At 70.6% G+C, this 57,064-nt stretch carries 53 protein-coding genes (1 of these 53 cut by a window edge); 21 read left to right on the top strand and 32 right to left on the bottom strand.

Translation table 11 applies throughout. From position 1 onward, the window contains the following. The 4 genes from AB0E88_RS00335 to AB0E88_RS00320 form a co-directional block, all read right to left on the bottom strand. On the bottom strand, positions 1-1,727 hold the 5' portion of the coding sequence (locus tag AB0E88_RS00335; protein WP_361621240.1) for a thiamine pyrophosphate-dependent enzyme. 262 nt of this gene lie to the left of the window's left edge; the window shows 1,727 of its 1,989 coding nt (coding positions 1-1,727); the start codon lies at positions 1,725-1,727; the stop codon falls past the left edge of the window. Positions 1,728-2,032: 305 nt separating this feature from the next. After that, the gene (locus tag AB0E88_RS00330; RefSeq protein WP_361621237.1) at positions 2,033-2,860 is read right to left on the bottom strand and encodes an AfsR/SARP family transcriptional regulator; all 828 of its coding nucleotides are present in this window, start codon (positions 2,858-2,860) and stop codon (positions 2,033-2,035) included. A 153-nt stretch (positions 2,861-3,013) separates the two neighbouring features. Next, on the bottom strand, positions 3,014-3,940 hold the full coding sequence (locus AB0E88_RS00325; protein ID WP_361621234.1) for a peptide chain release factor N(5)-glutamine methyltransferase: 927 nt from the start codon (positions 3,938-3,940) through the stop codon (positions 3,014-3,016). Further along, positions 3,937-4,251 carry a chorismate mutase family protein gene (locus AB0E88_RS00320; protein WP_361621231.1) on the bottom strand — a complete coding sequence of 105 codons (315 nt, stop codon included), beginning with the start codon at positions 4,249-4,251 and terminating at the stop codon, positions 3,937-3,939. Before AB0E88_RS00320 ends, AB0E88_RS00325 begins: the two co-directional genes overlap by 4 nt. 182 nt (positions 4,252-4,433) lie before the next feature. On the opposite strand from AB0E88_RS00320, the gene AB0E88_RS00315 reads away from it, so the two are divergent. Then, positions 4,434-5,357 carry a prephenate dehydrogenase/arogenate dehydrogenase family protein gene (locus tag AB0E88_RS00315; RefSeq protein ID WP_361621228.1) on the top strand — a complete coding sequence of 308 codons (924 nt, stop codon included), beginning with the start codon at positions 4,434-4,436 and terminating at the stop codon, positions 5,355-5,357. A 353-nt stretch (positions 5,358-5,710) separates the two neighbouring features. Here the strand turns inward: AB0E88_RS00315 and pabB are convergent, their stop codons facing one another. From pabB to AB0E88_RS00300, 3 genes are all read right to left on the bottom strand, one after another. Further along, positions 5,711-7,867, bottom strand: coding sequence for an aminodeoxychorismate synthase component I (pabB, locus tag AB0E88_RS00310; protein WP_361621225.1), 2,157 nt, complete (start codon positions 7,865-7,867; stop codon positions 5,711-5,713). 19 nt (positions 7,868-7,886) lie between these two features. After that, positions 7,887-9,101: a cytochrome P450 gene (locus AB0E88_RS00305; protein WP_361621222.1), complete on the bottom strand. Its 1,215-nt coding sequence runs from the start codon at positions 9,099-9,101 to the stop codon at positions 7,887-7,889. Between the two features lie 69 nt (positions 9,102-9,170). After that, positions 9,171-10,235, bottom strand: coding sequence for an ornithine cyclodeaminase family protein (locus AB0E88_RS00300; protein ID WP_361621219.1), 1,065 nt, complete (start codon positions 10,233-10,235; stop codon positions 9,171-9,173). A gap of 196 nt (positions 10,236-10,431) precedes the next feature. Here AB0E88_RS00300 and AB0E88_RS00295 point away from each other — a divergent pair, with 196 nt between their 5' ends. The 3 genes from AB0E88_RS00295 to AB0E88_RS00285 are packed head-to-tail and all read left to right on the top strand — an operon-like array spanning position 10,432 to position 13,560. Further along, a complete protein-coding gene (locus AB0E88_RS00295) occupies positions 10,432-12,093 on the top strand; it encodes an AMP-binding protein (protein ID WP_361621216.1) in 1,662 nt (553 codons plus the stop codon). After that, positions 12,090-13,346: a DegT/DnrJ/EryC1/StrS family aminotransferase gene (locus AB0E88_RS00290; RefSeq protein ID WP_361621213.1), complete on the top strand. Its 1,257-nt coding sequence runs from the start codon at positions 12,090-12,092 to the stop codon at positions 13,344-13,346. Before AB0E88_RS00295 ends, AB0E88_RS00290 begins: the two co-directional genes overlap by 4 nt. A 25-nt stretch (positions 13,347-13,371) precedes the next feature. Then, positions 13,372-13,560 carry a 4-oxalocrotonate tautomerase family protein gene (locus AB0E88_RS00285; RefSeq protein WP_361621210.1) on the top strand — a complete coding sequence of 63 codons (189 nt, stop codon included), beginning with the start codon at positions 13,372-13,374 and terminating at the stop codon, positions 13,558-13,560. Positions 13,561-13,786: 226 nt separating this feature from the next. On the opposite strand, the gene AB0E88_RS00280 is transcribed toward AB0E88_RS00285, so the two are convergent. From AB0E88_RS00280 to AB0E88_RS00240, 9 genes are all read right to left on the bottom strand, one after another. Beyond that, positions 13,787-15,343 (bottom strand): MFS transporter, encoded by a 1,557-nt coding sequence (locus AB0E88_RS00280; protein ID WP_361621207.1) that lies wholly within the window; start codon positions 15,341-15,343, stop codon positions 13,787-13,789. A gap of 78 nt (positions 15,344-15,421) precedes the next feature. Then, positions 15,422-16,060, bottom strand: a complete 639-nt coding sequence (locus AB0E88_RS00275) for a ScbR family autoregulator-binding transcription factor (RefSeq protein WP_361621204.1) — start codon at positions 16,058-16,060, stop codon at positions 15,422-15,424. Positions 16,061-16,075: 15 nt separating this feature from the next. After that, positions 16,076-17,665, bottom strand: a complete 1,590-nt coding sequence (locus tag AB0E88_RS00270) for an acyl-CoA carboxylase subunit beta (protein WP_361621201.1) — start codon at positions 17,663-17,665, stop codon at positions 16,076-16,078. Positions 17,666-17,705: 40 nt separating this feature from the next. Next, positions 17,706-17,909: an acyl-CoA carboxylase epsilon subunit gene (locus AB0E88_RS00265; protein WP_361621198.1), complete on the bottom strand. Its 204-nt coding sequence runs from the start codon at positions 17,907-17,909 to the stop codon at positions 17,706-17,708. Between the two features lie 91 nt (positions 17,910-18,000). Next, entirely contained in the window at positions 18,001-18,624 is a 624-nt protein-coding gene (locus AB0E88_RS00260) for a ScbR family autoregulator-binding transcription factor (protein ID WP_361621195.1), read from the bottom strand. A gap of 385 nt (positions 18,625-19,009) precedes the next feature. After that, positions 19,010-19,675, bottom strand: a complete 666-nt coding sequence (locus AB0E88_RS00255; protein WP_361621192.1) for a ScbR family autoregulator-binding transcription factor — start codon at positions 19,673-19,675, stop codon at positions 19,010-19,012. Between the two features lie 117 nt (positions 19,676-19,792). Next, entirely contained in the window at positions 19,793-20,566 is a 774-nt protein-coding gene (locus AB0E88_RS00250) for a glucose 1-dehydrogenase (protein WP_361621190.1), read from the bottom strand. Next, complete coding sequence (locus AB0E88_RS00245; RefSeq protein ID WP_361621187.1) at positions 20,563-21,300, bottom strand: HAD family phosphatase; 738 nt, start codon at positions 21,298-21,300, stop codon at positions 20,563-20,565. The genes AB0E88_RS00250 and AB0E88_RS00245 overlap by 4 nt, the downstream gene beginning before the upstream one ends. A 32-nt stretch (positions 21,301-21,332) precedes the next feature. Then, the gene (locus AB0E88_RS00240) at positions 21,333-22,568 is read right to left on the bottom strand and encodes a cytochrome P450 (protein WP_361621184.1); all 1,236 of its coding nucleotides are present in this window, start codon (positions 22,566-22,568) and stop codon (positions 21,333-21,335) included. A 298-nt stretch (positions 22,569-22,866) separates the two neighbouring features. Here AB0E88_RS00240 and AB0E88_RS00235 point away from each other — a divergent pair, with 298 nt between their 5' ends. Next, positions 22,867-23,808 (top strand): ScbA/BarX family gamma-butyrolactone biosynthesis protein, encoded by a 942-nt coding sequence (locus AB0E88_RS00235; protein WP_361621181.1) that lies wholly within the window; start codon positions 22,867-22,869, stop codon positions 23,806-23,808. A gap of 181 nt (positions 23,809-23,989) precedes the next feature. On the opposite strand, the gene AB0E88_RS00230 is transcribed toward AB0E88_RS00235, so the two are convergent. The 4 genes from AB0E88_RS00230 to AB0E88_RS00215 all read right to left on the bottom strand — a co-directional run bounded on the left by AB0E88_RS00230 (position 23,990) and on the right by AB0E88_RS00215 (position 28,272). Then, positions 23,990-24,385 (bottom strand): DUF6009 family protein, encoded by a 396-nt coding sequence (locus tag AB0E88_RS00230; protein WP_361621178.1) that lies wholly within the window; start codon positions 24,383-24,385, stop codon positions 23,990-23,992. Next, positions 24,382-25,884, bottom strand: coding sequence for a phage/plasmid primase, P4 family (locus AB0E88_RS00225; RefSeq protein WP_361621175.1), 1,503 nt, complete (start codon positions 25,882-25,884; stop codon positions 24,382-24,384). Before AB0E88_RS00225 ends, AB0E88_RS00230 begins: the two co-directional genes overlap by 4 nt. Beyond that, complete coding sequence (locus AB0E88_RS00220) at positions 25,881-26,993, bottom strand: bifunctional DNA primase/polymerase (RefSeq protein ID WP_361621172.1); 1,113 nt, start codon at positions 26,991-26,993, stop codon at positions 25,881-25,883. The genes AB0E88_RS00225 and AB0E88_RS00220 overlap by 4 nt, the downstream gene beginning before the upstream one ends. Positions 26,994-27,696: 703 nt before the next feature. Beyond that, positions 27,697-28,272 (bottom strand): transcriptional regulator, encoded by a 576-nt coding sequence (locus AB0E88_RS00215; RefSeq protein WP_361621169.1) that lies wholly within the window; start codon positions 28,270-28,272, stop codon positions 27,697-27,699. Between the two features lie 314 nt (positions 28,273-28,586). Here AB0E88_RS00215 and AB0E88_RS00210 point away from each other — a divergent pair, with 314 nt between their 5' ends. Together AB0E88_RS00210 and AB0E88_RS00205 are read left to right on the top strand one after the other, a co-directional pair. Then, the gene (locus AB0E88_RS00210; RefSeq protein WP_361621166.1) at positions 28,587-29,852 is read left to right on the top strand and encodes a ParA family protein; all 1,266 of its coding nucleotides are present in this window, start codon (positions 28,587-28,589) and stop codon (positions 29,850-29,852) included. Then, the gene (locus AB0E88_RS00205) at positions 29,849-31,186 is read left to right on the top strand and encodes a ParB/RepB/Spo0J family partition protein (protein WP_361621163.1); all 1,338 of its coding nucleotides are present in this window, start codon (positions 29,849-29,851) and stop codon (positions 31,184-31,186) included. The genes AB0E88_RS00210 and AB0E88_RS00205 overlap by 4 nt, the downstream gene beginning before the upstream one ends. A 137-nt stretch (positions 31,187-31,323) precedes the next feature. On the opposite strand, the gene AB0E88_RS00200 is transcribed toward AB0E88_RS00205, so the two are convergent. Continuing rightward, complete coding sequence (locus AB0E88_RS00200) at positions 31,324-31,701, bottom strand: fic family toxin-antitoxin system, toxin component (protein WP_361621160.1); 378 nt, start codon at positions 31,699-31,701, stop codon at positions 31,324-31,326. Continuing rightward, positions 31,701-31,940, bottom strand: coding sequence for a hypothetical protein (locus tag AB0E88_RS00195; protein WP_361621157.1), 240 nt, complete (start codon positions 31,938-31,940; stop codon positions 31,701-31,703). The genes AB0E88_RS00200 and AB0E88_RS00195 overlap by 1 nt, the downstream gene beginning before the upstream one ends. A 361-nt stretch (positions 31,941-32,301) precedes the next feature. On the opposite strand from AB0E88_RS00195, the gene abc-f reads away from it, so the two are divergent. The 5 genes from abc-f (at position 32,302) to AB0E88_RS00170 (ending at position 36,930) form a co-directional block, all read left to right on the top strand. Beyond that, positions 32,302-33,936, top strand: a complete 1,635-nt coding sequence (gene abc-f, locus AB0E88_RS00190; protein ID WP_361621154.1) for a ribosomal protection-like ABC-F family protein — start codon at positions 32,302-32,304, stop codon at positions 33,934-33,936. A 103-nt stretch (positions 33,937-34,039) separates the two neighbouring features. Beyond that, entirely contained in the window at positions 34,040-34,603 is a 564-nt protein-coding gene (locus AB0E88_RS00185) for a CGNR zinc finger domain-containing protein (protein WP_361621151.1), read from the top strand. A 183-nt stretch (positions 34,604-34,786) separates the two neighbouring features. Beyond that, on the top strand, positions 34,787-35,227 hold the full coding sequence (locus AB0E88_RS00180) for a DUF5959 family protein (RefSeq protein WP_361621148.1): 441 nt from the start codon (positions 34,787-34,789) through the stop codon (positions 35,225-35,227). 942 nt (positions 35,228-36,169) lie between these two features. Further along, positions 36,170-36,622, top strand: a complete 453-nt coding sequence (locus AB0E88_RS00175) for a MarR family transcriptional regulator (protein ID WP_361622284.1) — start codon at positions 36,170-36,172, stop codon at positions 36,620-36,622. Beyond that, positions 36,619-36,930, top strand: coding sequence for a replication initiation protein, RepL2 (locus tag AB0E88_RS00170; protein WP_361621145.1), 312 nt, complete (start codon positions 36,619-36,621; stop codon positions 36,928-36,930). The genes AB0E88_RS00175 and AB0E88_RS00170 overlap by 4 nt, the downstream gene beginning before the upstream one ends. Before the next feature lie 504 nt (positions 36,931-37,434). Here AB0E88_RS00170 and AB0E88_RS00165 read toward each other — a convergent pair. Continuing rightward, complete coding sequence (locus AB0E88_RS00165; protein WP_361621142.1) at positions 37,435-37,941, bottom strand: hypothetical protein; 507 nt, start codon at positions 37,939-37,941, stop codon at positions 37,435-37,437. 852 nt (positions 37,942-38,793) lie between these two features. Between AB0E88_RS00165 and AB0E88_RS00160 the strand changes: the two genes are divergently transcribed. From AB0E88_RS00160 to AB0E88_RS00150, 3 genes are all read left to right on the top strand, one after another. Beyond that, a complete protein-coding gene (locus AB0E88_RS00160; RefSeq protein WP_361622281.1) occupies positions 38,794-39,900 on the top strand; it encodes a bifunctional DNA primase/polymerase in 1,107 nt (368 codons plus the stop codon). Next, the gene (locus tag AB0E88_RS00155) at positions 39,897-41,450 is read left to right on the top strand and encodes a phage/plasmid primase, P4 family (protein WP_361621139.1); all 1,554 of its coding nucleotides are present in this window, start codon (positions 39,897-39,899) and stop codon (positions 41,448-41,450) included. Before AB0E88_RS00160 ends, AB0E88_RS00155 begins: the two co-directional genes overlap by 4 nt. Before the next feature lie 201 nt (positions 41,451-41,651). Next, entirely contained in the window at positions 41,652-42,035 is a 384-nt protein-coding gene (locus AB0E88_RS00150; RefSeq protein WP_361621136.1) for a DUF6009 family protein, read from the top strand. Positions 42,036-42,108: 73 nt separating this feature from the next. On the opposite strand, the gene AB0E88_RS00145 is transcribed toward AB0E88_RS00150, so the two are convergent. Then, positions 42,109-42,597, bottom strand: a complete 489-nt coding sequence (locus AB0E88_RS00145) for a TetR/AcrR family transcriptional regulator (RefSeq protein ID WP_361622278.1) — start codon at positions 42,595-42,597, stop codon at positions 42,109-42,111. Positions 42,598-42,764: 167 nt separating this feature from the next. After that, positions 42,765-43,832, bottom strand: coding sequence for an alpha/beta hydrolase (locus tag AB0E88_RS00140; RefSeq protein WP_361621133.1), 1,068 nt, complete (start codon positions 43,830-43,832; stop codon positions 42,765-42,767). Positions 43,833-44,009: 177 nt separating this feature from the next. On the opposite strand from AB0E88_RS00140, the gene AB0E88_RS00135 reads away from it, so the two are divergent. The 3 genes from AB0E88_RS00135 to AB0E88_RS00125 all read left to right on the top strand — a co-directional run bounded on the left by AB0E88_RS00135 (position 44,010) and on the right by AB0E88_RS00125 (position 46,817). Then, positions 44,010-45,452 (top strand): aldehyde dehydrogenase, encoded by a 1,443-nt coding sequence (locus tag AB0E88_RS00135; RefSeq protein ID WP_361621130.1) that lies wholly within the window; start codon positions 44,010-44,012, stop codon positions 45,450-45,452. A 157-nt stretch (positions 45,453-45,609) separates the two neighbouring features. Beyond that, positions 45,610-45,804, top strand: coding sequence for a hypothetical protein (locus AB0E88_RS00130; protein ID WP_361621127.1), 195 nt, complete (start codon positions 45,610-45,612; stop codon positions 45,802-45,804). A 140-nt stretch (positions 45,805-45,944) separates the two neighbouring features. After that, on the top strand, positions 45,945-46,817 hold the full coding sequence (locus AB0E88_RS00125; protein WP_361621124.1) for a polysaccharide deacetylase family protein: 873 nt from the start codon (positions 45,945-45,947) through the stop codon (positions 46,815-46,817). A gap of 107 nt (positions 46,818-46,924) precedes the next feature. On the opposite strand, the gene AB0E88_RS00120 is transcribed toward AB0E88_RS00125, so the two are convergent. Beyond that, positions 46,925-48,181 (bottom strand): serine hydrolase domain-containing protein, encoded by a 1,257-nt coding sequence (locus AB0E88_RS00120; RefSeq protein WP_361621121.1) that lies wholly within the window; start codon positions 48,179-48,181, stop codon positions 46,925-46,927. A gap of 141 nt (positions 48,182-48,322) precedes the next feature. Continuing rightward, a complete protein-coding gene (locus tag AB0E88_RS00115) occupies positions 48,323-48,814 on the bottom strand; it encodes a VOC family protein (protein ID WP_361621118.1) in 492 nt (163 codons plus the stop codon). Between the two features lie 58 nt (positions 48,815-48,872). Between AB0E88_RS00115 and AB0E88_RS00110 the strand changes: the two genes are divergently transcribed. Further along, complete coding sequence (locus AB0E88_RS00110) at positions 48,873-49,532, top strand: helix-turn-helix domain-containing protein (protein WP_361621115.1); 660 nt, start codon at positions 48,873-48,875, stop codon at positions 49,530-49,532. Between the two features lie 120 nt (positions 49,533-49,652). On the opposite strand, the gene AB0E88_RS00105 is transcribed toward AB0E88_RS00110, so the two are convergent. Further along, a complete protein-coding gene (locus tag AB0E88_RS00105; protein WP_361621112.1) occupies positions 49,653-50,498 on the bottom strand; it encodes a lysozyme in 846 nt (281 codons plus the stop codon). 225 nt (positions 50,499-50,723) lie between these two features. Then, on the bottom strand, positions 50,724-52,595 hold the full coding sequence (locus tag AB0E88_RS00100) for a M1 family aminopeptidase (RefSeq protein ID WP_361621109.1): 1,872 nt from the start codon (positions 52,593-52,595) through the stop codon (positions 50,724-50,726). A gap of 595 nt (positions 52,596-53,190) precedes the next feature. On the opposite strand from AB0E88_RS00100, the gene AB0E88_RS00095 reads away from it, so the two are divergent. Further along, a complete protein-coding gene (locus AB0E88_RS00095; protein WP_361621106.1) occupies positions 53,191-53,799 on the top strand; it encodes a hypothetical protein in 609 nt (202 codons plus the stop codon). A gap of 169 nt (positions 53,800-53,968) precedes the next feature. Here AB0E88_RS00095 and AB0E88_RS00090 read toward each other — a convergent pair whose 3' ends face one another. Then, positions 53,969-54,703 (bottom strand): alpha/beta hydrolase, encoded by a 735-nt coding sequence (locus tag AB0E88_RS00090; protein WP_361621103.1) that lies wholly within the window; start codon positions 54,701-54,703, stop codon positions 53,969-53,971. Between the two features lie 472 nt (positions 54,704-55,175). Between AB0E88_RS00090 and AB0E88_RS00085 the strand changes: the two genes are divergently transcribed. Next, entirely contained in the window at positions 55,176-55,694 is a 519-nt protein-coding gene (locus AB0E88_RS00085; RefSeq protein WP_361621100.1) for a hypothetical protein, read from the top strand. 299 nt (positions 55,695-55,993) lie between these two features. Here AB0E88_RS00085 and AB0E88_RS00080 read toward each other — a convergent pair whose 3' ends face one another. Together AB0E88_RS00080 and AB0E88_RS00075 are read right to left on the bottom strand one after the other, a co-directional pair. Beyond that, the gene (locus AB0E88_RS00080) at positions 55,994-56,350 is read right to left on the bottom strand and encodes a hypothetical protein (protein WP_361621097.1); all 357 of its coding nucleotides are present in this window, start codon (positions 56,348-56,350) and stop codon (positions 55,994-55,996) included. Between the two features lie 349 nt (positions 56,351-56,699). Further along, positions 56,700-57,064 (bottom strand): VCBS repeat-containing protein (locus AB0E88_RS00075; RefSeq protein ID WP_361621094.1); only part of this gene is annotated, 365 nt, incomplete at its 5' end.

Here is a 57,064-nt window from a genome sequence, read left to right as displayed (position 1 = left end):
GGGACGAGCCAGCGCAGGTCGACGACCTCGCATCCGACGCCCTCGGCGGCGAGCACGTCCGCGGCCTGCACGGCGAGTTCCGTGCCGTTGCCCCAGGTGACGACGGTGACCTCGGTGCCGGCGCGCAGCACTCGGGCGCCCCGGGCCGGCCAGGGCTGTTCGGCGGCCTGCCGGCGCCTGCGCATCAGGTGCTTGGGCAGCAGCACGAGCGTGGGGTCGTCGCAGTCGAACGACTCCAGGAAGGCGGCCTCGGTGTCCTCCGGGGTGGAGGGCACGACCACCCGCAGCCCGGGCAGGTGGGTGAACAGGCTCTCGTTGCTCTGGCTGTGCCAGATGCCTCCGCCGGGCAGATAGCCGCCCCAGGGCGCGTAGATGACGACGGGGCACTGCCAGGCGGAGGCGGTGCGCCAGCGCAGCGTGGTCAGCTGGGCGGCGAGCTGGTTCCAGGCCGGCCCGGCGAAGTCGACGAACTGCAGCTCCACGACGGGCCGCATCCCGGCCGCGGCCAGGCCCACGGCCGCGCCGACGATGGTGGCCTCGGCGAGCGGGGAGTTGCTCATGCGCTGGCCGGCGGCCGCGCCGAGCCCCTTGGTGAAGCCGAAGACGCCGCCCTTGGGGTCCTCGATGTCCTCGCCGAACAGGACGAGTTCGGGGTGCCGGGCCAGTCCGGTGGCCAGGGCCCGGTTGACGGCGGCGACCATGGTGCCGCCGCAGGGCCGGGTCAGCGGCTGCGCGGGGGGCGCGCCGGCCGTGGTGACGGGAGCGAACAGGTGCTCGGTGATCGACTTGGGGTCGGCGCTGGGCTCGGCCGCGACCCGGTCGTAGATCTCCTCCGTCTCGCGGGCCAGCCGCGCACGGGTCAGCCGCAGCCACTCGTCGTCGACGAGACCTTCCTCCCGCAGGCGTCCTCCGAAGATGTCGACGGGGTCGCGCATCGCCTCGATGTCCTCGGGGCTGCGGTAGACCCGGTGGTCGTCGGAGGAGGTGTGGGATTCGAGCCGGTCCAGCCGGCACCACAGGACCACGGGCCCCTCCCCCGCGCGCAGCGGCCCGACGGCGGCCCGGGCCGCGGCGTACACGGCGTCGGGGTCGGAGCCGTCCACCACCCGGGTGCGCTCGGGGGGCAGCAGGCCGAGCGCCTGCGGGGACATCCGCTCGGTGGAGGTGGAAATTCCGTAGCGGTTGTCGGAGACCAGGAAAAGGACGGGGAGCTCGCGTTCGACGGCGAAGGCGAGGGCCTCGAAGAACTCGCCCTGCCGGGTCGAGGCGTCGCCGATGGAACAGACGACGATTCCGCGGCCGTCCTTCATGCGCTCCGCCCAGGCGGCGCCGACCGCGGGAAGGCACTGGCTTCCGGTGGGACTCGCGATGGAGAAGACGTTTCCGGCGCGGTGCCCGAAGTGGGCGCTCATGTTGCGCCCCGCGGAATGGGAGTCGGCCTTGGCCATGAGATCGCGGGCCTGTGCTTCGGAGTCCATTCCCCGGGCGAGCATCAAGGTCCGGTCCCGGTAGTGGGGGAAGATCAGGTCCTCGGGTTCCAGCAGCTCGGCCAGGGCGGCGAGCGCCTCGTGCCCGGCCGAGGAGATGTGGAACCACGCCTCGCCCTGGCGCAGCACGATGCCGGATCTGCGGTCGCATTCGCGGGAGAGCAGCATCAGTTCGAGGAAAGCGGTCCGCCGTTCGGCAGGTATCCCCGGAACCTGGGATTCCTTCGTCCGATTCGTCACGCACGAATCCTGCCGCGCGGCCGCCGGAGGGACATCGCCCGCAATGGCCAGATTCCGCGGCGGCCGTTTCTCACTCGCAGGAGGGATGCGGCGCGGCTCCTCTACGGAATGAGAACCACACCGACGGGTGATGTCTCCCTCGCTCTTCGCAGCCGGGACCCCGGGAGACGGGGACCCGGAAGGCAGGGCCCCCGTCTCCCGGAGCAGCGCGCCGCCGGAGGCGGGGGCCGCGGAAGAGCCGGACGCCGTCGGGGCGTCGATCGTCGGCCGGACGGAGGGGCCGGCCGGCCGGGCGCGGTCGGCCATCAGCCCGCGCGGGCCACGGTGCGCGCGGCGCTCGCCGGGGCGGTGGCCGCCGGGGTGTCCGGCTGGGCCACCAGGATGGAACGCTGCAGCCGGCTGAGCGCGGCCGACGGTTCCAGCCCCAGTTCCCGCACGAGCGTGGTGCGCAGCCGCTGGTAGACGCTCAGCGCCTCGCCGCGCCGCCCGGAGCGGTGCAGCGCCAGCATGAACTGGCCGTGCAGGCTCTCGTGCATCCGGTGCCGGTTGACGAGCACGGTCAGTTCCGACAGCAGCTCGCGGTGCCGGCCGAGCCGCAGATCGGCTTCGATGCGCTGGTCCAGTGCGCACAGCCGGGCTTCCTCCAGCCGCTTGACCTCCAGGTCGATGCGGCTTCCGGCCTGTACGTCGGCGAGTGCGGGGCCGGTCCACAGCGACAGCGCGTCCCGCAGCCGCCGGGCGCCCTGGGAGAAGTCCTCGGCGTCCATGGCCCGGTATCCGGCGCCCGCCCGCTGCTCGAACTCGCGGAAATCCACGCTGCCGCCCCGGGTGTTGAGGCGGTAGCCGCCGGGCAGCGTGACCAGGATGTCCTTGGCGGTGACGTGCTCCTCGCCGGCCTGGGCCAGGGCAGCGCCGATGAGCTCCCTCAGCTGCAGCACGTAGGTCTGCAGGGTGGTGCGGGCGCTGCGCGGCGGTTCGTCCTCCCACAACTCCTCTATGAGGGCGGAGACCTGCACCACCTGGTCGGCATGGAGGGCGAGCAGGGCGAGGACCTGCCGCGGCTTCGGTGCGGTCGGGGTGACCGAGATGCCGTGCTCGCGTGCCGACAGCGCGCCCAGTACTTCGATGTCCACTGCCAATTCCCCCATCGATTGCATCGCGGGTGTGCCCGCGTGGACCGCCGCTCGGCGCCTGCAGGGGCGTGCTGCGGCTTCTGACTGCTACCGATTAAAAAAACAGCACAGTCGGTTTGTCAACGCCATCGACGATACTGTAGGCCGCATGAGTCACACCGCACACCCCTCCCCGGACCGCACCGGCGGCCCGGGCGCCGCGTCACGGATCGCGGTCAGCACACCGTCGTTGCAGGTGGGACGCGAAGAGGCGGAACTCCACCGGCCCGTGGCGGCGAACAGCGCCGGCACGGACTCCAGTTGGTAGTGGCCGTGCTCGAGCAGGAGGACTCCCCTCGCGGCGAGCAGCCGGCTCGCGGTCGCCTCCATCGCCCGGATCATGCCCAGACCCTCCTCATCGGCCCAAAGCGCCAGCGGAGGATCGAAGTTGAGCACCTCCGGCGCGCTGGTGCGCAGCCCGATCGGGATGTACGGCGGATTGCTGACCACCAGGTCGGCGGTGCCGTCCAGCTCGGGGAAGGCCGTACGGGCGTCGCCCTGCACGATGCGCGCACCGGTGCCGCGGGCGTTGCGTTCGGCAACCCGCACGGCCGCGCGCGACAGTTCGACGCCGTACACCCGCGCCTGGGGGACGCGACGTGCGATGCTGACCGCCATGGTGCCCGGTCCGGCGCACAGATCGACCACGAGCGGGGAGGTGTGGCCCGCTTCAATGAGACCGTTCAGTCTCTTTATCGCCTCTTCAACGATCTCCGCAGTCTCGGGCTTCGGCACGAACACCCCGGGAGCCAGCTCGAAGCGGTGCCCCATGAACCAGGTATGACCCACGATGAGTTCGGCAGGCTCACGCGCCTCGCGCCGGGCCACGTACTCCTCGTAGACCGGTGGCACCGGGTGCGCCAGGCGGTGGTCGAGTCCGTCGGGCTCGACCCGGCAGGCATGGGCGGCGAGCAGCCGCGCGTCGGCGCGGGCCGCGTCCGCCTCGATCCCGGCGGCGGAGAAGCGCCGCACGGCCTCCTCGATCGCGACGCCCAGCGTGCGGTTGCCCGCGGTGGTCCGCGGGGCGGCGGCGCCCGTCATGACGCCCTCCGCCGCGTGCCGCCGGTGGCGATCCACTCGTCCTCCAGGCGGCACGTCTCCTCGATGATCACCTCGTACAGGCGGTGCAGGAACGCCGGGTCGATGCCGTGCCGCCGCCCGTACCGCGCGGCACGGTCCTGCACGGTCGCGATGCGCTGCGGCTGCATCATCGGCACGTCGTGCACGCGCTTGTACTCCCCGATGCGCAGGCAGATGTCCAGCCGCTCGCGCACGGTGTCCAGCAGTACGGCGTCGACGGCGTCCAGTTGCTCCCGCAGGGCTTGCAACTCGTCTCGGGGCTGGAGGGACATGTGGGGCTCCTTTTCGTCAGCGGAGGGGTTTCTCGGCGGATCGGTGGGGTTCTTCGGTGGTGCGGTGGGGTTCTTCAGTGGTTCGGCGGAGTTCTCCGGTGGGTCGGTGGGGTCCTTCGGCTGGACGGACAGGGCAGGCCGGGCGCACCCGGCCGGACACGTGCAACAGGGAAGGGCAGAGCATGGGTGAGGAACGACGGCGGACGGCCGCGGACGGGGACACGGCGTTCCGGCGCTGTGTGGTGGCGGGCGGCGCCGGAGAGGTCGGCCGGATGTTCACCGACTGGCTGCTGCGCTCGGGCGCCGAGGTGACCCACGTCGACCTCGCCCCACCCGGGGCCGGCGGTCCCGCGGTGCGCTGCGTCGCCGACGACATCCGCCGGCCGGGACCCGCCGCGGCCGCGGCGCTCGCGCACGCCGATCTCGTACTGCTGGCCGTACCGGAGCAGGTGGCGCTGGACGCGGTGGCACCCGTGGCCCGTCTGCTGCGCCCCGACGCGCTGCTCGCGGACACCCTGTCGGTCAAGAGCCGGATGGCCGAGCGGCTGCGAGCCGACGCGCCCGGCGTCCAGGCGGTCGGCCTGAACCCGATGTTCGCGCCGTCGCTGCCCCTGCCGGGCCGGCCGGTGACAGCCGTGGCGGTCACCGACGGTCCGGCCGTGCGCGCGTTGCTGAAGCTGATCACCGGCTGGGGCGCCCGGGTGGTGGAGCTCGGCGCGCAGGAGCACGACACGCTGACGGCCGTACAGCAGGCGGCCACCCATGCCGCCGTCCTCGCCTTCGGGCTGGCGCTCGGTGAGCTGGGACCGGACGTGACGGTCCTGCGGGAGGCCGGGCCGCCGCCGCACCGGACGCTGCTGATGCTGCTGGCCCGGATCGTCTCCGGCTCGCCGGAGGTCTACTGGGACGTCCAGGCGGGCAATCCGCACGCCGACGCCGCCCGACGCGCCCTCGGCCGCGGCCTGGAACGGATCGGACAGGTGGTGGCCGAGGGCGACGAGGAGGCCTTCACCACGCTGCTCGGGCAGTTGCGCGACACGCTCGGCGATCAGCACCGCGAGGAACTGGCCCGCGCCTGCGCGCAGATGTTCGCCTCGCTGCCGTGAGCCCGGCGGCGGCCCGGCCCGCTTCACCGCCGCCGGCCCCGGACGGGCCGCCGGTGCCGCACGGCCCGCACGGCCCGCACGGCCCGCCGGTGCGGCCGGTGCCGCCTGTCCCGGAGGACCCGCCGGTGCCGACCGTCCTGCGCGGCCGACCCGTGCCGGCCGCCCGACACGGCCCGCCCCGGCCGCCCGCCCCGCAGGACCCGCCGGTGCCACGCGCCCCGCACGGCCCGCCGGTGCCGCCTGTCCCGGACGGCCCGTCCCGGGCAGCCGCCCAGCACGGTCCGCCCCCTCTGGCCGCCGCGCCCGGCCCGCCCGGTGCCCGCGGGTCACCGGCCCCCTCCCCCGCCCGCGGGTCACGGCAGGCTGCCTGCCAGCACCGCGCGCCCGGCGGTGGGGGCGACGGCCCGCGCCTGACGCAGCGCCCGCAGAGTGGTGCGTGCCTTCAGCAGCATCTCCCGCACCTCCTCGTCCGGGTCGGACAGTGCGACGACGGCACCGCCCACGCCGATCGTGGCCGCCTCCGCCGTGGCGACGACGGTCCGGATGACGATGCTCAGATCGGTCGCCCCGCTCAGCGCGAAGTAGCCGAGCGCGCCCGAGTAGACACCGCGCGGGCCGCCCTCCAGACGGTCGATGAACTGCATGGTGCGCACCTTGGGCGCACCGGTCATCGAGCCGCCCGGAAACGCCGCCCGCACCGCCTCGGGACGCGACACACCGGGCGCGAGGCGTCCGCGCACGGTGCTCACCAGTTGGTGCACGGTCGCGTACGACTCGACCTGGAACAGCCCGGGCACACCCACGCTGCCGATCTCGCAGACCTGCCCGAGGTCGTTGCGGACGAGGTCGACGATCATCAGGTTCTCGGAGCGGTCCTTCTCGGCGCTCGCCAGGTCCCGGGCGATCGCCGCGTCCTGGCCGGGCGTCGCCCCCCGGGGCCGGGTTCCCTTGATCGGCTTGGACTCCGCGGTGCCGGCGGCGTCGATGCGCAGGAAGCGCTCGGGCGACGAACTGAGCACCGCGCCCGCGGGGAAGTCCAGATAGGCGGCGTACGGGGCGGGGCTGATCGTCCGCAGCGCACGGTAGACGGTGAGCGGGTCGGCCGGACCGGGCACGCGCAGCGTGTTGGTCAGGCACACCTCGTACGTCTCACCGTCGGCGATGAGCCGCTGGCAGCTCTGCACCAGCGCCCGGTACTCGGCGACATCGTGCCGGTACTCGACCTCCAGCTGCGGCAGCGCGTCGTCGGGCAGCAGGGTGAACGGTGGACGCGGGACGGTCCCGGCGAGGGCGCGCGCGGCGCCGGTGAGCCACTCCTGTGCCTGCCGTGCGGTCGCCGGGCGGCGGGCGTGACTGAGCGCGAGCAGCCAGGCGCACCCGTGGAGATGGTCGATGGCGAGCATCCGGTCCGCGAACACGAAGGCGCCGTCCGGCAGTTCGGCATGGTGAGCGCGGTCGCCACCGCAGTCGGCCTTGGCCTCGTAGCCGAGATAGCCGACGTAGCCGAGATTGAATTCGAAGGGCAGTTCCGCCGCGGGCAGGCGGCGTGCGGCCAGCTCGGCCTCCAGATACGCGAAGAGCGTGCCGTCCACGCGCCTCAGCTCGGTGCCGTGGCGGTCGGTGACGGTGACGCGGCCCTCGGCCACGTCATGGGTGACGATCTCGCCGAGCGGGCCCGCGGGCCCCCCGAGGAAGCTGAAGCGGGACAGGCCCTCCTCGGCGCGGCTGCTGTCCAGCCAGAACCGCCCGGCCACCCCGTCGAAGAGCGCTTCGAACGCGCTGTCCGCCTCGGGTGCGGCGCCCAGTCGCCGTATGTGCAGGCGCAGATCGCCCTCGCCCGTGGCCACGCCGTGGTCCGGGTCCGCCGCCGGGCGGGGGGCGACCGGGCCCGGCACCTCGGCACCGAGCGGCTCCTCGCCGCGCGCCCGCAGGGTCAGGTCGCGGAAGTTCGCCAGCATCCGCAGGCCGTGTTCGCTGCAGATGGACTCCGGGTGGAACTGCACGCCCCAGCGCGGCCGGGTGCGGTGCCGGACGGCCATCAGCAGACCGTCGCGGGTGTGCGCGGTGGGCTCGAGCTCCTCGGGCAGTTCGTGCACGAGCAGCGAGTGGTAGCGGACCACGCGGTAGGGCGAGGGTATGCCGGCGAACAGTTCCCGCCCGTCGTGCAGCACCTCGCTGGTGCGGCCGTGCACCGGCTCCGGCGCGTGCCCCACCCGGCCGCCGCCGAGCAGGCACAGGGCCTGGTGCCCCAGGCACACACCGAGCAACGGCAGGTCCCACTCCTCGATGACACGGCGGCTGAGGCCCAGGTCCCGGGCGATCGCCGGATCACCGGGCCCCGGCGAGACGACCACGTTGTCGAAGTCGTCCGGCGACAGGGCCGCCCAGCCCTCGTGGTCGTCGTGCCGCAGGACGACGGGGGCGGCCCCGTTCACCTGGGCCAGCATCTGGAAGAGGTTGTAGGTGAAGGAGTCGTAGTTGTCGATCAGCAGGGTTCGCACAGTGCGCACGGCCGCTCCCTCGGGCTCGTCAGCCGCGCCGGACGGTCAGCGGCAGGTTCCGTACACCGAACAGCCCGTCCCGGTGGTAGCGCAGTCGCGCACCGGGGGTGATCCGGACCTCGGTGAACCGGTCCAGCAGCGCCTCGAGCGCGATGCGGCCCTCCAGGCGGGCGAGCGGCGCGCCGAGGCAGTAGTGGATGCCGTGCCCGAACGCGGTCTGCTGGTTGCCCGCGCCACGAGCCGGGTCGAAGCGTTCGGGCTCCTCGAAGACCCGCTCGTCGTGGTTGGCGGAGACGATCGAGGGCACGACCATGCGCCCGGCCGGGACGGGCACTCCGGCGACCTCGGTGTCCTGCGTGGTGACGCGGGCCATCATGGTGATCGGCGGGCGCAGCCGCATCACCTCGTCGACCACGGCGGGGATCAGCGTGCGGTCGGCGCGCAGCGCGTCCCACACGCCCGGGTTCTCCTCCAGGCACAGCACGGTGTTGCCGAGCATCATGGACGTCGACACATGGCCCGCCATCAGCAGCAGCCCGCCGAACTCCACGACCTGACTGTCGGTCAGTTTTTCGCCGTCGATCTCGGCGGCGACCAGCCGGGAGATCAGGTCCTGTCCCGGGCGGCGCCGGCGCTCCTCGACGTGCTCGAGGAGGTAGGCGTGCATCGCCTTCATCGGCTCCTTGACGAGGGTGTCGTAGTCGTCCCCCGCGTCGTCGCCGAACTGCAGGTCCGAGGGGTCCTCGATCTGCATCGACAGCATCCGGTCCGACCAGGAGCGGAACAGCTCCCGGTCCTCGGCGGGCACCCCGAGCAGCTCGGCGATCACGATCACGGGGAGCGGGTAGGCGAAGTCGGCGACCAGGTCGAAGGTGTCGCCGTCGACGCCGTCGAGGAGCTCCGCGGCCACCTCGGCCACCCGGGGTTCCAGGTCGGCGACCGTGCGCGGGGTGAACGCCTGGCTGACCAGGCGGCGCAGCCTGCGGTGCAGCGGCGGATCGATGACGGAGAGGATCTCCTCGGTCAGCGCCTCGGAATCGGGGCGCAGCCGGTGCAGCTCGGAGGAGAAGACGGCCGGGTCGGAGGTCACGGCCAGCACGTCGGCGTGGCGGAAGACGTGGAACACCCCGAACTCGTCCTCGTGGACGGGGTGTTCGTCGCGCATGGTGCGCAGCCACGAGAACAGGGCGTGGCCGCCGTCTTCGACGGTCGGCCGGGGGGCGATGGTGGGGGATGACGCCATCAGGGTCTCTCCTTCACGAAGCGCTCAGCCGGAGCGTGGGGGGTCGGGGGGAAGCGGGCGGGCGGCCCGTCACAGCACGGTGGCCGCGGGGGCGGACACCGGCTGGAGCGCGTAGGGGTCGACGGCGTCGGACGGGTGGTGCTCGAGGGAGAGCCGCGATCCGAGGGCGTACTCCGCCGCCACCTCCAGGAAGACCTCCATGGCCAGGGCGTCCTCGAGGGCGAAGCCGGTCGAGTCGAACACGGTCAGCCCGTCACGCCGGGCGTGCGCCAGCTGCGGCTCGGCGGCCAGCCGGCCCAGTCCGGGCCCCGTCTCGGCCGCCGTCAGACGCTGGCACTCGCCCTCGCGCAGGGCCTGTCCGGGGTGGTCGGCGGTGACGAAGGCCCGGCGCAGCAGCGGCAGCGGAAGTTCCGTCTTGCCCACGAGGTCGGCTCCGACGGCGTTGATGTGCAGGTGCGGGCGGTGCGCGCGGTCGGGGAGGACGGGCCCCTGCCCCACCGCGACCGACGTGGCGGTGCAGACCACGTCGGACTCCGCCATGATCAGGTCCGGGTCGGCGCGCTGGACGGTGACCCCGGTGAAGGCGGCCCGGCGCGCGAAGCTCTCCAGATGCCCCGGATCGGTGTCCCACACCAGGACCCGCTCCAGCGGCAACACCCGTGACAGGGCGTGCAGCTGGGTGACGGCCTGGGCGCCGGCGCCGACCAGACCGAGGGTGCGGCTGTCGGGCCGGGCGAGGAGCCGGCTGGCTACGGCGGAGGCGGCGCCGGTGCGGACGGCGGTGAGCAGCACACCGTCCATCAGCGCGGTCAGGGCCCCGGTGGTGTCGTCGTAGCGGGCGACGGTCCCGATGATCGTCGGCAGCCCGAACCGGGTCGGGTTGCCGGGGCTGTAGGCGACGGTCTTGATGGTGATGCTGTCGCCCGGATCGCGGTGCGGCATCCATTCCAGGATGCCCGGCACCGGTTCGCTGCGTTCGAACCCCCCGCGCGGCGGGGACAGTTGGCGTCTGCCCTGCCCGATGTCGCACAGCCCCTCGGTGAGCCGTTCGATGACCCGGTCCATCAGGGCGTCGCGCCCGACGGCGGCCGTCACCGCCGCGACGTCTCGGCGATCCAGGATCCAGGTCTCCATCGGGCGCTCCCTCAATCGAGCCGCTTCTCGCCGGGGACCGGCCGGGCCCCGGGACGACGGCATCCTGTCCGGTCCGGCTGACGCCGGGCTGATCGGCACCTGACGGGCGAGCGGGCCACGGCGGGCTCACATCAGCGGCGTGTCAACGGCCCTGGGAACACTGCTCGGCGACGCGAGCGGACGAAAGGGATCTACGATGCTGGACGGATGCGTTCCCTGGCCCGAGGAGGTGGCCGCGCGCTACCGCGCGGCCGGGTACTGGCGGGGTGAGACGCTCGGCCATCTGCTGCGGCAGTGGGCCGCGGCCTACGGCGAGCGCACCGCGCTGGTCTCCGCGGACGGCTCGCGCCGCGTCACCTACCGGGAGCTGGACGTGTGGTGCGACCGGCTCGCCTCCGGTTTCGCGGCCCGCGGCCTGCGGCCCGGCGACCGGGTGCTGGTGCAGCTGCCCAACACCCCCGACTTCGTGGCCGTCTGCTTCGCCCTGTTCCGTCTCGGCGCCCTTCCCGTGTTCTGCCTGCCGGCCTACCGCGACAACGAGCTGCGGCACCTGGTGGAGCTGTCCGGCGCCACCGCCTGCGTGGTGCCGGACACCCACAACGGGTTCGACCACCGCGACCTCGTCCACGCGGTGCGTGCCACCCTTCCGCAGCTGAGCCAGGTGTTCGTGGCGGGTGAGCCGGCCCACGGTTTCACCGCCCTGGCCGACGTGCCCGCGGACCCCGTGGAGCTGCCCGCGCCGGACGCGGGCGACGTGGCGTTCTTCCTGCTGTCCGGCGGTACGACGGCGCTGCCGAAGCTGATCCCGCGCACCCACGACGACTACGCCTACCAGACGCGGCTCACGGCCGGGTTGTGCGAGCTGGACGAGAACACCGTGTACCTGGCGGTACTGCCGGTGGAGTTCAACTTCCCCTGGGGGTGCCCCGGCATCCTCGGCACCCTGGGCGCGGGCGGACGCGTGGTGTTCGCCGAGACGCCGCAGGCGCTGCACTGCTTCCGGCTGATCGAGCGCGAGCGCGTGACGTTCACCTCCGCCATCCCCACCATCGTGCACCTGTGGCTGGCGGCGGCCGAGGAGGGTCACGAGCACGATCTGAGCAGCCTGGACGTGCTGCAGGTGGGCAGCGCCAAGCTGCACCCCGAGGTCGCCGAGCGCATCGAGCCCACCCTGGGGGTGCGCCTGCAGCAGGTCTTCGGCATGGCCGAGGGCCTGCTGACGTTCACCCGCTACGACGACCCGCGCGAGACGATTCTGACCACCCAGGGCCGCCCGGTCTCCCCCGCCGACGAGGTCCGCGTCGTCGACGCCGACGACCGCGACGTCCCGCCGGGTGAGACGGGCGAGCTGCTGACCCGCGGCCCCTATACCCTGCGCGGCTACTACCGGGCGCCCGAGCACAACGCCCGCGCGTTCACCGCGGACGGCTTCTACCGCAGCGGCGACCTCGTGCGCCTCACCCCCACCGGCGAGATCGTCGTCGAGGGCCGGGTCAAGGACGTCGTGGTGCGCGGCGGCGACAAGGTGTCCGCCACCGAGGTCGAGCGCCATCTGACGGCCCACCCCGACGTGCAGCAGGCGGCCGTCGTCCCCATGCCCGACGCGGTGCTGGGCGAGAAGATCTGCGCGTACGTCATCGCCTCCCCCGGCCGGCCCGCGCCGGGACTGCCGGCGCTGCGGGCACTGCTGCGCTCGCGCGGGCTGGCCTCCTTCAAGCTCCCGGACCGCGTCGAGGTCCTCGACTCCTTCCCCCTGACCGGTCTGAACAAGGTGGACAAGAAGGCTCTCGCGGCCCGCATCGCCGAGCGGACCGCCACCCCCGCCGGCCCGTCGGCCCAGCCCCGGGAGACCGTGTGAACGCCCCCCTCACCCGGTCCGGCCGCTACGCCGTGCCCTTCGCGCGCCGCGGGAGCGTCGTCGGGGAGGCGGACCTCGCCGCCCTGACCGAACTCGTGCGTTCCGAGGGGCCCCTGACGTCGGGTGTGTGGCGGGAGCGTTTCGAGGAGCGGTTCCGGCAGTGGTGCGGGGCCCGTCACGCGCTCACCGTCACCAGCGGCACGGTCGCCCTGGAACTGGCGATCCGCCTGCTCGACCTGGCGCCCGGCGACGAGGTGATCGCGACCCCGCAGACCTTCCAGGCCACGGTGCAGCCGCTGCTGGGCCACGACGTCCGCGTCCGCTTCTGCGACATCGACCCGGACACCCTGAACATCGACACGGACGTGCTCGCCTCCCTCGTCACCGACCGCACCCGGGCGATCCTGCTCGTCCATTACGGCGGCAGTCCCGCCGACATGGACCGCGTCATGGCGATCGCCCGCCCCCGGGGCATCACGGTCGTCGAGGACAGCGCCCACGCCCTCGGCGCGCTCTACCGGGGCCGGCGCCCCGGCGCCCTCGCCGACATCGGCTGCTTCAGCTTCCACTCCACGAAGAACATCACCACCCTCGGCGAGGGCGGCATGATCACGCTGTCCCGGGACGAGTGGGCCGAGCGCGTGCAGCGCATCCGCGACAACGAGGTGGACGGCGTGTACGTGCCGCGCGCGGCGGACGCCGACCCGCCGGCCCTGCTGCCGTGGATGAAGTTCGCGGAGGGCGTCTACCGGCACACCGCCGTCGGCATCCGCGGAGCCGGCACCAACGCCACGATGTCCGAGGCCGCCGCGGCCGTGGGCCTGGTCCAGATGGACTCCCTGGACCGTTTCGTCGCACGCCGCACCTGGATCGCCGCGCGTCTGGACGAGGCGGTGTCCGCGTTTGCGGGGGTGCGGCTGCACCGGGCGGCGCCGGACAGCCGGCACGCGTACCACCTCTACACCTTCTTCCTCACCGGGGGGCGGCGGATACGCGAGCGCTTCGTGCGCGCCCTGGACCGGCTCGGGGTGGAGGTGCAGCTGCGCTACTTCCCGCTGCATCTGTCCCCGGAGTGGCGTCTGCGGGGCCATGTCCGCGGGGAGTGCCCGCAGGCCGAACGCGTCTGGTTCGAGGAGCACATGAACCTTCCCTGCCACCCCGGCCTGACCGACGCCCAGGTCGAGCACATGGTGACCGCGGTACGCCAGGCCCTGCGTGAGGCGTACGACGAACTGGCCCGGGTGCCTGCGTGAGCCGCCCCGGCGGAAAGGAGGGCCCATGCCCTTCATCGACGTGAAGATCTACGAGCGCCGGCTGACCGAGGAGAGCGAAGCGGACCTGATCGAGCGCCTCACCCAGGCGGTGGTGGACGTGTTCGGCGAGGACGTACGCGACCAGACATGGATCGCGCTGACGGGGGTGCCCCCGCAGCGCTGGGGCATCGGCGGCACCCCCGGCAGCCCCTGACACCACCGTCGCCGACGCGGCAGCGCCGTGGCCGCAGCCGTGACCGCAGCCGTAGCCGTAGCCGTAGCCGTAGCCGTAGCGACCGTCGTCCGTCCCCGACTCCCGTGCGGTGAGCGCCTCGTGATCACCGCACGACTCAACGCCACGGCCCGGCGCGGCTATTACGGCGTAATAGCCCGGGCCCGTCCTTTGCGAAGGACGGGCCCGGGCCACATGGTGCGGAGAACTACCCGGCCGTGGCAGCGCTGCCGGCGCCCGCCTCGGCGTCGGCGGCGGCCGCCTCCCGCGCGGCCGCCCGCTCCGCCCGGCTCAGCAGCAGCGCCGCCAGCAGCCCGCCGGCGAACACGGCCGCCGCCCCGATGAGCTGACTGGCGCGTACGGCGTCGGCGAACGCGTCCTGCACCTGGCGCACCAGCTCCGGCGTACGCGCATCGCGCAGCGCCTCGGCCAGCGAACCGGACTCCCCGATCGTCGCGGGCAGCAGGCCGGCGAACCGCGCCCCCAGCACCGCGCCGAGGATCGCCACGCCCAGGCCGCCGCCGAACTCGGTCAGCGTGCCCTGCACGCCCGCGCCCACCCCGGCCTTCGCCGGCGGGATCGAGGACATGATCGCCGTGGCCATGGCGGGCATGGCGAGGGCGATGCCGCAGCCCATCAGCAGCAGCCCGGCGAACATGCCGCCGTATCCGGCGCCGTCGCGCGAGCCGAGCAGCGCGACCGCGGTCAGGCCGCCCGCCAGCAGCGTCATGCCGACCGCGATACTGCGCGCCACGCCCAGTTTGACGAGGAGCTTCGCACCGATCCCGGCGAGGTTGAGACACACGATGGTCAGCGCCAGCGGCGCGGTGCGCAGTCCGGCCTGCAACGCGTCGTAGCCGAGGACGAGCTGGAGGTGCTGGGTGAGCAGGAACAGCGACCCGGCCATGCCGAAGGCGACGAGCAGCCCGCCGGCGATGGCGCCGTTGAACCGCCGGTTGCGGAAGAAGGACATGTCGAGCATCGGGTAGGGCACGCGCAGCTCCCAGCGCACGAACGCGGCGAGCGCGGCGAGTCCGACGAGCGCCGGGACCAGGACCCGCGCCGACGTCCAGCCGTGCTCCGGCCCGGAGATGATCGCGTACACCACACCGACCATGCCCAGCGTGGACAGCACGGCACCGAGGAGGTCGGGTCGCTCCCCTTCGGGGTTCTTCGTCTCGGGGATGAGCGCGGCGACCGCCACCACCCCGACCACGGCCACGGGGATGTTGATGAGGAAGATGGAGCCCCACCAGAAGTGGTCGAGCAGCGCGCCGCCGAGCAGCGGACCGGCGGCGAACCCGAGGGAACTGACCGCTCCCCACAGGCCGATGGCCCGCGGCCGCTCCTCGTCGTCGAAGGTCTGCATGATGACGGCGAGCGTGGTGGTCGCGAGCAGCGCGCCACCGATGCCCATACCGGCCCGGGCGGCGATCAGCTGACCGGAACTCTGGGCGAGAGCCGCCGCGGTGGAGCCGAGCCCGAACAGGACCAGGCCCGCCATCAGCATCAGCTTGCGGCCATAACGGTCGGCGACGCTTCCCGCGGTGAGCAGCAGCCCCGACTGCACCAGGGCGTACGCGTTGATCATCCACTGGACGTCGGCGGTGCTGGCGCCCAAGTCCACGGTGAGCGCCGGGATCGCCACATTGAGGACCGTGTTGTCCAGCAGGACGACCAACTGGGCGAGGCAGATCACCCCGAGGATGACCCAGCGCCGCGGATCTCGCTCGGTGGGGGGAAGTGACGCCTGGGTGCTGTGCAAGGGATCGTCTCCTGGGGGGGTAGGGGCCCGTTGGTCTCCGGCGAGCACGCGGCCGGGCGGGCCCAGGGTGTCGTGATGTCAGGGGGCCGTGCTGCCCCGGTCCTTCGCCGCCGCTCCCGCGGCCCGGAGCTGACCGCGTACGGACGCCGCGGCCAGGCGTGGCAGCAGCAGCTGCCAGAACCTGGTGAGCGTGCGGGGCGCGAGCCAGTCCGGATCACGCGCGCCCAGCACCTCGAAACCGGTGGTCGCCGCCACCACGGCGGTCGCCACGGTCTCCGCGCTCACCCCGTTGAGCAGGCCCTCACCGGCGGCTTCCTTCAGCGTCCGCTCGACCCACTCCTGCCACTGGCGACGCAGGTCCCGGCACCCGTCCCGGACCAGGTCGGCGCCCAGTTGGAAGCCGGCCCGCAGGACGACGTCCTCGGCGAGCCGCCGGGCGAGACCGTGAGAGGCGTTCACCAGCAGTTGCAGCGCGTTGTCCGCGGAGAGCTGGGCGACCGCGGTGAGCTCGTCGAGCCGCTGTGCTGCGGCGTTCTCGACCGCTTCGGCCAGGGCGGCCTTGTTCGCGAAGTGGAAGTGGAGCGCCCCGTTGCTCACTCCCGCCCTGGCGCTGATCTCACTGAGCGAGGCCACGTTGAAGCCGTCCCGGTGGAAGACGGTGGCCGCCGACGTGATCAGAGCCTGGCGGGTTCGCAGCGCTCGTTCCTGTCTGACCATGGAAAAGGTGCTCCGTTACTGCGGCGGGTTGCCGTGCTTGCGGGAGGGCAGGTCGGCGTGTTTCGTCTGGAGCATCGCGAGGGAGCGGGCGAGGACCTCACGGGTCTCGGCGGGGTCGATGACGTCGTCGACCAGGCCACGCTCGGCCGCGTAGTACGGGTGCATCAGCTCGGCCTTGTACTCCTTGACCATCTTCTGCCGCATGGCCTCGGGGTCCTCCGCGTCGGCGATCTGCCGGCGGAAGATGACGTTGGCGGCACCTTCGGCGCCCATCACGGCGATCTCGTTGGTCGGCCACGCGTAGGTGAGGTCCGCGCCGATGGACTGCGAGTCCATCACGATGTAGGCACCGCCGTAGGCCTTGCGCAGGATCAGCGAGATCCGCGGCACGGTCGCGTTGCAGTACGCGTACAGCAGCTTCGCCCCGTGCCGGATGATCCCGCCGTGCTCCTGGTCCACACCCGGCAGGAAGCCCGGCACGTCCAGGAAGGTGATGATCGGGATGTTGAACGCGTCGCACATCTGCACGAACCGCGCCGCCTTCTCGCTGGCCTCGATGTCCAGGACACCGGCCAGCACCTGCGGCTGGTTCGCGACGATGCCGACGACCTGGCCGTCCAGCCGCGCCAGCGCGCAGATGATGTTGCGCGCCCAGCGCTCATGCACCTCGAGGTACTCGCCGTCGTCGACGATCTCCTCGATCACCTTCGTCATGTCGTAGGGCCGGTTGCCGTCCGCCGGGACCAGGTCCAGCAGCACCTCACCGCGCCGCTCCACCGCATCACCCGACTCCGCCCGCGGAGGGTTCTCCCGGTTGTTCTGCGGCAGCAGCGACAACAGGTAGCGCACCTCGGCGATGCAGGTCTCCTCGTCGTCGTAGGCGAAGTGACACACACCCGAGGTCTCCGCGTGCACGTCCGCACCGCCGAGCCCGTTCTGCGTGATCTCCTCACCCGTGACCGCCTTGACCACGTCCGGACCGGTGATGAACATCTGCGAGGTCTCACGCACCATGAACACGAAGTCCGTCAGCGCCGGACTGTAGGCCGCACCGCCCGCACACGGACCCAGCATCACCGAGATCTGCGGGATGACACCCGACGCCTTCGTGTTGCGCTGGAAGATCCCCCCGTACCCGGCGAGCGCGGACACGCCCTCCTGGATACGGGCACCCGCCCCGTCGTTCAGCGACACCAGCGGCGCACCCGCCGCGATCGCCATGTCCATGATCTTGTGGATCTTCGTCGCGTGGGCCTCGCCCAGCGCACCACCGAAGATCCGGAAATCATGCGCGTACACGAAGACCGTACGGCCCTCCACCGTCCCCCAGCCGGTGATCACACCGTCCGTGTACGGCTTCTTCGCCTCCAGCCCGAACCCCGACGCCCGGTGCCGGCGCAACTGCTCGACCTCCCGGAAGGACCCCGGATCCAGGAGCAGCTCGATCCGCTCCCGAGCGGTCAGCTTGCCCTTGGCGTGCTGCGCCGCGGTCGCCTTCTCACTCGGACCGGCCAACGCCTGAGCACGGATCTCGTGCAACTCGGCGACCCGCCCGCGCAGATCGGCCGGTTCCGCCGGGGCGGTGGGGGCGGAAACATTCGTCATCGACATCCCGTCAGGTCCCTTCTGCGAGGCGGGACATGCCTCACCGCCAGCTGCACGGCGCCTGGTAGGCGTCCGCCCTCTTCCACCAGCGCACGCCGTCGACCGGCCGCGTCGTAACCCTGCTCGTCGCAGCCCGGCGCGCGCGCAGGGCGAGCAACGCGACGGTGAGGGCGGCGAGTTCCTCGTCGTCGGCCTGCCCCCGTTCAATGCGTACGGCGAACTCACCGTGGTCCGAATCGCCCATGTTTCCTCCTCCGAGCGTTCCGGCCATGCTCGGGCGGACCGCTCGACGAAGGCTCCAGTTCCGCTGGAGGACCACCAGGGCGCCATGCCGCTCATCCCGCCCGTCCCGCGCCGGGCAGCACGACCCCGGCGTGGTCCGCGGACACCGCCAGCCGTGGCAGGAGCAGGTCCCAGAACTGGGCGAGGCGTTCGGCCGACAGCCAGCCGGGGTCCGCCGCGCCGAGCGCCTCGAATCCGACCGTGGCGGCCACGATCGCCGTGGTGGCGACGTCGACCGGGACTGCCGGGGCGAGTTCGCCCGCGCGTCGCGCCTCCAGGACGAGGGCGCGTACGCGGTCGTGCCACCACCTCCACAGTTCGGTGCCGTTCTTGCGCGAGGGATCACCGCTCAGGGCGAAGCCCGCCCTGACCACGGGGTCGTCGGTGAGCGCGAGGAGCATCCCGGAGGTGGTGTCCACGAGCGACTGCAGCAGGGTGCGGTCGCCGGCCCGGCAGCGCTCGGCCAGTTGTTCGACGGAGGCCGCCGCCGTGGTCTCCACCGCGAGGGCCAGCGCCTCCTTGCTGGGGAAGTGGAAGTGCAGGGCGCCCGCGCTCACGCCGGCGCGCCTGCTGATGGCGGGGAGGGTGGCCAGCGTGTAGCCCTGGTCGGCGAAGACCTCGGCCGCGGCGACCAGAAGGGTGTGACGCGTCCGAGCTGCCCGCACCTGCTTGACCATCACATCCTCCTGCCTGCGGCGTTCCGGCATACGACCATAGCAAACCGCATGATCGGTCTGTTTACCAGAGCCACAACTTGAGATGCGAGTCAGCCATTCCCGCCAACCCAGCCAACTATGCCCTAATTTATGGGGACAAGGCAGGCCGCAGACAGGCCAGACATGGCGAGACATCGGCACAACAAAACAGCGTACCCAGTCTGTGGGTACGCCTCAGAGGAGGTCACCTGCGTCGGCCGACGGCCAAGAGGGGAAAAAGCGGCGGCTTCTTCCCCTGCGCCCGCGGAAGCGACAGAGCAGAAAACCAGCCAGAAGGTTTGTTATGGGACCGCGTTGGACGTGTAGACGCGGTCCCCAGGAGGGCGGAGCGGCGGGAAAACGCCGCTCAGGCCTGGGCCGCCGCGAGTTCGGTCCGCCGCAGGCGCTCGACTTCCTCGACGACCCTGGCCCCGCGGTCGGGAGCCGTGTCCAGCCTGATCAGCGCGGCCGGCGTGGCGATGGCCGGCAGGATGTGGTTGAACAGCACCGACACCCGGTTGCTCAGGTCGGACCAGCCGGAGGCCACCTCGGAGAACATCTGGGTACCTATCCAGGCCCCCAGGAAGCATTCGGCGGTCTCGGTGGGCACCACGTGCGGCAGCACTTCACCGCACTCCTTGGCCTCCGTCAGGTACTTGGTCGACAGCTCGATCCAGGCGGGCCAGGCGCTGCCCGAGAGCTTCCGGGCGTGCAGATCCGCCGACAGCCGGATGCCGGCGAGCAGGATGACGTCCCTGGGGATCTGGTAGGCCAGCGTCATCCCGACGTCCACCCACTCCTGGAGCTTCAGCTCGCGAGGAACGAAGTAGTCGTTGGTGAGCTGGGCCTCGATGACCCCGCGCGCCAGGGCCTCCTTGGAGTCGAAGTGGAAGTACAGCGCTCCCTTGGTGACCCCGGCCCGCTCGAGGATCTCCGCGATCGTCGCGGCGGCGTAGCCCCGCTCGGCGAAGACGCGGGCGGCGGCTTCTATAACAGCACGACGGGTCCGTACTGCGCGTTCCTGTCGTGCCATGTGATCACTCCCGAACGAGAAATCAAACCGAACGCTACGTACCTTACCCTCTCCCCCGGCGTCTGCCCCGGGACGTGGCCGGTATTCGGCGTGGGCGTCCCGGGATCACACGGGACGTCACCAGGCGGTGCGGCCCCCGTCGACGGCGAGCGTGGCACCGGTGACGAAGCTCGCCCGGTCGCTGCACAGCCAGGCCGCCGCCTCCGCCACCTCGCGGGGATCGGCGGCCCGGCCCTGCGGGGCGGACGAGTAGGCCCGCTGCTCCGCTTCCGGGCTCAGTGTGAACCACTGCTCGACCATCTCCGAGCGGGTCAGGCCGGGGGCGATGGCATTGACGCGTATGCCGTGCGGTGCGTACTCCACCGCCGCGGCCTTGGTCAGGCCGATCACGGCGTGTTTGGAGGCGATGTAGGGAGCGGCGACGGAGGAAGCCACCAGTCCGCCGACGCTGCTGGTGTTCACGATCGTCCCTCCCCCGGAGGCCAGCATGGCGGTGATCTCGTGGGTCATGCAGTTCCACACGCCGCGCACGTTGGTGTCCATGACCAGCTCGTAGTCGGCCTCCGGCACCAGGTGCAGCGGCACCTTCTCCACTCCGGCGCCGGCGTTGTTGAACGCGGCGTCCAGCCTGCCGTAGGTGTCCACCGCGTGGGAGACGGCCTGGCGGACCTCCTCGCCGACGCGTACGTCGGCGACGTGGTGGCTCGCCTCGGCCCCCGCAGCGCGCAGTTCCCCCACAAGTGCGCGCAGCCTGTCCTCCCGGCGGGACACGAGAACGACCGAGGCCCCCTGCTCGGTGAAGACCCGGGCGGCGGCTGCTCCGATCCCGCTGCTGGCGCCGGTGATCAGGACGACTCTTCCGGCGAGGGCGGCGGCCCCCTCCCCGCTCACGCGTGCACCGTCCCGGCGGCGCGCACCGGGCCGGCGTCCTGCCACAGGGTGCCCGCGGCCGCGTCGGCGGCCACGGCGCGCAGCATGGTCTCGTCGATGTCGTCGAGGCTGTCGGCCAGGTAGGCGACTCCGGCCTCGCGCATCAGCTGCCGCTGGAAGCCGTGGGCGAAGGAGCTGGGGTGCCCGATGAAGGCGACGTCCAGCTCCCTCGCGCGTTCGGCGACGGAGGCGACGTCGTCGATGAACAGCACCTGGCCGAAGTCCAGCCCGAAGACGTCCCGGGTGATCTCCTCGATACCGGGGCGGAAGGCGTCGGTGCAGACGTAACCGGGCCCGGAGAAGTACGACGCCCACGGGCCGAGGTGGCGGTCGAAGTGGCTCTTGTCCAGGCCGCCGTAGCACACGAGGCGCAGGCCGAGGGCGCTGAGCCGCCGCAGCAGCGCGAGCGCTCCGTCGAGCACCCGCACCGGATGGGTTCTCAGGTAGCGCTCTCTTTCCGCGAAGTAGGCGCCGATCATCTCCTGCGGGGACTCCCCGGTCCCTGCCGCCGCGGCGAAGACCTCGGCGGCGGCCGTGCGGGGCCGGGAGAAGACCGCACGCTCCAGTTCGGGTGTGTACGCGACTCCGTAGCGCACGGCGAGACGGTGGATGACGGGACTGAACGTGTCGTTGAGCAGGACGCCGTCGATGTCCACGGCGGCCAGGCGCAGGCCGTGCAGCGCGTGTTGGGTCATGGGGTCTGTCTCCCTCGAAGGACGCGGAGCCGTCAGGACGCAGGCGCCAGCACCACCGGCAGGCCGGTGTGGCCGGTGGAGATGAACGACTCGAGCAGGCCGAGCTCGTCGGCCGGCGTCGCCAGCCGGGCCTGCGGGAAACGCTCGAAGAAGGCCGGCAGCGCGATCGTCGCCTCGCTCATGGCGAGCGGCCGGCCGAGGCAGTGGTGCACACCGTGACCGAAGGCGAGGTGGTCGCGGCGCGTGGGGCGGGTGGCGTCGAAGACCGCCGCGTCCGCGCCGTGGGTGCCGGGGTCCCGGCCCGCGGCCGCCAGGGACAGGACGATGGGCTCACCGGCGCGGATGACGACGTCCTCCAGCTCCAGGTCCTCCACGGCGAAGCGCAGCGGGATGGTGGCCACCGGCGCCTGGCAGCGCAGCGTCTCGTCGACCACGGCGTCCCAGGTGATGGTGGACTCGCGGGCGAGGCGGAGCTGCTCGGGGTGGGTGAGCAGGGAACACAGGGCGTGGTCGAGGAGGTTGACGGTCGTCTCGTGTCCCGCGCCGAGGATCAGATGGAGGGTGTCCACGAGTTCCCGCTCGGTCAGCCCGTCCCCGTCCTCGCTGCGCATGGTGATCAGGGCGCTGGTCAGATCGGCGGCTGGTGCGGCGCGCTTGCGCCGGACGAGGTTGTTGAGCAGCTCGTACAGCTCGGCCTGGTTCCTCCGGGCGGTGTCGGGGTCGGTGGAGGTGGTGAACAGGACGTTGACCACGCGGTGGAAGTCGTGGCTCTCCTGCTCGTCCAGGCCGAGCATCTCGGAGATCACGCGCAGGGGAAGTTCGTAGGCGAACTCCCGGCGGATGTCCACCGGTTGTCCGGCCGGCCGCTGTGCCAGCCCGGTCAGCAGCTCGTCGGTGATCTGCCGGATGCGCGGCCGCAGGTCCGTCACGCGCCGGGCGGTGAAGGCGCCGGCGATGAGCTTGCGCAGCCGCGTGTGCTCGGTGCCGTAGGCGGTGAGCATGCTGCGCACGGACACCCACATGGCCAGCGGCCAGGAGTCGTCCACCTCACCGCTGATCCACGCGGGCCAGTGCCGGTAGGCGTCCTTGGACACCCGCGGGTCCGTCAGCACCCGCTTGATCAGGTCGTGCCGGTTGACCGACCAGGCCACCACTCCGCCGGGGAGCTCGACCTGGACGACAGGACCGAGGTCGCGCAGTCGCGCCGCCTCGCCGTGCAGGTCCTGGCCGGTCGGATCGAGGACGACGGGAGCGGGTGTTGTGTGCACTGGTACCTCCAGGGGTCAGCCGAGGACAGAAGGAAACCGCGAGCCGGGTTTTTTTATGTCACCACTACTTCGCCGAACTCAGCGTGCCGCCGTTCCATGTTGCGCCGGGTTGTCCGGGTTTATAGCAGGTCAACGGCCCCGGACGGGCCAAAGTTGAACCACCGCAAACGGAACCAATCGTTCAGGTTTTCCTGGACACTTGACTTACACTTTACCAAACGGCCCGGCCAAGAAAACCGGTAGGTCCGTATCTTATGACAGGTCGTCATCGAGCAGGGCTCTCAAGGCGGGGGTTTTCATGGTTCTGCACACCGCACACGACATGGCGCTGTCGGTGCTTCCGAGACTCACCACCACGGTTCCGAAGGAGTACGTCCACCGCGCCTGCCTGGCCGAGGTCTTCCTCACCGGCTGCACCTCTCACGAGGACCAGCGCTTCGAGCTCACCGGCCAATGGCCCCGGACGCACGCCCTCTTCAACGGCGGCGACGGAAGCAGCCACGACCCGCTCCAGGTAGCAGAGACGTTTCGTCAGGCGGGTCTGTTCCTCGCCCACGCCGAACTCGGCGTCCCGCTGGGCCACCACTTCGTCATGTGGAACCTCAGCTACACGACATACGCGCCGCAACTGCGCATCGCCGCCCGCCCCACCGACTTCGAGCTGGACGCGCACTGTACGGAAATCACCTGGCGGCGCGGGGTGGCCAACCGGATGCGCATGGAGCTGTCCATACGCCGCGACGGAGCGCTGGTGGCGCACGGCGCCGGAACCTTCTCCACCCTCCCGCCGGCCGTCTACGAGCGTCTGCGCGCGAACCGGACGCCCTGGCAGGGCCCTGCCTTCGACCTGAGCACCGACCGCGATCCGCTCCTGCCGACGTCGGTGGGCCGCCTGCTGCCGGCCGATGTCGTCCTCAGCGCGACGGAGAGACCCGGGCGGTGGATGCTCACCCCGGATCTCGGACACCCGATCTTCTTCGACCACTCCGGCGACCACCTGCCCGGCATGGTCCTGCTGGAGGGGGCCCGTCAGGCCGCCTGCGCCGCGCTGGCCCCCCGCGCCATCGTCCCGACCGCCGCGTCCACCGACTTCTTCCGTTACGCCGAACTGGACCGGCCCTGCTGGATCGACGTCACGCGCGTGGCGCCCGAAGGGGGCTCCATGATGACCGTGGAGGTCACCGGCCACCAGGACGGGGAGAAGGTCTTCTCCTCCACGATCACCGGGCCGGTGAGCTGACCCCGGCCTGCAGGACGCGCGCGCCCCGACCGCCGGGGCGCGCGCGCAGTCGCGGGCGGCCGGCCCTGCGTCGCCGCAGGCCGGACGGCCCTGCGTGTTCGTGCACCAGCGCTCCATGAGCGGGCCTCCCCCTGACCGCGCGCTCCGCGGGAGCGGGGCACCGCTCCCCTGGCCGTGCCTCCTACGGCGTGACCGCCCGCTCTCCCAGCCGCGACGGCCGCGGCTCGCCCTCCGACCGGTCCGTCTTGCGCCCCTTGCTGCCGGGCGCGAGCGTGCGCGGATCGACCGCCTCGGCCGGGGCCCCTGTGGCGTACAGCCCGTCGGGCGCGGTGTCGCGGTCGTGCGGCAGAAGCCAGAACACCCGGCGCCGGAACGTGCCCGACGAACGTGAGGGCTTGGCCTGCGGGCCGAGCAGCGCGTAACCGACCATGCGGCCGTCGCGGTGGTAGGCGGGCCGGCCCCGGCGGGTCGGCAGCCGGTCCAGGCTCTGGCGGACGTAGTCCAGCTCGCTGATGTCCTCGAGCCAGACCAAGTCGACCTCGTGGACGATCTCGTCCTCGGCGATGAGGGCGCTCATGCTGTCTCCTCGTCGGCGGCCAATCCGATGCCCGGGTAGTACTTGCGCTGGTTGGACAGGATCATCTCCTTCGGAGACGCGAGTCCCACCAACTCCCGGACCCGTGCCGCGAAGGAACGGGACGAGACGGCCGGGGCCCCCTCATTCTGGCACCACGACCTGTACGCCGCGTAGAGACCGGCCTGTTCCGTCCTCAGGCCCGGCTGCAGCCGGCACGACTCGCCGAGAAACCGGCCGATGTGGTCCTCCGTCTCGGCGTACGCCGTGGTGGCGATCCGCACGCGCTCCGGGCCCAGCAGGTTCTTCTCACCGCTCAGATACCGGCGAGCCCCCACGACGAGCCAGTTGAGGATGCCGGGCCCCTCCTCCGTGACGAGGATGTCCGCCAGGTTGTCGACCTTGCGGTGGTCGGGCACGACCCGCTCGAAAGGGATCAGCCGCATCCGCCGCCAGAACGCGAAGCCACCGGTGCCGACTTCGGGCCGGTGGTTGCCCAGCAGCCAGAGCTTGTGCGTGGGCTGGAAGCTGAAGAAGTCCTGCCGCATCCGGCGTGCCTTGATCCGGTCGCCGCCGGTCAGCAGCTTCACCCGCGCCTCGTCGAACCGGTCCCCCGGCTTGACCTCGCTGCAGACGATCACACGGCGTCCGTGCAGCTCGGCGAGATCGGTGGGGTGGCCCTCGTAGGGGCGGGCCATGAGGAAGCCGGGCGGCGCGGCGTCGGCGTAGTCGCCGACGAGTTTCATCACCACGTCCAGCAGCACCGACTTGCCGTTCTTGCCGGAGCCGAACAGGAACGGCATCACCTGGGCCCCGACGTCGCCGGTGATGGAGTAGCCGAGCAGCAGATGCAGGAAATCGATCATCTCCGCGCCCTCGGGTCCCTCACCGAAGGTGTCGCCGAGGAACCGGTCCCAGCGGGGCGTGGGCATCGGCTCGGGGGCCGCGGTGGTGGAGCGGGAGTGGAAGTCCTTGTCCCGGTCGGGGGCGCGCATCAGGCCGGTCCGCAGATCGACGATCCCTCCGGGCGTGCACAGCGCATACGGATCGGCGTCCAGCAGCGCGGCGTTGAGCACCATGCCAGGTGCCGACTTGGCCTGGGTCAGCATGGCGTTCATCCCGCTGGTGCTCAGCGCGCGGCGGCGGTGCTGCTGCAGCGCGTTCGCGCTGTGGATTCCCCGCGGGTCGGTCACGGCCAGGGACTCCGCCAGGTCGCCCGCGGCCCACAGCACGGTGTCGTCCTCGTCGACCTGCCAGCGAGTGCTGTCCCACCTGAACCAGCCGAGGCCCGGGACGTGCCGGTAGTCGTTGGCGTACAGCCGGACGAACAGCTTGGCGTTGCCCCGGTCGCTGAGGGTGTCGGGCAGCAACCCGTCAGCGGTGGCCTCACCGCCCGCCGGCACGGTGGCCTCGCCCCGGGAGCGGGGTGCGGGCACGGGCTGGGCGAGGATCTGCGCGGCGACCGCGCGGGCGTCGAACAGGGCGTTGTCGTGGCCGTTCACCGGCGGCCTCCCGGGGACAGCGGACGGGCACGGCCCGCGTTCATCCCGCTGCGGATCACGGCGTCGTAGCGCCGTTCCTGCCCGGGCCGGGCGCGCGCCGCCGCCTCGCGCAGGGCGCGTTCGGCCTCCTCGGGCTCCAGCACGCCCGCGGCGACGAGCCCGCCGGCGGTGTAGGCGGCGCGGTTGAGTTTCTCGGTGAACCCCGCGCCCTCGGACACGGCGGCACAGGCGGCGACCTCGGCCAGCAGGCCCGCAAGCATCCCTGGGGCGCTCCCAGGGCCTCCTGCGGCCGCCAGGACGGCCTGACGGGCCCGCGGGGGGACCGGACGGGGCGCGGGGACGTGAGCGGGTGGCAGATGGCCGGTGCGTTCCAGTTCCCGGGCGAGCCAGGCAGGCAGCGGCGCGGGCTCCCGCGCCGGCCCGACGGCCCGGTAGAGCCCGGTAGCGGTGGCGGTACCGGGGGCGACGATGTAACCCCCATGTGCTCGTACGTCGACCTGCCAGGCCAGGGCCCGCCCGCCGCCGGAGCCGGTGGAGCACTGCCAGCGCTGCCCCTGCAGGGCCCGGTACCACACGTGCAGCCCTCCGGAGGGCGTGCGCACCCGCAAGGTCGACTCGTCCTCCGCGGGGGACGGCGCACCGCGCAGGGCGGCCAGGACACCGAGGGTGTGGAAGCCGTTCGCCAGCCCGGTCAGGTCCACCGTCTCGGCGATGGCGATGCCCGGCAGCAGCCGGTCGCGCCCGGGCAGCCGGCGTGCGTGGGCGTCGACGTCGATGACGACGAGTCCGGCAGGCCCGCAGGCGACGCCGACCCCGAACTCCGGGCGGGCGCCCCACCACTGCTCGATCCGGGCGAAGTCCAGCGTCGCGGCTCTGAAGCCGTGGCACCAGCGACCGACGGCAGGACAGCGGCACCCCTGGTGGGTGTGCCCCGGCTCACGGCAGGCCGCGCAGTTGCCCGCGGGCGTCTTGCGTCCCGGGGCCAGCGGATGAACCGGCCAACCGCGGCCTGCGCACCATCGTGCGATGGCCAGGGACTGTGGGACGCCCGCCGGGTCAGTAGCGGGCCGTGGTGAGTCGCTGCGTAAAACCCGCAGCTCATCGGTCATGTCTTTCCCCCGTCAGCGACCGAAGCGACTCAACGACGGTCACAGACTAGCGAAGCCCTGGTAGAGGTGGGGCCCCTGTGGAAAGAACCCGTTCCGCCCGGAGCGACCCACGCGAGCGACCCACGACCGAACCCAGCGACCAAAGCGGTTTCAGTCGCTGAGCTCGGTAGCTGGGTAAAAGCCCAGGTCAGAGCCATCCTGCACAACAGAAAAGCGACTGAAGCGACTCAAGGTCTCTATATATGACGCACACGCGCGCACACGCATATCGCTTCATATACCCGGTAGCTGAGTCGCTTCAGTCGCTGACATGGCCCACAAACCCCGTTTGACCAGGCATTTCTTCCCAGCGACCGACAGCTACCGAGCCTTTTTACGGTCGCTGCAGTTCAGTCGCTGTAGGCGCAGAACCTCAAGCGGCCCTGGAGCGGAGCTGGACCGGGCCCCCCGGCCACGCCTCCCGGGCCCGCCCAGCGACCCAAGTGACCGAAGCGACTCAACTTGCCGATTACCCCGACCAAGTACACCGACCACGCGCCCGCGGCCGGGCCCCGGCGGCCCCCTCCCCCGGGCGCCGCCCCACTGGGAAAACCCCGCACCCCGGCACCACCTGCACCCGAGGCGACGCACCCGCGCCGACGCACCCGACGCGTTGCCCCCGAGCCGACGCCGTACGGCGTCTCACGCCTCTCCGGGCGGGCCGTCAGGCAGCGAAGCCGATGTTGGTGACGTACTCGTACTGGCCCCACTCGGAGCCGAGGTCCACCACCGCGTCGTTGATCCAGGCGTCGTCCAGGGCTGTCATGTCGTCGTCGGCCCAGGCCTGGACGATCCGGTCCCAGTGACGCACGTTCAGGGTGCGGAAGGACACCGCGCGCTGACGGGGACCCAGCACCTGGGACTGATCGAGCGGATGGAACTCCACCCGCGTGCCCCGGCCCGCACGGTTGAGGCGCGCCAGCAGGTAGCGGGCCACGTTGTGCCGCCGCACCGCCCGGTAGGCCGTCTCGATCCGCTCGAGGTTCTGCCTCGACGGACTGCGCCTGCCGTCCAGCCATGCCCTCAGGGTCCGGTCCGTCACCGTCAGGCCGGCCTCCCGCGCCGCCTGCCGGGCATGCGGGGTACGCGTCAGATAGTGCAGGCGCGCCAGCAGGCCTCGACGCGCTGTGACGGGGGTGGCGACGAAGTTGGCGAGTGCATCCAGCTGGCGGGCCACCGCCTCGTGGCCCTTGATGCCGCGAGCACCGTATCTGCCGAACTCGATGTTCCTATCCGGCACCTCGACTCCTCACCCCGTCCACCTGTGGCAAGGCCCTCACGCTCACGTCTGCCGACTCGAGAGTACAGGCCGCACAGAGCCCCCTCCCGGCTCAACCGCCGCGGTGAGGCCCCAGTGGCAGGCAACCGGCCGACCCGGACGGGCTATTACGCCGTAATAGCCCGCCACGCGCCCCGCAGTTGGGACAACTAGTGTCGATTCGGACACCACGCCTGCGACGATGGGCAGGCCCCAACCCCGCCGCGGGACACAGAAGTCGACCTAACTAACGCGTCAATGACACAAATGATCACGAGCGTTAGTAAGGTAGCCCCATGAGTTCTCCAGCCTCCTCCGGCGATCGCGACAAGGTCGTCTCCAAGCTGCCGGGACAGATCCGGCAAGACCTGAAAATCAGAGCCGCTCAGCACGGCGTCGAGATCCAGGCGGCCGTCGAACAGGGCATCAGGGACTGGTGCGCGCTCGCCTCCGCCACCGAAACCGTCGACACCGCGGGCGCCGACTCCTTCTCCACGTTCCTTCCCCCCGGCCAGTGGGAGACCTTCCGCCAGGTCGCCGCGGACCGCAACGTCTCCCTCATCCAGGGACTCGCCCAGTCCGTGAAGCTGTGGCTCGACTCCAACCCCGCACCCGACGTCCAGCGGCCCGCCGTCACCCGCCGCATCATCGTCTGCAACCAGAAGGGCGGGGTGGGCAAGACCGCCATCACGGCCGGCGTCGGCGAGGCGCTCGCCGAGTCCCCCAACGCCCTGCACTCCGTCCGCGTGTCCAAGGCGCTCGCCAAGGCCCTGCGCGCGAGCGAGGCGCAGAACGAGGGCGAGGAGACCGAGGACGAGCCCCTGGAGGTGGAGAACCTGCCCGGTCTGGGCATGCGGGTCCTCCTCGTGGACTTCGACCCCCAGTGCCACCTCACCAACCAACTCGGCGCCGCTCCCCTGCCGATGAACGGTGACAGCCTCACCAACCACATGGCGGGCGACCCCAAGGGCGATCTGCGCGACCTCATCGTGCCCATCGACGAGGAGACCTTCGGCGGCCGGCTCCACCTGCTGCCCGCCTGCAACGACGCCTTCCTCCTGGACGTGCGCCTGTCCGCCGTACGGGCCCGTGAGGCCGCCCTGGAGCGGGCCCTCGCCCCGCTCGAGGCGGACTACGACGTCATCATCGTCGACTGCCCGCCCAGCCTCGGCCTGAGCATGGACGCCGCCGCCTACTACGGCAGGCGCCGGGACGGCGAGAAGCCCGGGCAGTCCGGCGCCCTCATCGTGGTGCAGGCCGAGGACAGTTCCGCCGACGCCTACGAGCTGCTCACCACGCAGATCGACGACCTGCGCGACGACCTCCAGATCGACATCGGCTACCTCGGCATCGTCGTCAACCTCTACGACTCCCGCCGCGGTTACATCGCCACCTCCTCGCTCCAGGGCTGGGTCGACATAAAGGATCCGCGGGTGGTGGGACTCATCGGCGACCTGAAGGAACAGAAGGAAGCGGTCCGGATGAAGCAGCCACTGCTCTCCTACGCGCCCAGGTCCCAGCAGGCCATCGGAATGCGCGCACTGGCCCGGGAGATCTCATGAGCAAGGCCGACCAGCTGGGCGCCGGACGCTTCGGCGCCCGGCCCGTCAGCGCACGCCGGCAGGCCGTGGCGGCGGCGACCGGCGTACCGACCGACGGAGTCGCTCCCCCGAGCGAGCTGCCCGTCCACCGCATCAGCCCCAACCCCGACAACCCGCGCTCGCAACTGGGCGATCTCACGGACCTCGCGGGAAGCCTCAAGACGCACGGCCAGAAGCAGGCCATCACGGTCATGAACCGCGACGCCTATCTGGCAGCCAACCCCGACCGTGCGGACGACCTCGAGCCGAACGCCACGCACGTCGTCATCGACGGCAGCAGCCGCCTCGCCGCCGCCCGCGAAGCCGGCCTCACCACCGTCAAGGTCATGGTGAGCGACGACCAGGGCAGCACGTCGGAGGAGCTCTTGGAGTCCGCGCTGGTGGCCAACATCCACCGGCAGGACCTCGAGGAGCTCGACGAGGCCCGCGCCCTTCAGCGGCTGCTCGCCATCCACGGCAGCCAGACGGCCCTCGCCAAGCGACTGCACCGCTCGCAGGGCTGGGTCTCCCAGCGGCTGGCCCTGCTCACGCTCGTCCCCGAACTCCAGGCACTGATCGGGCAGGAGCCCATCGACCTGCTGCGCGCCGTCGGCAACAAGCCCGCCGACCAGCAGATGGAGGCCCTCGAGGCGCTCAAGGCCGAACGCGCCCGCAGGGAGGCGGAGAAGGCGGCCCGCAAGGCTGCTCGCCAGGAGGAGCCTGCGGCGGTTCCAGGACCGGCCGCGCACGACGACGCGTCCGCGTCCGGTGCCGCACAGACCGCCGCGGCCACCGACCCGGCTGTGCAGGTCCAGCCGCCGACGGTGCCGGTGCAGGCCCCGCCGGCCACGGAGGACACCACCGACCCGGTCCGGGCGCCCGAGCCCCAGGCGGCCCCCACGGACCCGGTGCAGGCACCGCCCCAGCCCGAGGCGGACCCCGTCGCCCCGGCGCAGGCCTCCCCTGCCCCGGTGGACGTTCCGGAGCCGGCCCGGGAAGCCGCTGCGTCCGAGGCGTCCGACGCCGTGTCAGCGACCGTGCCGGCGAAGGCGGCTCAGCCGGTCGCCCCGCCGCGCACGGCCGAGTCCGCTTCCGGCGGCGGTGAGTCGGCGGCCGCCAACGCACGCCCGGCCCGGCCCCTGCCGTACGACGAGCCCGGGTACATCGCGATGCTGCTGGACCAGAAGATCCCCAGCGACGACACGTTCTTCGACCTCATCGACTTCCTGAGCGTCAAGGCACTGCAGCGCGACCCCGCCCGGCTCGGCGAGCTGGCGCAGCGCCTCGTCGACCAGATCGCCGCTCAGGTCGACTGACCGGTGGGCCGTCGTCCGCCCCGCTCCTCCCACGTGCCGGAGCGGGGCGCTGCCGTATCTGCCCCCTGGGCGTGCGAGGACTTCTCGACGCCTTTGCGCGCACCAGCGGCGTGCGCCCGGCCAGGCGGGCAGCGCCGTCAGCGGGACGGCGACCAGGTGCGCAGGAGGGCGGCGATCCTCCCGGCGGTGCAGGCGGGGTCGCGCAGGAGGTCGCGCAGAGCGATCGCGTCCTCGCGGGTGGGCTTGACCGGGATGCCGGAAGCCTCCAGATACATGACGCCCGTCGCCGCGGCCACGGCCATGTTGGAGCGCTCCAGCCAGCGGCAGCGGCCGAGGACGTGCACCAGGGCGGCCGCGCGGGCGTAGGGGCCGTCGTAGACGGGCTGGTCGAGGAGTTCGGCGCGGTGACAGGCGACGGCGGCCACCGGTACGCCGTAGTCGTCGGGGGCGGGGTCGTCCGCACCCGCGAGTTCGGCGACCTGAAGGATCCAGGGGACGTCGATGTGGAGATCCATCAGGCGGCGTGGGCTCCCGCGGGACGCTGTCCGGCGTCTTCCGCCTCATCGAACAGAGCTTGGTGCTCGTCGAGGAAGCGGCGCGCGGCGTCCAGTCCCCGCCGGCGCATGCCGTCGGCGTCGTCCCGGACGAGGGACGCGATGTAGTCCCCCAGGCTCACCCCCCGGTCCTTCGCGCGGGCCCTGGCCAGCTCCGCGATCTCGTCGTCGACTCGTGCGCCCAGCTGTGTCTTGGCCATACCCGAATGGTAACAGACGTTACCAAGACCGTCGGCCGACAGTCGGCACACGCCATCATCACCCCTCTGAACGGTGACGACGGCACACACCCGCCCCTCCTCGCCGGAACATCTCCCCGAGACAGGAAGAGACGAACTGCTAACCTCGGAGCGACCAAGACCGTGTATCGAGGAGTCGCAGACGTGGTGGGTGACGACGACATCTCCGGGTGAGATCCGGACCTGACGGCCACCGGCCGGTGCGCAGGAGCGCCGCCGACGTGGTCCGTTTCGTCGTTCCCCTTTCCTTTTCCACGTCTGCCCAGGGCAGGAAGTCCATGCTCGCCATGCTCTGCCCTCAGTTCCTCACGAGGTCGCTCCCATGTCCGACGCTGCCATCGTCTGCTCGACCCTCTCCTTCACGTGGCCGGACGACACCCCCGTCTTCCACGACCTGTCCTTCACCGTGCCCCCCGGCCGCACCGGCCTGGTCGCCCCCAACGGCTCCGGCAAGAGCACCCTGCTCAAGCTGATCGCCGGCGAACTCAAGCCCCTCACCGGCTCCTTGACGGTCAACGGCACCCTCGGCCACCTCCCGCAGACCCTCCCCCTGACCGGCGACCTCACCGTCGCCGAGGTACTCGGCGTGGCCGACGTGATCCGCGCACTGGACGCCGTGGAGTCGGGGGACGTGAGCGAGGAGCACTTCGCCACCATCGGCGACGACTGGGACATCGAGGAACGCACCCGCGCCCAGCTCGACCGCCTGGGCCTCGTCCACCTCACCCTGGACCGCAGCCTGAGCACGCTCAGCGGCGGCCAGGTCGTCTCCCTCGGCCTCGCCGCCCAACTGCTCAAGCGCCCCGACGTACTGCTGCTCGACGAGCCGACCAACAATCTCGACCTGGAGGCCCGGCACAAGCTCTACGACGTGCTCGAGGACTTCAACGGCTGTCTGCTGCTGGTCAGCCACGACCGGGCGCTGCTCGACCGCATGGAGCGCATCGCCGAACTCGGCAGCAGCGAACTGCGCCTGTACGGCGGCAACTTCACCGAGTACGAGGAGGCCGTGCGCGCCGAACAGGAGGTCGCCGAGAAGAACGTCCGCAACGCGGAACAGGAACTCAAGCGGGAGAAGCGGGAGATGCAGCAGGCCCGCGAACGCGCCGAGCGCCGCGCGAGCAACGCCGCCAAGAACCTCAAGAACGCCGGGCTCCCGCGCATCTTCGCCGGCACCATGAAGCGGGGTGCGCAGGAGGCCGCCGGCAGGTCCGGCACGATGCACGCCTCCCGGGTCGGCGAGGCCAAGGCCCGCCTCGACGAGGCCGGGCGTGCCCTGCGCGACGAGCAGCGCCTCAGCCTGGAACTGCCCGACACCCAGGTGCCCGCCGGACGCAACCTCTTCCTCGGCGAGGGACTGCAGGTCCAGCACGACGGCCGGGCCGTGTTCGCCGGCCAGGGCATCGACCTGAGTGTCCGCGGCCCCGAGCGCATCGCGCTCACCGGGCCGAACGGCGCGGGAAAGACCACCCTGCTGCGGCTGGTCACCGGCGACCTCACCCCGGACAGCGGGGAGATCAAGCGCAACGACGGCCGGATCGCCTATCTCTCGCAGCGCCTGGACCTGCTCGACGTGGACCGCACCGTCGCGGAGAACTTCGCCGCCTTCGCGCCCGAGCGGCCGGAGGCGGAGCGGATGAACCTGCTCGCCCGCTTCCTCTTCCGGGGCGCCCGGGCACACCTGCCGGTCGGCGTGCTCTCCGGCGGCGAACGGCTGCGCGCGACCCTGGCCTGTGTACTGTGCGCCGAACCGGCACCCCACCTGCTCCTGCTCGACGAGCCCACCAACAACCTCGACCTCGTCAGCGCGGGCCAGCTGGAGAGCGCACTCAACTCTTACCAGGGCGCCTTCATGGTGGTCAGCCACGACGAGCGGTTCCTCGCCGCGATCGGGGTCGACCGCTGGCTGCGGCTGGCCGACGGCACACTCAAGGAGACCGGGGTCCCGGCGGTGTGAGCCGCAGCGTCTGACGTGGCCCGCGCCCCAGGCCCCCGTGCCCGGCGCGGGCCCGACAGGACACTTCTTGCCTCCCGAGACAGTCACCTGTCAGGATGGTGACGTGAACCTCGACCATGTCTTCGTGTGCGGCCACCCGGCGCTCGACTTCGCAGCGACCCTGCGAGCCCGCCGCTCGACCCGGTTCGAGATGTTCGTGACGCCGGAACGGCTCAACGCCTGGTACCTCGAGTCCGGACTCGTGGACACGATCACGCCCGCCGACGACGAAGACGTGCGCGCGGCGATCACCGTCCGCGAGGCCGTCTACCGCCTCGTCACCAACCGCCGCCTCGGTGAGGGCTTCGACCCCGAGGCGCTCACCGTCCTCAACGGCGCCGCCCGCGAGACCCCGGTGACCCCGCAGCTCACCACGACCGGCCGGCACAACGAGGCGACGCCCGCGCAGACCCTCGCGACCGTCGCACACCAGGCCATCGAGCTTCTCAGTGGCCCGGACGTACCCCTGCTCAAGGAGTGCGGCAACCCCGAGTGCACCCGGATCTACATCGACCGCTCCCACGGCATGCGCCGCCAGTGGTGCGGCATGGAATCCTGCGGCAACAAGATCAAAGCCAAGGCCTACCGAGCCCGCAAGAAGACGACCCCCACCACTCCCCCACGCTGACATCCCTGGTTCGGGCCCGACGGGACCCGGAGTCGCCGAAGCTATTACGGCGTAATAGCTCCGCTCGCCTGGATGATGCCTCGGAGCGGCGACGGATCTGCCACGCCCCACCGATCCAAGCCCTGTCTCTCCAATGAGGCGGCTGATCGGCCGATGGGCGGCCGGCCCTGGGACACTCAGCCCGTGGATGATGCCAATGCTCTCGAACTGATTCGCCTGGCCGACGGATGCCAGGTCGTCAGCGTCAGGCTTGCCAGTCGTGTGCCGGCGTGGGACCCGGATTACTACGCTGCCGACATTGTCATCACCAGTGACTTCGTGAACGCTCAGCTTCGGATCCTTGTGACCCTTGAGGACCTGGATCACTGGGCCGGAGCTCTGGATTGCATCGAGGCGGACAACCTTCGGACTGCCGGAGGGGACGTGATCACCGTCGACTGGCCACCTGCAGGCAACGACGGTTACCTGCGCTTCATCGTGGACGACCCCTATGTGGTGGAAGTCCATGACCAGCCGCAGACACAGATCTCGGTGAGAGTCCCGCTCGATTTGGACGAGGGGTGGATCTCAGAGGCACGTCAACGGCTTCGGGACATGCAGAGGCTCATCAATCCGGATGACTGACCCCGCGGGAGCGTCCGAGTGCCTCATCGGCCGGCTCGGCCCGGCCGGGCGCCCTCGCAACTGACCGGCCCCATCAAAGAGACCCGCTCTAGACCCCACGATCTATTACGGCGTAATAGGTGAGGGGCGTCCGGCGTATCGCACAGGCGTCAAGCCGCCCGGCTCCTTCGGCGCTCTACGGCTTGGGCGCGCGCCGCCGGAGTCCGGGGAAGCGCCGACAGGTGCGGCACTCACCCTAGCCAACCACCGCGATGCCGAGCCTGAGGCATCGTCAGCCGCTGTCCCGCCGCCTGGCCACACAGACAGGATGGCGTGGCTGAGGCCGGTAGGGGCTGATGGAGGCATACGCGCGCCTGCCCGCGACCGTACCGGTACGTCGTGGCTGACTTTCTGTGGTGCGGGACCAGCGGGGGAGTAAGGGGTGTCCGATCGATGTGACCGCGCCCTTTCACGGGCCTGAGGCCCATACAGGAACCCCATCCCGGCGGTGAGTTGTAAGAAGAGAGAGCGACACCTCCGAAACGCCTCTGACCTGCGAAAACAGGGGTCCCAACCCAGTCCGTGCGAACTGCCGGGCAGTTCCTGTGACAGCAGAGGCGGATCTGCGGAACTGGGTGCCCGGTTCCACGGATCGTGGCGGTCGGTTCTGCCGGACTGCCACCGCTGTTCAAGGAACTGCCACACGGTTCGTAGCGACTGCCACCACGTCCACAGGAACTGAGTACCGCTGTTCTACAGCAGCGGTAGATTGACGTCACGTACATGTCTAGGGGGAGCTCACCCCCGGATACAAGAGCGAGCGGGACATGTCCCCGGAGCACGCGACACGGCCGACAGGCGGAGTTGATTGACTTCCTGCTCATGTACGTTAGGTTCATGAAGGCGGCTCAAGGTGCTGCCTTCAACGAACAGTGCGGCAATGACCCATGCACGGAGGGCCTGTTGGGAGCAGCACGCAGACTGGTCGACGCCGACACGGGCGAGCCGGTCCTCTATGCGCCATACGCCTTCTCCGGCAAGCACACGCAGGTCGACAAAGCCAGGGTCGAGGCCATCACCGAGTCGACGGCCTTCACGCCCAGTCAGAAGTTCCTGGTGCTCTGGTGGATCGGCGTCTCCCCGGAGGGGATGGAGCCGTTGAGGGCCACGGGGGCGGACATCGCCAAACGGGTGGGCATGTCTACCGACGCCGTGGGGAAAATCAACAGGAAGCTGACCAAACACCGCATCCTGGTGGTCCGTGGTCGTATCGGCAATTACAACCTCTACCGCATCAGTCCTTACATCGCGTTCCACGGCACAGGCGTGGAACAGCGTGAAGCGGTGAAATCATGTAATCCACCAGACATCCCGGGCTTCGACGAGAACACGCCAGCACGGTGGGAGGCAAAGTGACCAGCGACGACAGGCAGCAGAACCTCAAGCTGCTGGAGGCCACGGCCGGCATGACCGCCAACCAGCGCCTCGTCGTCATGCTCTACGCTCTGCATCCGACCGACCGCTCCGGTGCCGTCCTGGAAACGGCCGCTCAGCTGGCCAAGCTGGTCGGCATGGCGCCGCCCGTCTTCTCGCGCACGCGTAAGCAGGTCATCGAGCTGGGCTGGCTCGAGCAGACGGAGAAGATCGGTCACATCAAGTACTACCGTCTGACCCCGGGGCAGCTGGGCGAGCGCGTCGTGGTTCCTTTCCGTCGAGCCACCTGAGACGCTCCGCGGATCGCACCACATGTACGTCACGTCAATGAGGGGCGATCCGTGGGACGCCTTCGGCTGACGTCCGGATAACCGTGCCGGGGGCCGTGGCAAGTCGTGGCGAGACTCTGCCCCCCTCGTGCCCCCCTCGTGCCTCGCCACGACCGAGGCACTCCAGGAGTGACCGGCCGTGACGGCCCCGGCCCACAGGGGACGACACCTCCCCCGGTACCCCCTCTCGAACAGTTCGATTCTTCGCTCAGAACGATTCTCCGGCGCAGCCGCCTCGCGTCGGCACCGGGCTCAGCGCACCCAACGCGGCTCCAGCACCCCGCGGCGGCAGACGTCTCGAGCTATTACGCCGTAATAGCTCGAGACACCGAGCCGACCTCATCCGAATCCGGTCCGGAAGCACCGGGGGAGTACCTGCCCGGCTATTACGGCGTAATAGCCCAGTGGCTCGGCGCCCACGCTGGGCCCCGCCACGCCACGCCACCACAAGCAAGCCACCGTGGCTCACACGTTCTGACAAGCCCTCGCCCTGAACTCCGCCATGGGGACAGTGACTGTCGATTCATCGCCATTGCCCGAGATCTTGTCGTAGAGGACTCTCCCTGGGGCGAGCCGGTCCCGGACGCTTGGGGTGAAGGAGACACTCCTCGATGACCAGGAGTGGTCCTTGGTCCAGCCGTAAAGGGCATACGTGGTCTTGGTGGTGAGCGGAGTGAGGGGTCTGGTCGCGGTCCAGCCGGCGGCAGGGGCTTCGAGGGGCCAGGTGGTGAGACCAGTCCTGAGAGGGCGGGCGGCGGTCCACGAACCGACCGTGGCCGTCTTGTTGGGGTCGTCGCTCTCCAGGTAGAGGGTCGCGCCGTCAATCTGATGTCCGCAGACCATCATGACCCCGAGCAGATCGCCGTCGGCAGTCACGGAGACGCCAGCGACGGCATCAACGGGAACCCCGCATCCGGCGGTCGTCGCCACAGCCCCGCCGACCGCGAGCATGGCGGCGAATCGCCCGAACACCCATCGTGAAGAGATCGACCACATGCTTAGCCCCCCCGGGCCCTGAGGATCACTTGAGTCCCTGCCCCCGCATGGTAGGAGACGCCGGCCCAGTCCCTGAACGCCAAAAAGGTTCAGTCCCTGTGGCCTGACCAGGGGGACATGCAGGGCGCACCCCCAGTACGCCCCCAGCGAGCAGGGACTCAACGCCTGACAGGGCCTGACCGCAGGGGCCGAGGGACTGCCGCCCTTTCAGTCCCTGGCCCTCAGTCCCTGCCATTTGCGCAGGTCAGAGGCTTGCGACCAGAGCTGGTAGGGACTGTAGGGACTCAACTCCGCAATTATGACGTAGAGAAGACATGTATTCGTACACGCGCGCGCATACAACACAACTCTCTACTACAGCTCATAATTGCGAAGTTAAGTCCCTCCAGTCCCTGGCTGAAGCAGAGAAAACCCTCTGACCTGCGGCGATGCCGCCCAGCCCCTCAGGGACTGCCCGATTTTCCAGCCCCTGCGCTTTGGTCCCTGGACCCTTGGGTCCCTCGACTCCCCGCCCCGCGCCGGTCGCTCCCCCTGCCGCCCTCCCCAGGGACCCAAGGGACCAACGAAACTGATAGAACGGCACGCGGGTCGGACAGACACTCCTTGCAGGGCGCGGGCCTTAGACTCCTTTCGCATCAGAGTCCCTTCGGTCCCTGGCCGGCCAGCCTCCGCGCCAGGTGTGTGAAGTGATCGGGCAGACGAGAAGTGACGAGGACGATCCCTGTGCCGCGCCAAGACGACAGCAGGCCCAGCGCCGCCGGACCGGCGCCCGGGTCGCCGCGAGCCGTCGCGCGCTGGTGTGCTGCCCAGGGCTGGCCGGTCCACCCTCTGACGCCGGGGCGCAAGACTCCGGTCGCGAACTGCCCCGCCTGCTCGGGGCACAGGCACGAACCGGCATCCTGCCCCTGCCTGCCCGCAGGACGCCCCTGCCACGGCTTCCATGCCGCCACGACGGACCCTGACCGCATCGAGCACTGGTGGGCCGCGCCCCCGGGCGCGGGCGTCGGAGTCGCCTGCGGCCCCGCCGATCTGGTCGTCATCGACATCGACGCCCACCCGGCCCCTGTGCCCGACAGGGGCCGTCTCCTGCCCGGCGTGGTCATCCCCGCCCAGGTGCAGCTGGCCGGCCTGGCCTCGGGCTTCGACACCCTTGCGCTGCTGGCCGCCTACCGAGGCGAAACCACGCCCGCGGAGGACGAGAACACCTTGCGCGTACGCACGCCTTCGGGCGGTCTGCATGTCTGGTACCGCAATCCCACCCCCACGACGCGGTACAGGTGCTCGACGGGCTCGGCCCGGCACACAGCCCTGGCCTGGCAGGTCGACGTACGCGCCGACGGCGGCTACATCGTGGCCCCGGGCACCCGCACCCCGAAGGGCGTCTACCGGGCGGAGGGAACGGCCCGCCGCCCGGCCCCCCTGCCGGAATGGCTCCAGCGCGAACTGCGGCGTACCGGCCACGTACTCGAGGCCCGCCCCTCCATCACCCCACGCGTGCCCGCCTCCACCGGCCCTGTCTCCACCGCCACCGTCCCCGGCCCCGCGACTCCAGACCCCGCCGCCCCTGACCCCACGCCTGCTACCACTACGCCCCCTGCCACTACGCCCCCTGCCACCACGGCCCCCGCCCCCGCACCCCGCCGACAGCGTCGTACCGCCTCCGCCGAGCTGCTCATCCAGCCCCTCATCGCAGTGGTCGCCGAATGCGCGGCCGCCCCGGAAGGGACCGGTTTCACCGAGAAGTTGAACCGAGCCGCCTACACCGCCGGCGGACTGGTCGGCGCGGGGCATCTCGACCACGCCGCCATTCGTGACCGGCTTGTCCGTGTCGCTGCCTACGCCCGGCCGTGGCAGCAGACCAGGAATGAAAAGATCGTCGACGACGCCCTTGCCGTAGGGTCCGTTCGCCCTCTCCACCTCAAAGGACGTCCATGAGCAGCAGTGCCGAAGGCTCCCCGCGTTTTGATCCGCAGGCCGCCGCTCAGCAGATGCTCGATCTGGAGTCGGCGGGTGTGGTCGCCGGGCCCGCGCGCCTGCCTGCCCAGGGCTCTGTGCACGAGCCTGGGCCGTCGTACGGGCACGCCCCCTCACCCTCGGCCCTGTTGCTGCCTCCGTCCCTCTCGGACCGGGGAAACGCCCGTCTCTTCGTGCAGATGCACCGTGACCAGTTCCGGCACGTGGAGGGGCTGGGCTGGTTCGCCTGGGACGGCTACCGGTGGAAGCGCGGGGGAGGGGAGAAGGCCGCGCTGTGGGCGGCGGGGGAGATGGCGGAGGACATGGCCGCCAGCGACCCGCGGGGAGTCTTCAGCGACCGCGAACTCGCGCACCACAAGCGGCGAACCCTGTCCACGACCGGCCTGAAGGCCCTGCTCACCCAGGCGAAGGCGTCACCGGACATCTCGGTGGACCCCGACCGGCTGGACGGCGACCCCTATGCGCTGTGCACGCCCGTCGGCGTGGTCGACCTGCACAGCGGACATCTGCGCAAGCCGGACCCCACGCGGGACTTCCACTCCCGTGCCACCAGCGTCGCCCCGCAGACCATGGAGACCCCCCGCTGGCACCGGTTCCTCGCCGACACCTTCGGTGACGACGACGAGGGCAGGGAGATGATCGACTTCCTGCACCTGCTGCTGGGTTACTCGATCACCGGCGACGTGGGCGCGCAGGTGCTGCCCTTCCTGCACGGTGAGGGCAAGAACGGCAAGTCCGTCTTGCTCGACATCATGATCCAGATCCTCGGGGACTACGCGGACGCTGCCCCGCCGGGCTTCCTCATGGACCGTGGCGCCTTCTCGGAGCACTCCACCGAGCTGACCGAACTGCACGGGCGCCGCCTGGTCGTGTGCAGCGAGCTGAAGCCCAACGACAAGTTCGACGAGGCCCGCGTCCGGCTCCTGACGGGCGGCGACAAGATCAAGGCCCGTCGTATGCGGCAGGACTACTTCTCCTTCACGCCCACGCACCATCTGTGGCTGCTGGGCAACCACCGTCCGGAGGTCTCGACGGGCGGCTTCGCGTTCTGGCGGCGCATCCGCCTGCTGCCCTTCACCCGCACGGTCCCGGCCCACCGCAGGATCGACAACCTCGCCTTCGAGCTGGTGCGCGACGAAGGGCCGGGCATCCTCCAGTGGCTCATCGAGGGGGCGCAGCGCTACCTGCGCACCAGGGACCCGCTGGAGGGCCCTGACCGGGTGCGTATCGCCACGACGGCGTACGCCACCACCGAGGACCACATCGGCCGTTTCCTCGCCGAATGCTGCACGCGGGACGGGGACGCGGGCAAGGACCTGCGGGTGGAGCAGGGTTTGCTCTACGCGGAGTACAGCTCGTGGTGCAACGCCGGGGAAGGGATCCGGCCGGCGTCGCCCCGGGCTTTCGCCAACCGTGTCCGCCAAGAGGTGGGTGTGGCCTCGCCGAACGACATGATCAAGTCGAATGGCAGGAAGTATTACCCCGGCATCGCCCTCCTGGAGCACCCGTGACCGCCTCCACGGGCCTGCGCACTCCATCACGTGGCCTACACCGTCGTCGCCGTGCGCTCTACGATGGTGGGCGGGCCCCGGATGCGGTGGCCCTCGCGAAGTGGACCGTTCCCTGGCGACGAGCGGGCCGGAGCGACATGGACAGACCCCTGGCGATGGGCCCTGGCCGGGGAGTACGCCGATGAAGGAGAGGCTGCAGCCATGAGTTCGCTGTTGACCGAGAGCGACCTCATCCACGAGGCCGAGGTGGTGTGGCTGGAGAACCTCGAACGGCTCGACTACGTCCGTCAGGCACTGGACAAGACCAGGCGGCGCAACACCAAGCCGCCGTACGCGCGCGATGGGCGCATGGTCGGGTACGCGCTGCTGGACGAGGACGCCTCTCCGGATCCGGACAGCGGCCTGTACAAGCGCAGGGTGTTCTTCCTGCTGCCCCACGACCGGGACAGCCTGCCCGACGGTCTTTACCGCGAGGGGGCGCCGGGCGAAGCGGTCGACCCCCGCACGATCGCCCCGAAGAAGCCGGGAGCGAAGACTCCCCGGTCCCAGAGCGGCCACGTGGCCATAGCGACCTCGACGCCCTGACGCCCGCCGCCCCGCCCCGGAGGCGGGACGCCTCCCTGATCGGCTTCCCGTGTTCCGTGAGGCTGTCGCCGGGTCAGGGCGCTCCGAGGCCGTGCAGCAGGGTGTCGACGACGACGTCCGCCGCCTGTCCCGGGCTCAGTTCGGGCAGCTGCCGGGTCGCCAGGTGCATCAGCTGGGGGAGTAGCGCGCCCGCCCACCCGGGCGGAAGGCCGGGGCGAAGGAGACCTTCCTCGGTGGCACGCTCCAGGAACGCGTCGACCTCGCGGATGGCTGCGTCGCGGCGGGCGTGGACGGTGTCGTCGGCGAGCATGCGGGCGAGGTCGACGGGCCAGGTGCGGTTGACGTCGATGATGTTCTCGACGTAGCGGTGCAGGGCGACGGCGACGGGCGCTTCGCGCAACCGTGCGTCTTCGATGGCGCGCTCGATGGCCGTGAGGCGGGAGGCGTAGATGGCGGCGAGGAGTTCCTCGCGGGAGGCGAAGCGCCGGTAGACGGTACGGCGGTCCACGCCGGCCTCGGCGGCGATGCTCGCGATGCTGACGCCGGGGTCGGCGGCGAGCATGCGTGCTCCGGTGGTCAGAACGGCTTCGAGGTTGCGTGCTGCGTCGGCTCTCACCGCACGGAGTCTAGCCGTGGGATGGGGAAGATCCGACGGCTAGAGCCTCTCTCACGCGCAGCTTTACCGTGCTACGTGCTACGCGGAAGTGACTCTTCGTTCCCGGGTCCGGCTCAGAGGTGGTCGGCGTCCACGACTGCCTGGGCGAAGACGGTGGGCGCCTCCTGCGGCAGGTTGTGACCGATGTCCGCGATGGTGCGGTGCTCGTACGGCCCGGTGAAGTGGGTGCGGTAGCCGGAGCCGTCGCCGGGGGCGGTGAAGGGGTCGAGGGCCGCGTCGAGGGTGACGGTCGGGACGTGGATGGGCGGCTGGGCGGCGAGCAGTGCCTCGTAGCGGTCGTAGCGTCGTTGCCCGTCGACGAGACCGATGCGCCAGCGGTAGTTGAACAGGACGATGGCGGCGTAGTCGGGGTTCTTGAAGGCCTCGGCGGTGCGCTGGAACGTGGCGTCGTCGAAGTCCCAGTTGGGGGAGACGAGGGTCCACACATAGCGGCACAGGGCGATGCGGTCCTCGACGTCCTCCATGGCCTGCTTGCCGCGGTCGGTGGCGAAGTACCACTGGTACCACCAGTTGTGCTCGACGGCAGGTGTCGCGGGTGTCAGCTGCATCTTGCGGTCGGTGATGAGGTAACCGCTGGTCGAGACAAGGGACTTTACGCGCTCGGGCCACAGGGCCGCGATGATGTCGGCGGTGCGCGAGCCCCAGTCGAAGCCGGCCAGGACCGCCTTGTGGATCTTCAGCGCGTCCATCAGGGCGATGATGTCGAGCGCGATGGCGGACTGTTCCGCGGTGCGGGGCGTGCTCTGCGACAGGAAGCGGGTGGAGCCGTGTCCGCGCAGGTAGGGAACGATGACGCGGTAGCCCAGGTCGGCCAGCAGCGGGGCGACGTCGATGAAGCTGTGGATGTCGTACGGCCAGCCGTGCAGGCAGATGACGACCGGACCGTGGGCCGGCCCTGCCTCGGCGTAACCGACGTCCAGGACACCCGCCTTGACGTGCTTGAGCGTGGGGAAGCTCGTGTGGGCGCCGGGGGAGACGTCGGGCACGGTGGCAGCGGACGTGCCGCCCGCCCGGTGAGCGGCGCTCGCGGCGGACGCCTGGGACTGCAGCCCGGCCAGTGAGATCGCGGCCGCGCCGGTGCCCAGCCCGACGGCCTTGCTGAAGGTACGCCTGTTGATCATCTCGAACCCCTCCGTCGTACGTCTCCACCGCGACTGTGTGGCCTGCTGACCCTCGCACACCCAATCGTCACCAGTCAAGCAGGTGACGCAAGGGGCGTCGGCCCTATCCATGTGGCTCTATTAAGAGTAAGTGCTACATTGAAGTGACAGTTAAGTCCTGGAGAGGGAGTACAGCGCGTGATCACCTACGACAAGCTCTTCATCGGGGGCTCTTGGGCGGAGCCGAGCACCCCGGATCTGCTGGACATCGCCTCGCCGCACGACCAGGCGCCGATCGGCCGTGCGGCGCAGGCCCACCCGGCGGACATCGACCGCGCCGTGGCCGCGGCGCGCGCGTCCTACGAGGCGGGGCGGTGGCGGCTGACCCCGCCGGCGGAGCGGATCGCGCTCCTGCGGCGGTTCAACGCCCTGCGCGAGGAGAACGCCGAGAGGATCGCCGAGCTGATCTCCATGGAGAACGGCTCGGCGAGATGGTTCACCCGCGCCGGGCAGCCCGGCCTGACGCGGCAGGCGAACGCCTACCTGAAGGCGGCGGAGGAGTTCGCCTGGGAGGAGACCCTGACGCCCTCCGACCCGTCCTCGCCGGTGCGCAGTGTGGTGCGCCGTGAGGCGGTGGGCGTCGTGGCCGCCGTCATCCCGTGGAACTCGCCCTTCTCCTCGGCCACTTCGAAAATCATCCCTGCCCTGCTCGCCGGCAATTCCGTGGTCCTCAAGGTGTCCCCGGAGAACTCGCTGAGCATGGGTTTCCTGGCCGAGCTGCTGGAGCGGTCGGGGCTGCCCGAGGGCGTGATCAGCGTGCTGCCCGCGGACCGGGAGACCAGTGAGCACCTGGTCTCGCACCCGGACGTCGACAAGATCGCGTTCACCGGTTCCACCCGCGCAGGCCGCCGTATCGCCTCGATCGCGGGGGAGCAGCTCAAGCGGGTCAGTCTGGAGCTGGGCGGCAAGTCCGCCGCCGTCATCCTGCCGGACGCCGACATCGCGAAGGCGGTCGCGGGCCTGAAGTTCGGCTCGCTGCTCAACAACGGCGAGTCGTGCATCGCCCAGACCCGCATCCTGGCCCCGCGCAGCCGGTACGAGGAGGTCGTGGTCGCGCTGAAGGGGCTGGTGGAGTCGTTGAAGGTCGGCGACCCGAACGACCCGGAGACCTTCATCGGCCCGATGATCCGCCCCGACCAGCAGGAACGGGTGCGCACCTACATCCAGCTCGGCATCGAGGAGGGCGCCCGGCTGGTCACGGGCGGCCCGCAGATCCCCGAGGGCCTGGAGAAGGGCAACTACGTCACGCCGACCGTCTTCGCCGACGTCGAGAACTCCATGCGCATCGCCCAGGAGGAGATCTTCGGCCCGGTCCTGGTCGTCATCGCCTACGACGACGAGGACGACGCCGTCCGCATCGCCAACGACTCCGAGTACGGCCTGTCCGGCGGTGTCTGGTCCGTCGACGAGGAGCACGCCCTGGCGTTCGCCCGCCGCATCCGCACCGGCACCGTCACGGTCAACGGCGCCCCGGTCGCCTTCGACGGCCCGTTCGGCGGCTTCAAGGCCAGCGGCATCGGACGGGAGTACGGCGCGGTCGGGCTCGGCACCTACACCGAGTACAAGACCATCACCGTCTGACCCGGCGCGTACGACAGGCCCCGCCCGCTCCCGGTGACCGCCACCCTTGCGTCACCACCTTGACAGGTGACGCAAGCGAGGAGATGCTGACACCGGCCCCGGAAACACATGCGGACGCCATTCCCGGACGAACCGGACGAGGAAGTGGAGTACGGCCATGATCAAGGAACTCCCCGGTGACGCCGCTGCGGCAGCCCGGCACGCGCGCTACGGCAGCCTCCCCGAGCGCATCCGCTTCGAGGACATGACCGAAGAGGTGAAGGCCGACCAGGGCGGCGGCGTGAACGCCTCGTACAACCCCGAGAGTTCATGGCAGTACTACTCCTGCCTGGCCCTCGACCTGGGTCTGTAGCCCGAGACCCGGAGCAACTCCTCCACCGTGTGACGGCAACCAACCTCCCCTATTGATCCTCTTTACATACAGTCGGGCTGATCTTCCCGACGGGATCACGTGCGGCACGGCCGCACGGCAGTGGTGGGGAGACCGGCACGGTGACGCGGTACAACAAGCGGGGCAGGCTCTGCGGAGCGCTGGCGGGTGTGGTCGTGGCGGCCCTGGCCGCCGCCGGGTGCGACGCGGGTGGTGGCAGCGGAGCCCACTCGTCCCCCGCGCCGGCACGGCCCACCGCCACCGGCGGTACGACCGCCGCCGCGCGCGCCGCCGAGGCCACGCTCTGGCGCAAGTGGGGCCTGACGCCGTTGCCCTCGGCCCCGCAAGCGCCTGCCGACAAACCCGTGAAGCTCTCCGCCTCCGGTCCGGTCCCGGTCCTCACGCACATACCGACGTCGCAGAAGGTCGTCTTCATCACCATCGACGACGGGCAGGAGAAGGACCCCAAGTTCGTCGAGATGATGCGGGACTTGAAGGTCCCGTTCACGATGTTCCTGATGAACGACGTCATCAAGTCCGACTACGGGTACTTCAAGCAGCTGCAGGAGCTGGGCAACCACGTCCAGAACCACACCCTGCACCACCCTCAGATGAACGCGGTCCCGCTGGCGCGCCAGAAGGAGGAGGTGTGCGGCGACCAGAAGATCCTCACCCGGGAGTACGGCACCGCACCGCTGTTGTTCCGGCCCCCTTACGGCGAGTACAACGCCAACACCAAGGCGGCGGTGGCGGAGTGCGGGCCCAGGGCGATCGTCTGGTGGCGGGAGTCCATGCAGATCCACAACATGACGTACCAGGACCCGGGCAAGAAACTGCATCCCGGTGACATCATCCTGGCCCACTTCCGCGGTCCCTCGGAGCTCAAGGGCACCACGATGACGCGGATGTTCGCGGACCTGCTCAAGCACATCCAGGAGCAGGGCTTCGCCGTGGCCCGCCTGGAGAACTACATCGAGCCCCCGACGGGCCACTGACCGACCACCCCCGAGGGGCCACTGACCGGCCAAGCCCCGACGGGCCACTGACCGGCCGACGGGGCGTGACGGCCCGCCGCCGGCCGGCACCCGCTCCGCCTCCCGCGTCAGTTCGTCGCCGGAACCAGCGTTCCGAACGACGCCGCCGCGATGCGCTGGATCAGCGCCATCTCCGTACCGTTGAGGTTCGTCGGGTCGACCGAGTAGACGATCTTGCGGGAGAGGTCCTTGGTGGCGAACACGCCGCTGGTCCAGCCCGGGCGGGAGCCGGTCTTGCCCCAGACCACGACGCCGTTGGACGCCGTGACCCGCATCAGGCCCATGGTCATGCAGGCCCGGCCGGCATCCGCCGCCGTGCGGCACTGGCTGCTGTGACTGCTCGGGACGTCGGGCACCTCGAAGAGCTTGGCCTGCTGCGCCTTCGGAAGCAGACGGCCGCGGAAGAGCGCGGTGACGAAGCGGTCGAGGTCGGCGGGCGTGGAGATCATGCCGCCCTCGGCCCACGGCCAGGGGCTCTGCTCGGTGACGTCCACGCGATGCGTGGTGCCGTCGGGGGAGTGGACCGTCAGATAGCCGTGGGAGTGCGGGCCGGGCAGGCGCGGGTCGTCGGCGTCGGGAACGTAGGTGTCGCGCAGGCCGAGCGGGCGCGTGATCCGGGTCCGCAGCTCGTGGGCGAAGGTGTGGCCGGTGACCTTCTCGATCAGCACACCGGCGACGAAGTAGTTCATGCCGTTGTACTGCTGGGCCGTGCCCGGCGCGAACTGCATCGGCTGACCGGCCAGCGTGTCGATCACCTGCTGCGGCGTGAAACTCTTCAGGCGGTTGGCGGCGAACCACTCGGGACTGCCGTCGCCGAACTCCGGGCTCGATCCGCCGCGCGGCAGGCCGCTGGTGTGGTTCAGCAGCTGGCCCACGGTGACGGGCGGCAGGCCGGCGGGCAGGACGCCCGGCAGGTACTGCTGCACGGGCCGGTCCAGGTCGATTCGGTGCTCGGCGGCGAGCTGGAGGACGATCGCGGCGGTGAACACCTTGGAGATGCTGCCGATCCGGATGAACGCGTTCGGCGGCACGCCCTGCCCGGTCTTCAGGTCGCCGACGCCTGAAGTGCCCGACCAGTGGCCCGCACTGCCGGTGATCCGCACCAGCGCGCCGGTGACGTCCTCGTCGGGCAGCCCGGCGATGGCCGCCCGCAGCGCGGCCGGGTCCAGAGGCGGCAACGGCGCGCCGGCGGCCGCCGGCGCCGACGTCACCGCCGGCCGTGTCACGGCGAGCGCGGGCGCGGCCACCGCAGCGGCCAGTGTCATGGTCAGCGTGCCGCAGGCGGCCAGGGTGATCCAACGGGTGCGACGGGCGGAGCTGTTCACGTCAGTGCCCTCCGGGTGCGTGATGGCCGGGCGGATGATCACCGCCCGGCCATGAGTCTCCGCCGCACAGGCACTCCGGCTCATCGGGGAACGGCCCTGATCAAACCCCCGGTTCCGACCCCGAGACCCGGCGTCGAAACATCAGGGGCCGGGCACCGGCCGACTCGGGGTCCGGCCGTCCTCGGCTCCGCGGCGGACAGCGCGGCCGTATCCGGGCCTGTCGGAATGGTCGATGCCGTGCGCGGCCCAGCTGTACAGGTGGAGTTGGAGCCCGTCGGGGTCGGAGAAGACCAGCAGCCAGCCGATCGATGCCTCGATGACCGGCGAGTGCGCGATGTCCAGCGCGTCGAGCCGGGCCGCCCACGCCTCCACGTCGGCCCGGCCCTTGACGGCGAAGCTGACCGGGTCGAAGCCGGCACAGCCCTCGGCGGCCGCCGGGTTGATCCGAAGGGCCAACAGGGTCTCGCCCAGCCCGGGGACGCGTCCCGCCACCCCGCGCACGACACCGTCGGACTCGGGGAACTCGATCTCCACGGTGAAGCCGAAGACCCGGGAGTAGAAGGCGATGGAGCGGTCGAGGTCGGTGACGGGGATCTTGACATGGTGAATTCCGGCCAGCAGCGGTTCGGTCATGGCTGCCTCCCACATTGACCGCAGTGTTACTGCGGCGAATATGGCTAGAATGCTCCCCATGGCAGACAGCGTCAAGCGGGCCTACCGATCGACGAACCGTGCGGCGGCGGCCGCCGCACGACGGGCGCGCATCAGGCAGGCGGCCGCCCGGCTGTTCGTGGAACACGGGTACGCGGCCACCACGATGCGGCAGGTCGCCGCCGCCGCCGAGGTCGGCGAGCGCACCCTCTACGACGCCTTCCCGTCCAAGACGGCGCTGTTCTCCCACACCCTGGACGTGAGCATCGCCGGCGACGAGCAACCGGTCGCGGTCGCCGCCCGGCCCGAGGTCACCGCCGCCCTCGCCGAGGACGACCCACGGGCCGCGATCACCCGCCACGTCGCCTACTGCGCCGCCCTCCTGGACCGCGCCGGAGACCTGATCATGGTCAGTGTCGAGGCCGCGGGCACCGATGCCGACATGCGCGCCGCAGCCGAAGCCGGCGCCGCCGCCACCCACCGAGTCCACCTCGCCCTGGCCGAAAGCCTGCAAGCCCGCGGCGCCCTGCGCCCCGGTCTCACCGCCACCGCCGCAGCCGACCTCCTGTACGCACTGCTCTCCCCGCACCTGCACCAGCTCCTGCGCCGCCACCGCACGTGGAGCAGCGAGCAGTACTGCACCTGGCTCGAGCAGTCCCTCACCCGGGACCTCCTCGAACCCCGGCCCGACAGCCGGTGACCCCCGCCCGGCCGGCCACTCCGGCCGTGCGGGGGACAGATGCGGCCGGGCGTCGGACGGGTGCGCCCGGCCCGCGCACTGCGCACGTGGACCTGACGGCGTTCCGGCGCCGGCCGCCCGTCAGCCGGTCGCGAAGGAGCCCAGCTGGGTCTGGGTGCCGTTGAAGCGGTCGTGGTCGCCGACCGTCTTGCCGGTGGCGGTGTACTGCCACATCGTGTACGACGTCCAGCCCGCCGGGAGCGGCCCGGGCGTCGTGTCGTAGCGGGCGATCCAGAGCGGGTTGCTCGCGCCGAAGCCCGAGTAGTTCCCGGTGCACTGGCTCCACCAGCTGGTGGCCGTGTAGATGACCGCGTCCCGGCCGGTGCGTGCCCGGTAGCGGGTCAGGAAGTCGCGGATCCAGCCGACCATCGCGCTCGGGGACTTGTCGAAGCAGGCGTCGCCGTACGGGTTCCACTCGATGTCGAGGGCACCGGGCAGCGTCCTGCCGTCCTTGGACCAGCCGCCGCCGTGCTCGACGAAGTAGTCGGCCTGGGTGGCGCCGCCGGTGGTGTCCGGGGTCGCGAAGTGGTAGGCGCCGCGCACCATGCCGGTGTCGTAGGAGCCGCCGTACTGCTGGGTGAAGTAGGGATTGGTGTAGTAGGTGCCCTCCGTGGCTTTGGCGTACGCCCATCTGGCGCCGCCGTCCCGCAGGGCCTGCCAGTCGACGTCGCGCTGGTGGCTGGAGACGTCGACGCCCTCCGTCTGGGCGGCGCGGACGGTGAGGGCGTCATCGGAGACGGCTTCGCCGCCGTCGTGCGCGAGGACGCCCATGCCCATGAAGGCGCTGCCCCGTTCGGGTGTCACGGGGTCGGGCAGGGGGAGGGCCTCTGGGGTGGACAGGGCCAGCAGCAGGCCGGTCAGCACAGCGGTGACGGCCAGGCGCGGGCCACGGGGGCCGGGGGATATGGAAGGTCGCACGGAACCCATCTGACCCGCAGTCGGGCGGTACCGCATTCCGGATACCGCCCAACGGTGGGGCTCGAGGCCCGGGTTGGTCCATGTGGGTGGTGGCCCGGTCACGGCCTTATGGCGGCCGTGACCGGGCCGGGCGGGGGCCAGCCCCGGATGGTGCGGGCGGTCCTAGGCAGGGCGGGGCCACCCTTGACGATGCGGGTCAGCCCTGCCGATGCGCGTCACCCCTGCCGATGCGGGTCAGCCTTCGATGCGGTGCTGGGACCAGAAGGAGGTCAGGTCCGTGCTCGTGGCGGCCTGGGCGGCGGCCTTGAACTCGGCCGTGGTGGACACGCCGTACCAGTGCGCCGCCGCGTAGTCCTTCAGCAGCTTCGCCATGACGCTGTCACCGAGGACGCGGCGCAGGTCGTGCAGGGCGCACTTGCCGTAGCCGTAGACCACGGTGGAGTAGCGGGAGGAGTGCGCGTCCCAGTAGGCCATGGAGTTCGTGATCTTCTCCGTGCTGGAGGCCCAGGAGACGCTGCTCCAGCAGCCGCTGCCCGTCTTGCCGAGGGCGAGGTCGGTGGCGTAGTCGGTGAACGCCTCGTCCAGCCAAGGGCTGTTGTACTCGTCGTCGCCGACGATGCCGTACCACCACTGGTGGCCGATCTCGTGGGTGAGGGCGGTGGTGCTGACCAGGTCGAGGACGAAGCCCGGGTACTCCATTCCGCCGAACCAGTAGTTGTTGTCGATCACCGCGTCCAGCTCGCCGTACGGGTAGGCGCCGAACCGGGCGGCGTGGGCGTCCACGGCCGACTTGGCGGTGCTGAGCATCGACTGGGCACTGGAGGAGCTGATGCCGGAGACGGAGTAGACGTTGATGGGAACGCCCGCCGTGGAGGTGCCGGAGATCTTCGTGAAGGGCCCGGCGCCCCAGGCGAAGTCACGGACCTTGGCCGCGGTCGCCGTGGTGACGGTACGGCCGCTGGAGCCTGGGGTGTCGGTGGAGGTGCCGGTGGCCGGGACCAGCAGGCTGCTCGGGTGGTCCAGGGTCACCTTGAAGTCGGCGGCCAGGGAGTAGAAGGACTCGCCGTTGTTCGTGTACGGGTCCAGGTGCCAGCCGGCGCTGTCACGGACCGCGAGGACGGGCAGGGCGTTGCCGATGAAGCTGTAGGCGCCGTCGTGGCCGAAGCGGTCGGCGCCGCTGGGCACGGTGATGCCGAGGTCGAAGCCGATGGTGGCGCTCTGGCCCTGGTTCAGCGGACTCGGCAGGTCGATCTTCAGGGCGGTGCAGCCCACCGAGAGGGCGCCCGCGGTGCCGCCGGTGACGTTGCTGACCCGGATGGGCATCGCGTCACAGGTGCCGTGGTAGTTGTCCCACAGCCGCAGATACACCTCGCCGAGCGCGGTGGCGGAGGCGTTGGTGAAGCTGACGCTCTCGTGCCCGGTCCAGACGGTGCCGCTCGTGTCGCTGCTGAGGTTCGCCGTGTAGGCGGGGGCCGCCGGGGTGCGGGTGGCGTCGGTCGGGGGCGGGGTGGTGCCGCCGGACGTGGCGAGGGCGATGTCGTCCAGGACGAAGCTGGTCTGGAGGCTGGAGTCCTCGGTGCCGGTGAAGGACAGGCTCACGGTCTGCCCGGCGTACGCGGAGACGTCGAGCGACTTCTGCACATAGCCGGCTGTGTCGTCGAGGTTCGAGTACGTGGCCAGCGTCGTGGCGCCGATCTTGGCGCTGAGCTTGTCGTAGGCGACGGACGAGGTCGTCTCGTCCGTGTCGATGTGCAGCCAGAAGGTGAGGGTGGCGGTGGAACAGCCGGCGGGGATGGTGACGCTCTGGCTGAGGGTGTCGGTGTGGGTGCTGCCGACTCCGTCCAGCCAGGCATAACTGCTGCCACCGTGGGCGCTCTCGCCCGACCGGCTGGTGATCACCGTGGACGAGGACTGGCTCCACGGCGAAGTCCCGCTCTCGAACCCGCCGTTGGCGACCACCTGAGCCGGAGTACAAACGGCGGCCGCTGCCGCACGTGATTGCGCGGCCGGCTGGGCGGAGGCGGGGGTGCTGGGAAGGGAGAGGGCGGCCAGCGCGGCGACGATGAGCGCGCCGGCGCCGAGGGCCCTGTGGGGGGTCGATCTCACACGCTACTCCTTTGCGGAGGCCGGGATCCCGGCCTGCTCGAAGACCACCGGCCGGCTGGGGTGCGCCGGGGCGGCCGTGGACGGTGCTTGCGTGATCGGTACGGGTCAGCCGGAGTCACCCATGTGGGGACAGGGCACGCCGACTGCCGAAAGCCTGACAGATTTGACCGGTCCATGCCATAACCGCGCCGCGCCAGAATGAGGGGGCCCATGCCGGTGCACGAGGAAAACGTCACCCGTCCCGCATCCTGGGCCAAACCCATGCAGTCCGTGCCGGCGCTGCTGATCACCGCTGTCCGAGGGACCGCGGCGGAATCGGCGGGGCCATGCAGGTACGCGGTGCCCTGCGGCCCGGACCGGGACAGCATGGCGCAAGTAGGCATGGCGGTAGGCCTGTTGTCTTGGCTCGCATGCTTCCGGTGCTCACACTGGTTCGCGGCGACCGCGCTGGTACCGGCGCCGAGAACGGGGGAGAGACCGCGATCGCGGCGCAAGCCCCGCCCGGGACATACGAGGACCCCGCCCACCCGTCTTCGGAAGGAGTGCTCGATCCTGGGAGGATTTCCGGCGAGCATCTCCGTGGGGCAGGACAGCCATGACCGACTACCTACAGGCCGTCTTGGCCATGCTCGGCCGCGGAGAGGAGCGCTATGCCGACCCAGGGGCCTGGCTAGGCCTGGAGCGGGAACTCGGTCGGACATTTCCGGCAGACTTCAAACGGATCGTCGACGCCCATGCCCCCGTGCAGATCAACGGACACCTCATGCTGTCCCATCCCGCGTCAAGCTGGTGGAACCTGGGCGAGAAGATCCGCTCGGACGCGCGGGTCTGGGCCGAGAGCAAGTGGGAGTCCCACGTCGCCGGGCCGGACGACGACCCTCGCATCTTCTGCCGACTGCCCCAGCTCAGCTTCGGAACACCCGAAGGCTTGATCCCCATAGCCGAAACCGATCAAGGAGCCGCGGTCTTCATGGCCTCGTCGGTCTACGGGTTCTCCGACGGCGTCGTGGTACAAGGGTCAGAGGGTGACTGGATCGGACACCCCATGACATTCGCCGAGTGGCTGTACCGCTACCTCATCGGCGAGGAGATGGCCGGCTGGGACAGCGCGGCCTTCTACCCCGGCCCCGTGCAGCTGGAATACCCGCCGACAAGGCCCGGCCAACCCACACGGAAGACCTACGGCCCAGACCGCGGAATGTGACTCAGGCACTCGTAGGCCTTTGGCGACGACTTCAGGCACCACGGGTCCCTGCCAAGGGTTCAGCAGGGGCCCGTGGTGTGGACGGCTGCGGTGGGCCGGGACCTGCCCTCGATGAGCGGCAGGCCGGCCGACACCAGTTACCGTCCGTTGCCGGCCCGTCGGCGCGGCCTCACTTCAGGTGTCGGGTGAAGAACTGGGCCGCGGCGTCCCCCGCGAACTGCGGGACGCCGGTGTGCCCGCCCATGTTGGCGTGCAGGGACTTCTCCTTGGAACCGAAGGCGTCGAACAGATCCAGCGCCGCCTGCCGGTCGTTCCCTTCGTCGTCCCACTGCAGCAGCACATGCAGCGGAATGGTGACCTGCCTTGCCTCCTCGAACATGGCGCGAGGCACGAGACTCCCGGCGAACAGACCGGCGGCCACGATGCGCGGCTCGACCACTGCAAGCCGGATGCCGATGGAGATCAGTCCTCCCGAGTACCCGACCGGGCCGCCGATCTCGGGCAGCGACAGGAGGGCGTCCAGGGCGGACTGCCATTCCGGGACCGCCTTGTCGACCAGCGGGAGGATGAGCGCGTCGACGATCTCGTCGCTGACCGGCTCGCCGGCCGCCATGGCCTGGCGCAGATCGGCGCGGGCCTGGTCGACGGCGGGCCAGCGGGGCCGGTCGCCGCTGCCGGGGAGCTCGATGGTGGCCGTGGCGAAGCCTTCCGCCGCGGAGCGTCGGGCCCGGGCCACCAGCCGGGGGTACATCCTGCGCAGGCCGAGGGGAGGGTGGCCGAGAAGGATCAGCGGCACCGGCGCGGATGCCGAGACGGGTGTCCACAGGATGCCGGGGATCTCACCGAGGGTGAATTCGCGTTCGAGGGCGCCGTCGTCGAGGCGCTGCTCAGAAGTGAACTGCATGGTCGTGCCTTTCGGGAGTGCACTGCAACGGCGCTCCCGGACGACCTGCCTAGCGTCCGACCGTGACCCCGGAGGGGAGCACCCATGTCGATACTGCGTTCACGGGTACCACCTCCTCGGTCTCTGGCACGGCCACCGGAAATGTAGCAGCGGTCGCTTCCCGTCTGCCAAACGGTTTTTTTGCGGACCCTCCGTGTAGCGCGGCTCCAAGGTCTGCCTGTTCGTGTCGTTCACCGTCCTGAAGTGTCCCTGGTTGACCCTGGCCGGGCACGCGAGGGCCCCCGAAATCCTGACCCTTGGTGAGCCGGAACCCACACATCCCACCTGAGACCTCGACGATGGAGACGAGCTCACCCGGAGACGGCCCAGACAGGCTGCTCTGTACGATCAACGATTACTGGGCGCTGATCCGCCTGCCCTGTGCGGAGATCAGCAAGAGGTGCCCTGTCCGGACGGTTGAGGGAGTTGGCGGGTGTCCGCTTTGGACTTCTACGCTCGCGTCGCCGTTTGCGGTGAGGTCCTGGGAGTTGGCCTCGGTGCCGCCCCGGATGCCTGGGAAGCCGCCCTGGGTGCGACATTCCTCGATGTTCCCGGTGGTGGCCTGCTGCGGCGCGACTACGGGCTCGTGGAAATCAACTTCTCTCTGGACCAGCCAGGGCGGCAGGGGCAGATGTCGTGCTTCGGCTTCGGTGTGAAGATCCAACGACTGTTGTACGACCAGTCCCCGAGCACCGTGCCGTCCACGCTCTCGCGCGAATACGGGGAATTCGCGCCCAGCGTCTCCTTCAAGGAACTGCAGACCGCCATCCTGGCCCTGGGACACACCATCGAACTCGACAAGCACAACACGTCGAGCGACATGGACTGCCACCGCGTATCCGGATCCGCCGCCCGCATCCACGTCGTCACTGACCCTGACCCATACGGGTCAGGTGACCCGGATCCAGACGGACATCAGAAGGGCGACGTCTGGTCCGTCGACGTGTGGTGACCAGTTGGCGACCTCCAAGCAGCGTCCTCGGTATCGCTTCGCGACGGGGAGCGCCGGGGCGCATGGTGCGATGGTCCCCTTGGTTGGTGATGGGCGCTTGATCATGCGGTGCGCTCCACCCTCACCGATGTGAGCTACTTGTCGGGGCAGGCGCACCAGCTGCGCACCGGCCGGCGCAACGTGGGCAACGATGGTCCCGACGGCCTTCGACCGTTGCGGGACGTGGGCGACATCCATGACCTCGCGGACGATGCCCTCGGCTGTCTCCGGGTCGGTCTGCGTCTATATCCGCAGGGAGGTCACGCAGTCGCGCCCGAGAGGCTCCAGGGGAAAGATGTCCGCGCACGGCTGGCCGGCGACCACGCTGGGCAGCGGGCTGGCCGGCGACCACGCTGGGCAGCGCCCACCGTGGCGGTGACGTGCGGGGCGAGCTTGCGCACAGCTAGGACGCAGGCCAGGACAGCGAGGGCGGTGAGCGTGACCTGGATCTGCATCATGGTGCGGGGGAAGAGCTGGACCTGCTGATCGGCCTCCATGTGCCCGGCGAGCCAGATGCGGATCAGCCAGGCGCTGCCGAAGCAGGCGAGGGGCGCGATCACCACGACCTGCCGCAGCCCGATGGCGACGGCGACCCCGAGACCGACGAGAGCCAGCACGGCGTACATGTGCAGCCCGGCGGACTCGCCGAAGCCCGGGTACTCCCCGGGCTCGTCCCAGACGCGGCTGGTCAGCGGCGTGGTGCCGATTTAGGCGGGCTCGGTCAGCGTGTATCCGGAACACCACTGGTCCCGGGTGCAGGTGGCGTCGAGCAGCACCCGCAGATAGACACGGGCCACCAGCACGACGCCGGTGAGCGTGCTGCCGAGGAGGGGCAGGGCGCGTGGTTTTGTCAGGGAAGCGCAAGACCAACGTGTTTTGCACCCTATCCACCCGTCTGCGCTGCAGCAAGCGTGAAGGTGGGGTGAACCAAGCGATCCACCCCACCCTGCACACGTCTACAAGGCTCTATTCGAAGTAGAGCCGACCCTGAGTATCAGCTTCGCCGCCAAGGAAGTTGGACCAGTAGGAACTGGCCGCATAACCGCCGTCGAAGTAGGTGCCCATGTTCTTACGGACGCTGATGTCGCCGTATGTGTCATGGACCACCAGGTCTGCCTTGCCGTCGCCGGTGATGTCGGTGAAGTACAGGCGTCCTTGCCCGGGTTGCCCGAGGAAGTTCGACCAGTGCGAACTCATCAGCGTGCCGCCGTCGAAGTAGGTGCCCATGTTCTTGCGGACGCTGATGTCGCCGTATGTGTCATGGACCACCAGGTCTGCCTTGCCGTCGCCGGTGATGTCGGTGAAGTACAGGCGTCCTTGCCCGGGTTGCC

The organism is Streptomyces sp. NPDC028635 (assembly GCF_040637635.1).
Taxonomy (GTDB): Bacteria; Actinomycetota; Actinomycetes; order Streptomycetales; family Streptomycetaceae; genus Streptomyces.
This window is presented reverse-complemented; position numbering and strand designations above follow the sequence as displayed.

Bases quoted from the DNA above. Each gene is read 5' to 3' on its own strand.
- AB0E88_RS00235 (WP_361621181.1), top strand. From the start codon at position 22,867: ATGGTTCTGCACACCGCACACGACATGGCGCTGTCGGTGCTTCCGAGA.
- AB0E88_RS00320 (WP_361621231.1), bottom strand. From the start codon at position 4,251: ATGTCCCTCCAGCCCCGAGACGAGTTGCAAGCCCTGCGGGAGCAACTG.
- AB0E88_RS00110 (WP_361621115.1), top strand. From the start codon at position 48,873: ATGGCAGACAGCGTCAAGCGGGCCTACCGATCGACGAACCGTGCGGCG.
- AB0E88_RS00260 (WP_361621195.1), bottom strand. From the start codon at position 18,624: ATGGTCAAGCAGGTGCGGGCAGCTCGGACGCGTCACACCCTTCTGGTC.
- AB0E88_RS00270 (WP_361621201.1), bottom strand. From the start codon at position 17,665: ATGACGAATGTTTCCGCCCCCACCGCCCCGGCGGAACCGGCCGATCTG.
- AB0E88_RS00220 (WP_361621172.1), bottom strand. From the start codon at position 26,993: ATGACCGATGAGCTGCGGGTTTTACGCAGCGACTCACCACGGCCCGCT.
- AB0E88_RS00155 (WP_361621139.1), top strand. From the start codon at position 39,897: ATGAGCAGCAGTGCCGAAGGCTCCCCGCGTTTTGATCCGCAGGCCGCC.
- AB0E88_RS00275 (WP_361621204.1), bottom strand. From the start codon at position 16,060: ATGGTCAGACAGGAACGAGCGCTGCGAACCCGCCAGGCTCTGATCACG.
- AB0E88_RS00145 (WP_361622278.1), bottom strand. From the start codon at position 42,597: ATGCTCGCCGCCGACCCCGGCGTCAGCATCGCGAGCATCGCCGCCGAG.
- AB0E88_RS00210 (WP_361621166.1), top strand. From the start codon at position 28,587: ATGAGTTCTCCAGCCTCCTCCGGCGATCGCGACAAGGTCGTCTCCAAG.
- AB0E88_RS00090 (WP_361621103.1), bottom strand. From the start codon at position 54,703: ATGCAGTTCACTTCTGAGCAGCGCCTCGACGACGGCGCCCTCGAACGC.
- AB0E88_RS00115 (WP_361621118.1), bottom strand. From the start codon at position 48,814: ATGACCGAACCGCTGCTGGCCGGAATTCACCATGTCAAGATCCCCGTC.
- AB0E88_RS00245 (WP_361621187.1), bottom strand. From the start codon at position 21,300: ATGACCCAACACGCGCTGCACGGCCTGCGCCTGGCCGCCGTGGACATC.
- AB0E88_RS00195 (WP_361621157.1), bottom strand. From the start codon at position 31,940: ATGGCCAAGACACAGCTGGGCGCACGAGTCGACGACGAGATCGCGGAG.
- AB0E88_RS00305 (WP_361621222.1), bottom strand. From the start codon at position 9,101: ATGGCGTCATCCCCCACCATCGCCCCCCGGCCGACCGTCGAAGACGGC.
- AB0E88_RS00105 (WP_361621112.1), bottom strand. From the start codon at position 50,498: ATGGGTTCCGTGCGACCTTCCATATCCCCCGGCCCCCGTGGCCCGCGC.
- AB0E88_RS00150 (WP_361621136.1), top strand. From the start codon at position 41,652: ATGAGTTCGCTGTTGACCGAGAGCGACCTCATCCACGAGGCCGAGGTG.
- AB0E88_RS00230 (WP_361621178.1), bottom strand. From the start codon at position 24,385: ATGAGCGCCCTCATCGCCGAGGACGAGATCGTCCACGAGGTCGACTTG.
- AB0E88_RS00265 (WP_361621198.1), bottom strand. From the start codon at position 17,909: ATGGGCGATTCGGACCACGGTGAGTTCGCCGTACGCATTGAACGGGGG.
- AB0E88_RS00325 (WP_361621234.1), bottom strand. From the start codon at position 3,940: ATGACGGGCGCCGCCGCCCCGCGGACCACCGCGGGCAACCGCACGCTG.
- AB0E88_RS00255 (WP_361621192.1), bottom strand. From the start codon at position 19,675: ATGGCACGACAGGAACGCGCAGTACGGACCCGTCGTGCTGTTATAGAA.
- AB0E88_RS00315 (WP_361621228.1), top strand. From the start codon at position 4,434: ATGGGTGAGGAACGACGGCGGACGGCCGCGGACGGGGACACGGCGTTC.
- AB0E88_RS00200 (WP_361621160.1), bottom strand. From the start codon at position 31,701: ATGGATCTCCACATCGACGTCCCCTGGATCCTTCAGGTCGCCGAACTC.
- AB0E88_RS00140 (WP_361621133.1), bottom strand. From the start codon at position 43,832: ATGATCAACAGGCGTACCTTCAGCAAGGCCGTCGGGCTGGGCACCGGC.
- AB0E88_RS00095 (WP_361621106.1), top strand. From the start codon at position 53,191: ATGACCGACTACCTACAGGCCGTCTTGGCCATGCTCGGCCGCGGAGAG.
- AB0E88_RS00130 (WP_361621127.1), top strand. From the start codon at position 45,610: ATGATCAAGGAACTCCCCGGTGACGCCGCTGCGGCAGCCCGGCACGCG.
- AB0E88_RS00300 (WP_361621219.1), bottom strand. From the start codon at position 10,235: ATGGAGACCTGGATCCTGGATCGCCGAGACGTCGCGGCGGTGACGGCC.
- AB0E88_RS00285 (WP_361621210.1), top strand. From the start codon at position 13,372: ATGCCCTTCATCGACGTGAAGATCTACGAGCGCCGGCTGACCGAGGAG.
- AB0E88_RS00295 (WP_361621216.1), top strand. From the start codon at position 10,432: ATGCTGGACGGATGCGTTCCCTGGCCCGAGGAGGTGGCCGCGCGCTAC.
- abc-f (WP_361621154.1), top strand. From the start codon at position 32,302: ATGTCCGACGCTGCCATCGTCTGCTCGACCCTCTCCTTCACGTGGCCG.
- AB0E88_RS00205 (WP_361621163.1), top strand. From the start codon at position 29,849: ATGAGCAAGGCCGACCAGCTGGGCGCCGGACGCTTCGGCGCCCGGCCC.